The organism is Oceanobacillus chungangensis, assembly GCF_003369565.1.
GTDB lineage: Bacteria > Bacillota > Bacilli > Bacillales > Amphibacillaceae > Oceanobacillus > Oceanobacillus chungangensis.
In genome coordinates this window covers 461372-519042 of the sequence record NZ_PIOD01000005.1, presented here as the reverse complement: position 1 = coordinate 519042, position 57671 = coordinate 461372, and the positions used below count along the sequence as shown (strand labels likewise).

General features: G+C 34.5%; 58 protein-coding genes and 1 pseudogene (2 of these 59 running past the window's edge). 19 read left to right on the top strand and 40 right to left on the bottom strand.

What is annotated here, in order from left to right; all coding sequences use genetic code 11:
• Together CWR45_RS06070 and CWR45_RS20455 are read right to left on the bottom strand one after the other, a co-directional pair.
• Nucleotides 1–410, bottom strand: the 5' portion of a protein-coding gene (locus tag CWR45_RS06070; RefSeq protein ID WP_281271836.1) for a cell wall-binding repeat-containing protein. Its footprint begins 154 nt before the window's first position; the window shows 410 of its 564 coding nt (coding positions 1–410); the start codon lies at nt 408–410; its stop codon lies beyond the left edge, outside the window.
• Nucleotides 385–552: a hypothetical protein gene (locus tag CWR45_RS20455; protein WP_425453599.1), complete on the bottom strand. Its 168-nt coding sequence runs from the start codon at nt 550–552 to the stop codon at nt 385–387. The genes CWR45_RS06070 and CWR45_RS20455 overlap by 26 nt, the downstream gene beginning before the upstream one ends.
• Before the next feature lie 684 nt (nt 553–1236).
• Here CWR45_RS20455 and CWR45_RS06065 point away from each other — a divergent pair.
• The 5 genes from CWR45_RS06065 to CWR45_RS06045 all read left to right on the top strand — a co-directional run bounded on the left by CWR45_RS06065 (nt 1237) and on the right by CWR45_RS06045 (nt 4491).
• Nucleotides 1237–1500, top strand: a complete 264-nt coding sequence (locus CWR45_RS06065; protein ID WP_115748959.1) for a hypothetical protein — start codon at nt 1237–1239, stop codon at nt 1498–1500.
• Nucleotides 1501–1688: 188 nt separating this feature from the next.
• Nucleotides 1689–2456: an ATP-binding cassette domain-containing protein gene (locus CWR45_RS06060; protein ID WP_115748958.1), complete on the top strand. Its 768-nt coding sequence runs from the start codon at nt 1689–1691 to the stop codon at nt 2454–2456.
• Between the two features lie 358 nt (nt 2457–2814).
• Nucleotides 2815–3825 (top strand): hypothetical protein, encoded by a 1011-nt coding sequence (locus CWR45_RS06055; protein WP_147294825.1) that lies wholly within the window; start codon nt 2815–2817, stop codon nt 3823–3825.
• Nucleotides 3822–4217 (top strand): hypothetical protein, encoded by a 396-nt coding sequence (locus tag CWR45_RS06050; protein ID WP_115748956.1) that lies wholly within the window; start codon nt 3822–3824, stop codon nt 4215–4217. The genes CWR45_RS06055 and CWR45_RS06050 overlap by 4 nt, the downstream gene beginning before the upstream one ends.
• On the top strand, nt 4201–4491 hold the full coding sequence (locus CWR45_RS06045) for a hypothetical protein (protein WP_115748955.1): 291 nt from the start codon (nt 4201–4203) through the stop codon (nt 4489–4491). The genes CWR45_RS06050 and CWR45_RS06045 overlap by 17 nt, the downstream gene beginning before the upstream one ends.
• 434 nt (nt 4492–4925) lie before the next feature.
• Here the strand turns inward: CWR45_RS06045 and CWR45_RS20290 are convergent, their stop codons facing one another.
• The gene (locus CWR45_RS20290; protein ID WP_281271833.1) at nt 4926–5060 is read right to left on the bottom strand and encodes a hypothetical protein; all 135 of its coding nucleotides are present in this window, start codon (nt 5058–5060) and stop codon (nt 4926–4928) included.
• Between the two features lie 247 nt (nt 5061–5307).
• Complete coding sequence (locus tag CWR45_RS06040; protein WP_115748954.1) at nt 5308–6195, bottom strand: methyltransferase domain-containing protein; 888 nt, start codon at nt 6193–6195, stop codon at nt 5308–5310.
• A gap of 244 nt (nt 6196–6439) precedes the next feature.
• On the opposite strand from CWR45_RS06040, the gene pseB reads away from it, so the two are divergent.
• From pseB to CWR45_RS06015, 5 genes are read left to right on the top strand one after another with little or no spacing between them, the layout of a single operon-like run.
• Entirely contained in the window at nt 6440–7411 is a 972-nt protein-coding gene (pseB, locus tag CWR45_RS06035) for a UDP-N-acetylglucosamine 4,6-dehydratase (inverting) (RefSeq protein WP_115748953.1), read from the top strand.
• Between the two features lie 50 nt (nt 7412–7461).
• Complete coding sequence (locus tag CWR45_RS06030; protein ID WP_115748952.1) at nt 7462–8199, top strand: cytidylyltransferase domain-containing protein; 738 nt, start codon at nt 7462–7464, stop codon at nt 8197–8199.
• Nucleotides 8196–9092: a dTDP-4-dehydrorhamnose reductase family protein gene (locus CWR45_RS06025; protein WP_115748951.1), complete on the top strand. Its 897-nt coding sequence runs from the start codon at nt 8196–8198 to the stop codon at nt 9090–9092. The genes CWR45_RS06030 and CWR45_RS06025 overlap by 4 nt, the downstream gene beginning before the upstream one ends.
• The gene (locus CWR45_RS06020; protein WP_115748950.1) at nt 9070–10152 is read left to right on the top strand and encodes an N-acetylneuraminate synthase family protein; all 1083 of its coding nucleotides are present in this window, start codon (nt 9070–9072) and stop codon (nt 10150–10152) included. The genes CWR45_RS06025 and CWR45_RS06020 overlap by 23 nt, the downstream gene beginning before the upstream one ends.
• A gap of 2 nt (nt 10153–10154) precedes the next feature.
• Complete coding sequence (locus tag CWR45_RS06015) at nt 10155–10685, top strand: GNAT family N-acetyltransferase (RefSeq protein WP_115748949.1); 531 nt, start codon at nt 10155–10157, stop codon at nt 10683–10685.
• A gap of 764 nt (nt 10686–11449) precedes the next feature.
• On the opposite strand, the gene CWR45_RS06010 is transcribed toward CWR45_RS06015, so the two are convergent.
• From CWR45_RS06010 to CWR45_RS06000, 3 genes are read right to left on the bottom strand one after another with little or no spacing between them, the layout of a single operon-like run.
• On the bottom strand, nt 11450–12559 hold the full coding sequence (locus tag CWR45_RS06010) for a DUF2920 family protein (RefSeq protein WP_115748948.1): 1110 nt from the start codon (nt 12557–12559) through the stop codon (nt 11450–11452).
• Between the two features lie 21 nt (nt 12560–12580).
• Entirely contained in the window at nt 12581–14437 is a 1857-nt protein-coding gene (locus tag CWR45_RS06005; RefSeq protein ID WP_115748947.1) for a motility associated factor glycosyltransferase family protein, read from the bottom strand.
• On the bottom strand, nt 14427–15038 hold the full coding sequence (locus tag CWR45_RS06000; protein WP_115748946.1) for a hypothetical protein: 612 nt from the start codon (nt 15036–15038) through the stop codon (nt 14427–14429). The genes CWR45_RS06005 and CWR45_RS06000 overlap by 11 nt, the downstream gene beginning before the upstream one ends.
• 151 nt (nt 15039–15189) lie before the next feature.
• Here CWR45_RS06000 and CWR45_RS05995 point away from each other — a divergent pair, with 151 nt between their 5' ends.
• A complete protein-coding gene (locus CWR45_RS05995; protein ID WP_115748945.1) occupies nt 15190–16452 on the top strand; it encodes a motility associated factor glycosyltransferase family protein in 1263 nt (420 codons plus the stop codon).
• 191 nt (nt 16453–16643) lie between these two features.
• On the opposite strand, the gene CWR45_RS05990 is transcribed toward CWR45_RS05995, so the two are convergent.
• From CWR45_RS05990 to CWR45_RS05980, 3 genes are all read right to left on the bottom strand, one after another.
• Nucleotides 16644–17465 carry a flagellin N-terminal helical domain-containing protein gene (locus tag CWR45_RS05990; protein ID WP_115748944.1) on the bottom strand — a complete coding sequence of 274 codons (822 nt, stop codon included), beginning with the start codon at nt 17463–17465 and terminating at the stop codon, nt 16644–16646.
• A 109-nt stretch (nt 17466–17574) separates the two neighbouring features.
• Nucleotides 17575–18393, bottom strand: coding sequence for a flagellin N-terminal helical domain-containing protein (locus tag CWR45_RS05985; protein WP_115748943.1), 819 nt, complete (start codon nt 18391–18393; stop codon nt 17575–17577).
• 110 nt (nt 18394–18503) lie between these two features.
• Nucleotides 18504–19319 carry a flagellin N-terminal helical domain-containing protein gene (locus CWR45_RS05980; RefSeq protein WP_115748942.1) on the bottom strand — a complete coding sequence of 272 codons (816 nt, stop codon included), beginning with the start codon at nt 19317–19319 and terminating at the stop codon, nt 18504–18506.
• 454 nt (nt 19320–19773) lie between these two features.
• On the opposite strand from CWR45_RS05980, the gene CWR45_RS05975 reads away from it, so the two are divergent.
• A complete protein-coding gene (locus CWR45_RS05975; protein ID WP_245975350.1) occupies nt 19774–20421 on the top strand; it encodes a hypothetical protein in 648 nt (215 codons plus the stop codon).
• Between the two features lie 238 nt (nt 20422–20659).
• Here CWR45_RS05975 and CWR45_RS20080 read toward each other — a convergent pair whose 3' ends face one another.
• Complete coding sequence (locus CWR45_RS20080) at nt 20660–22726, bottom strand: methyl-accepting chemotaxis protein (RefSeq protein WP_115748939.1); 2067 nt, start codon at nt 22724–22726, stop codon at nt 20660–20662.
• Nucleotides 22727–22881: 155 nt separating this feature from the next.
• Entirely contained in the window at nt 22882–23343 is a 462-nt protein-coding gene (locus CWR45_RS05965; RefSeq protein ID WP_115748937.1) for a chemotaxis protein CheX, read from the bottom strand.
• A gap of 487 nt (nt 23344–23830) precedes the next feature.
• Between CWR45_RS05965 and CWR45_RS05960 the strand changes: the two genes are divergently transcribed.
• The 3 genes and pseudogenes from CWR45_RS05960 (at nt 23831) to CWR45_RS19990 (ending at nt 26079) form a co-directional block, all read left to right on the top strand.
• On the top strand, nt 23831–24400 hold the full coding sequence (locus CWR45_RS05960) for a sigma-70 family RNA polymerase sigma factor (protein WP_115748935.1): 570 nt from the start codon (nt 23831–23833) through the stop codon (nt 24398–24400).
• A 548-nt stretch (nt 24401–24948) separates the two neighbouring features.
• Nucleotides 24949–25221: pseudogene (locus CWR45_RS20450) on the top strand (competence protein ComK); the annotation flags it as partial.
• 147 nt (nt 25222–25368) lie between these two features.
• Complete coding sequence (locus CWR45_RS19990) at nt 25369–26079, top strand: excalibur calcium-binding domain-containing protein (protein WP_211315937.1); 711 nt, start codon at nt 25369–25371, stop codon at nt 26077–26079.
• 297 nt (nt 26080–26376) lie between these two features.
• Here the strand turns inward: CWR45_RS19990 and CWR45_RS20075 are convergent, their stop codons facing one another.
• Nucleotides 26377–26634, bottom strand: coding sequence for a hypothetical protein (locus CWR45_RS20075; protein ID WP_245975349.1), 258 nt, complete (start codon nt 26632–26634; stop codon nt 26377–26379).
• 218 nt (nt 26635–26852) lie between these two features.
• A complete protein-coding gene (locus CWR45_RS20070) occupies nt 26853–26996 on the bottom strand; it encodes a hypothetical protein (protein ID WP_245975348.1) in 144 nt (47 codons plus the stop codon).
• Nucleotides 26997–27181: 185 nt separating this feature from the next.
• Between CWR45_RS20070 and CWR45_RS05940 the strand changes: the two genes are divergently transcribed.
• On the top strand, nt 27182–27364 hold the full coding sequence (locus CWR45_RS05940; protein ID WP_115748931.1) for a hypothetical protein: 183 nt from the start codon (nt 27182–27184) through the stop codon (nt 27362–27364).
• A 208-nt stretch (nt 27365–27572) separates the two neighbouring features.
• On the opposite strand, the gene CWR45_RS05935 is transcribed toward CWR45_RS05940, so the two are convergent.
• The 19 genes from CWR45_RS05935 to CWR45_RS05845 all read right to left on the bottom strand — a co-directional run bounded on the left by CWR45_RS05935 (nt 27573) and on the right by CWR45_RS05845 (nt 46834).
• Nucleotides 27573–28136, bottom strand: a complete 564-nt coding sequence (locus tag CWR45_RS05935) for a YdcF family protein (protein ID WP_115748930.1) — start codon at nt 28134–28136, stop codon at nt 27573–27575.
• A 225-nt stretch (nt 28137–28361) separates the two neighbouring features.
• Nucleotides 28362–28940, bottom strand: coding sequence for an acyltransferase (locus CWR45_RS05930; RefSeq protein ID WP_115748928.1), 579 nt, complete (start codon nt 28938–28940; stop codon nt 28362–28364).
• Between the two features lie 11 nt (nt 28941–28951).
• Complete coding sequence (locus CWR45_RS05925; protein WP_115748927.1) at nt 28952–30502, bottom strand: lipopolysaccharide biosynthesis protein; 1551 nt, start codon at nt 30500–30502, stop codon at nt 28952–28954.
• 6 nt (nt 30503–30508) lie between these two features.
• Nucleotides 30509–31777 carry a hypothetical protein gene (locus tag CWR45_RS05920; protein ID WP_115748925.1) on the bottom strand — a complete coding sequence of 423 codons (1269 nt, stop codon included), beginning with the start codon at nt 31775–31777 and terminating at the stop codon, nt 30509–30511.
• A gap of 242 nt (nt 31778–32019) precedes the next feature.
• A complete protein-coding gene (locus tag CWR45_RS05915; protein WP_115748923.1) occupies nt 32020–33108 on the bottom strand; it encodes a glycosyltransferase in 1089 nt (362 codons plus the stop codon).
• Between the two features lie 700 nt (nt 33109–33808).
• Complete coding sequence (locus CWR45_RS05910) at nt 33809–34348, bottom strand: acyltransferase (RefSeq protein WP_115748921.1); 540 nt, start codon at nt 34346–34348, stop codon at nt 33809–33811.
• Nucleotides 34349–34409: 61 nt separating this feature from the next.
• Complete coding sequence (locus CWR45_RS05905) at nt 34410–35627, bottom strand: glycosyltransferase (protein WP_115748920.1); 1218 nt, start codon at nt 35625–35627, stop codon at nt 34410–34412.
• Nucleotides 35627–36601, bottom strand: a complete 975-nt coding sequence (locus CWR45_RS05900) for an SDR family oxidoreductase (RefSeq protein WP_115748918.1) — start codon at nt 36599–36601, stop codon at nt 35627–35629. The genes CWR45_RS05905 and CWR45_RS05900 overlap by 1 nt, the downstream gene beginning before the upstream one ends.
• 2 nt (nt 36602–36603) lie before the next feature.
• Nucleotides 36604–37986 (bottom strand): nucleotide sugar dehydrogenase, encoded by a 1383-nt coding sequence (locus tag CWR45_RS05895; protein WP_115748916.1) that lies wholly within the window; start codon nt 37984–37986, stop codon nt 36604–36606.
• Nucleotides 37961–39088, bottom strand: coding sequence for a glycosyltransferase family 4 protein (locus tag CWR45_RS05890; RefSeq protein ID WP_115748914.1), 1128 nt, complete (start codon nt 39086–39088; stop codon nt 37961–37963). The genes CWR45_RS05895 and CWR45_RS05890 overlap by 26 nt, the downstream gene beginning before the upstream one ends.
• Before the next feature lie 3 nt (nt 39089–39091).
• Nucleotides 39092–39709, bottom strand: a complete 618-nt coding sequence (locus tag CWR45_RS05885) for an acetyltransferase (protein WP_115748912.1) — start codon at nt 39707–39709, stop codon at nt 39092–39094.
• Nucleotides 39710–39713: 4 nt separating this feature from the next.
• Complete coding sequence (locus CWR45_RS05880) at nt 39714–40349, bottom strand: sugar transferase (protein WP_115748910.1); 636 nt, start codon at nt 40347–40349, stop codon at nt 39714–39716.
• Complete coding sequence (locus CWR45_RS05875; RefSeq protein ID WP_115748908.1) at nt 40349–41464, bottom strand: DegT/DnrJ/EryC1/StrS family aminotransferase; 1116 nt, start codon at nt 41462–41464, stop codon at nt 40349–40351. The genes CWR45_RS05880 and CWR45_RS05875 overlap by 1 nt, the downstream gene beginning before the upstream one ends.
• A gap of 83 nt (nt 41465–41547) precedes the next feature.
• On the bottom strand, nt 41548–43377 hold the full coding sequence (locus CWR45_RS05870; protein ID WP_115748906.1) for a polysaccharide biosynthesis protein: 1830 nt from the start codon (nt 43375–43377) through the stop codon (nt 41548–41550).
• 160 nt (nt 43378–43537) lie between these two features.
• Nucleotides 43538–44005: a LuxR C-terminal-related transcriptional regulator gene (locus tag CWR45_RS05865; RefSeq protein ID WP_115748904.1), complete on the bottom strand. Its 468-nt coding sequence runs from the start codon at nt 44003–44005 to the stop codon at nt 43538–43540.
• A complete protein-coding gene (locus tag CWR45_RS05860) occupies nt 44006–44209 on the bottom strand; it encodes a response regulator transcription factor (RefSeq protein ID WP_115748902.1) in 204 nt (67 codons plus the stop codon).
• 129 nt (nt 44210–44338) lie between these two features.
• Nucleotides 44339–45109, bottom strand: a complete 771-nt coding sequence (locus CWR45_RS05855) for a tyrosine-protein phosphatase (protein WP_115748900.1) — start codon at nt 45107–45109, stop codon at nt 44339–44341.
• Nucleotides 45110–45387: 278 nt separating this feature from the next.
• Complete coding sequence (locus CWR45_RS05850) at nt 45388–46095, bottom strand: CpsD/CapB family tyrosine-protein kinase (RefSeq protein WP_115748898.1); 708 nt, start codon at nt 46093–46095, stop codon at nt 45388–45390.
• Entirely contained in the window at nt 46070–46834 is a 765-nt protein-coding gene (locus CWR45_RS05845; RefSeq protein WP_115748896.1) for a YveK family protein, read from the bottom strand. Before CWR45_RS05845 ends, CWR45_RS05850 begins: the two co-directional genes overlap by 26 nt.
• Before the next feature lie 424 nt (nt 46835–47258).
• Between CWR45_RS05845 and CWR45_RS05840 the strand changes: the two genes are divergently transcribed.
• Complete coding sequence (locus CWR45_RS05840) at nt 47259–48332, top strand: C40 family peptidase (protein WP_115748895.1); 1074 nt, start codon at nt 47259–47261, stop codon at nt 48330–48332.
• Nucleotides 48333–48529: 197 nt separating this feature from the next.
• On the opposite strand, the gene CWR45_RS05835 is transcribed toward CWR45_RS05840, so the two are convergent.
• Nucleotides 48530–49477: a nuclease-related domain-containing protein gene (locus tag CWR45_RS05835; protein ID WP_115748893.1), complete on the bottom strand. Its 948-nt coding sequence runs from the start codon at nt 49475–49477 to the stop codon at nt 48530–48532.
• Nucleotides 49478–49749: 272 nt separating this feature from the next.
• Here CWR45_RS05835 and CWR45_RS05830 point away from each other — a divergent pair, with 272 nt between their 5' ends.
• The gene (locus CWR45_RS05830; protein WP_115748891.1) at nt 49750–50121 is read left to right on the top strand and encodes a hypothetical protein; all 372 of its coding nucleotides are present in this window, start codon (nt 49750–49752) and stop codon (nt 50119–50121) included.
• A gap of 407 nt (nt 50122–50528) precedes the next feature.
• On the opposite strand, the gene CWR45_RS05825 is transcribed toward CWR45_RS05830, so the two are convergent.
• Entirely contained in the window at nt 50529–51455 is a 927-nt protein-coding gene (locus CWR45_RS05825) for a DMT family transporter (RefSeq protein WP_115748889.1), read from the bottom strand.
• 253 nt (nt 51456–51708) lie between these two features.
• Here CWR45_RS05825 and CWR45_RS05820 point away from each other — a divergent pair, with 253 nt between their 5' ends.
• Entirely contained in the window at nt 51709–52101 is a 393-nt protein-coding gene (locus tag CWR45_RS05820; protein WP_115748887.1) for a hypothetical protein, read from the top strand.
• Between the two features lie 481 nt (nt 52102–52582).
• Here the strand turns inward: CWR45_RS05820 and CWR45_RS05815 are convergent, their stop codons facing one another.
• The 5 genes in view from CWR45_RS05815 to CWR45_RS05795 are tightly spaced (at most 18 nt apart) and all read right to left on the bottom strand, a layout consistent with a single transcriptional unit that may run on beyond the window.
• Nucleotides 52583–52996 carry an NUDIX hydrolase gene (locus tag CWR45_RS05815; protein WP_245975347.1) on the bottom strand — a complete coding sequence of 138 codons (414 nt, stop codon included), beginning with the start codon at nt 52994–52996 and terminating at the stop codon, nt 52583–52585.
• Nucleotides 52983–54842, bottom strand: a complete 1860-nt coding sequence (locus CWR45_RS05810; RefSeq protein ID WP_115748885.1) for a 2-aminoethylphosphonate aminotransferase — start codon at nt 54840–54842, stop codon at nt 52983–52985. Before CWR45_RS05810 ends, CWR45_RS05815 begins: the two co-directional genes overlap by 14 nt.
• A complete protein-coding gene (gene aepY / locus CWR45_RS05805) occupies nt 54835–55968 on the bottom strand; it encodes a phosphonopyruvate decarboxylase (RefSeq protein ID WP_115748884.1) in 1134 nt (377 codons plus the stop codon). Before aepY ends, CWR45_RS05810 begins: the two co-directional genes overlap by 8 nt.
• Complete coding sequence (gene aepX / locus CWR45_RS05800; protein ID WP_115748882.1) at nt 55968–57449, bottom strand: phosphoenolpyruvate mutase; 1482 nt, start codon at nt 57447–57449, stop codon at nt 55968–55970. Before aepX ends, aepY begins: the two co-directional genes overlap by 1 nt.
• An 18-nt stretch (nt 57450–57467) precedes the next feature.
• Nucleotides 57468–57671, bottom strand: the 3' end of a protein-coding gene (locus tag CWR45_RS05795; RefSeq protein WP_245975346.1) for a Mur ligase family protein. Its footprint extends 1209 nt past the window's final position; the window shows 204 of its 1413 coding nt (coding positions 1210–1413); its start codon lies beyond the right edge, outside the window; its stop codon occupies nt 57468–57470.

The window sequence follows — 57671 nt, the reverse complement described above, 5'->3', positions numbered from 1 at the left end:
AATGCATCTGGGAAATCCATTCCATTTGCTACTACTACTTTTTTAGTTCCCTTAGGTGCTACTTCAGCAGCAATTAATGCAGCTGTATCGAATCGTGAATGTCCCGAAATTCGTCGTACTTTAAGTCCGGATTTTTCCAGTGCATTTGAAACATTCTTACTTACCGCTACTTCTCCACCGAGTATTACAATATTCTTCGCGCCAAGTCGTTTAATCTCTTTCAATGTATTATCCCAGAGCTTATTACCAGGCGTCATAAGGATTGGTGCTTTTAATTTATGTGCGAGCGGCACTCCTGCCAATGCGTCTGCAAAGTTATCCCCACGTGTTATGATAACTGTTTCTGCAGATGTCCAACCACGTTGACTAATTTCAATGGCAGTGTCATATCTGGAATATCCTGATACGATCTAATTGTGCTTTAACAACCACTTTCGTTGCTTGACTCACATTTCCTGCTTTATCTCCCGCAGTTACTGTTATTTCATTTTTACCGTTTTTAAGTGTGATCGATTTTGAATAATGTCCCTTTGCTACATTTGCTGTCCTTATTAAATTTTATAAAAAATTACAACAATATCATACTATATATCTACTATTAAAGGAACATGCATATCTATAGAATTATTTTTTGTTTAATCCGCAACATTGTTAGGTCAGAGGTTTGATTAGAAGATAGGATGCATTTACTAGATTGGCTTGATAAGGGAATAAGAATAGACTAAATCAATAAATCGAAATAAGCGTTAAAAATGGTATTTTTATTTATAATTTTTAAGTAGATTCAAGCTAAGCGTACCCTAAGTCTACCATTTTAAGTAATCAAAGAGACATAATTTCATCCCTAAATTAACAATTTTCAGAAAGATAACACTAAATTACTATAAATTTATAAATATTCATTCTATTGGCTCATTGATTCAATTTCGTTAATAAACTATGATAAGTCTGAAAATAGTATTTAATCCCTTTTAATAAACTTCACGATATTCTTCATAAACTTCATCATGGAATTTAACCTACATTAACCACTATCAAGTTTAGTACAAGACTGACTAGTATTTTCCTTGCTGTAATTTTACCATATCAATCTTTTTCAGTAAGAGTATCTGGTCAATTTATCGTTTGTTCTCATCCTTATGGATGTAACAATAAATTACTTAGTTGAGCTCCCAGTTAACTCGGAAAGACATAGAAAATCGGAACCCTCAATTAAGAAGAAAGGAGGTGAAACAAATGACTGCTGCTGTAAATAAGTCATCCATAGTTTTATATACTGCATTATTGTCTTTTATTAATAGAGTTATAAACGTACATCAAGAAATAACGTCTTCTAATAATGTGCAAAAAAACGCAGGCTGGTGGGTTGTTGTATACCTAGTTGTTGCTATTGTAGGTATCGCCTTACTAATGTGGGTATGTCAAAAATATGGTAATGGTGCCGAATATGGTGGAGATTTTAAATTAGGGCCTTTATCACTTTCTGTTTATTGTAAGTAAAAATGTGTGGGCTTAGGATTGTCTAGCAATCCTAAGCCCTAAATAATAGCATTTGTACCTTTCAAATATTTACCTTACATAAACACTGTGTTGCAGATTTCCCCTGCATCTACTATTAAGCTAAGCGAGGATCTTCAGATGCTGAAAAATTAAAGCAGCATTATAAACTTGCTTCGAGGAGCGTAAATATGATTTCTTTATATATTAAACATAAAAAATATAATTCTTTTGAACTTGCTGATATTCCAATAAACATAAAGCCTGGAACGATTAATCTTCTATTAGGTCATAATGGTGCTGGTAAAACAACAATTATTAAATCGTTGTTTGGACTTACAGAATTTGAAGGAGATCTTAATTTAAATAATCGTAAAATATCTTTTGAATCTCTAGATGATGTTGATTTTTTCAAAAATCAAATTGCCTATTTACCAGATAATATTTCTCTATTAGATTATTTAACGCCAACAGAATATTTCCAGCTGATAAAATATACTAACAACAGCGAAACAAATGATACTTATTTAAATCATTTGATCCAAATTTTTAATCTTGATAAGTATTTAAATGTGCCTATCAGGAACCTCTCACACGGGAATAAAAAGAAAACCCAAATTGTTTCTCAATTATCCAGAAAAACTAATTTTATGGTTTTTGATGAACCTACAAATGGGCTAGACCCTGATATGATAATTACTTTAAAAAGAGTATTAGAGAAGTTAAAAGCCCAAGGAGTGGGAGTGTTAATTTCCACACATGACTTAAATTTCGGTAAAGGCTTATTTGATAATATTATTATATTAAGAGACGGATCGATTAAATTAAATAGTACGAAAGAAGAAGTGAAAAGTAAATTCGGCAATATTTTGTTAGAGGATTTATACACCCAAGTAAATAAAGATTATTATAAATATATTGAGGGGTTGCTAGATGAACTTAATATATCAAGCAGTTAAAAGAGTAGAATTTTCCAGATTTACAGCAAGAATAAGACATCTTTTAATTAATAATCTATCCCACTCTATCTTACTGTCATTAGGCCTATTGGCCATCTATGTGATAAGCGGAGCGCTAACAATCCAGATGATAATAAATATGGAGTTAGATCTAAGTGAAATTTATATAAATTTGGTTAAGGTTAGCATAATATTTAGTACTTTTTTTGTAATAATGTCAAGAAATAGTTTTAAAGCTGATGAATTTGTGTTTTTCTATTTAAATACAAAAATAAAAGCCCACCAAATTATTTTTAGCAGAATCGTTTTACCCTTCACTTTTTACTTTTCTGTTCTGGTTTTAATAGCAATACCGATAATGGTAGGTATTCTTGTAAAAGGTTACACTGTTAATCTTTTTTACGTATTATTATTACTTATGTCATTTACTATTAGTTACTTTTTATCATTTACTTTATGGATGGCCATTAACATTTTTACAATAAAATTTACGGGTGTGAAAGAAAAGTTTTGGTTAAATACAATAATTAAAATAACGATAGTTGCTGGAATAATTTATTTGATTGATTTTCTTGGAACATTTTTAGTGGGAAGAACTCTACTGCATGTACTTGCAGTTTTATTACTTGGTATTGCGATTACGTATGTTTTTGTACGATTTTCAATAGAATTCCTCACTAAAACATTTATGCAAAAGGATGCTGGTAACCTTTCACAAAAATATACAAGTAAGAAATTAAATTATAAGAATAAGTTTCTGCTTCAAAGTAAATTAGAATCAATCTATTTTTTTCGTGATCAAGTGTTTAAAGAGCAAAGCTTTTTCTTCATCATTTTATTAGTTATTGTTATTTGTCTCTATTATTATTTAGATTTAATTAATTTTACTATGATTTATTCAGTAGTAATAAACTTTGGTCTAAAAGAAATCATTTTATTATTGCCCTTAAGTATTGGTATTCATTTTAGAAAATATAAGGAAGCAATCTATACGATGAATGTTGGGAAATACCACTATTTTCTTTCAAGAATATTGTTCATTTATATCTTAAACTGTCTCACATACTTTTTATTTATAACGATTAGTTACTTTTTAACTGGAATGGAGATATTTGGGATACTGGAAACTTTTATCGTTATAGGGTTTGTTACAATGGTATCAACATTGGTAGGTTTCGTAATTGAAATTACTGAATTAAATAAGATATATATACTCATTTTCCTTCTACTAATCATAAATACTTTTGACATATTAATAAAACAACTATTTAATAACCAGATACTTGTACAGTTTACTTATATATCACTCTCAGTATTAATGTTTTTAATCATTGAAACAATTTATTTAAGGAGACCAATATTGAAATGAGCCTATTAACGTTTATGGTTATTTTAATTTCAGCTACATTACTTGTTCTTATTGTTCATGAAATAGGTCATATTATTCCTATAATAGTATTTAATGTCTTAGAAAAGCGACCGTTCTATTATTTCAGTATAGAAATCAATGCAAAGTACTTTTATGTTAATCATGAAAAATTTGATAAACATTATAAGAATTTAATAGTTGCGATTTGTGGTTCTTTATTTCCGATCTTGGTATCCGTGATAGTGGTTACTATTATTGATAATCAATTTACTAATTTAGTTACATTATTATCTTTTGGGAATCTATTAATGCTACATCCTAAACTACCTGATGGAAGGAACATAATAAATATATTAAAAGAAATGAGGGAGCGTAATGGCAAAAGTATTTAAAGCTATTTCAAGTGGCCTAAGTGTAACATTCTTATACGTACTGGCAGTATTTATTGCACCTATTATTCTATTGTTATTAGGTTTTTCAAATTTAATAGCAGCCCCAACACTATTTGGGCTCAAATTATACAACATCGAGGTCAAAGATACGGTATTTACTACAGAAGCAACCTTCTTTGGGTGTTTATTAGCCTTTATGGTGGGATTAATCATTCATTTTACGATAAGGTTTTTGTTGGGATTAAGGAAGACAGTTTCTGAAGGAAGCAATTAAAGCAAGGGAAAGTGTATAAATTATTATGCAAATGACGATTAAAAAGGAAGGCCTTTTCCAGGTAAAAATAGTCATACAAGAGGTCTTCCCTATACCGATTTACAGTAGAAAATCGTGAATGTACTAGAAAACAAGATATTACTGAAGTTTTTCGTAATTATCTAGAGTAAATCAGGTTATTTGTTATTTGATTTCTATACTATATATTCACTCCTTCAGTGAAAATCCAGCTCACTAAGGAATTGAAAATAACGCGGCTAATTGATTCACATTTCCCCCACTCACTGCTCGGAGATATTTTCTTCCTATACAAAAACCCTTTTGAGAATTCATCGCATATGTAATAATACCTCTCATAATTAAACTGCACCTCCAATTGATAGTTTGTTAACAATTCGAGGTGCAGATTGGTTCTATTTGAGTTTATTAAAATGTTATGGCAATAACTTTCTTAATGCATTCCCCACATCTCTACTTACAGCTACTTCTCCACCAAAGATGGAAAGACTATCTGCTTTTTGTTTCTTAATATAGTTTGATAGTGCAGCTGGAACTTGGTTATGCACCAATAATATGGTACTCTCTTCCTTCGCTGCGAGTACTGCTTCAGTCGAGGAGGAGATTTGCAGCCAACTGCCTTCAGATACTAGATCACCCTTGACAACCTTGTCTTGAGCTAACCACTACTACTGCTTTCGTGGTTCGGGACTTCAACCCTAGAGAATATGCGCATGCCTGACACACTTAAGAAAATAACCGGGATGTTTATCCTCCCTGTTATATTTTACATTCCCTTTTTTCAACATATCAAATAATTCAAACCAAAAACTTTGTAGCTACAATGGCATTCTGCGGTAAAAGACAAGGAATTCCTTGAATCACTGGATAAGCAAGTAAACTTTCAGATGAAAAATAAGCACTTTCTGTCTTAATAATGTCAGTTTTAGTTACTGGACAACATAACGGCTCTAACACTTCCTCATCACTTTCTTTTCTAATAATCATTAACCCAGTTGGATTTAACGGATTTGAACTAACTTCAAACAATCGATGTTCAATAATTTCATAACCAAGGTCCTTTACTGTGGCATATAATTCTGTAACGTAACCGTGTTCACGCATTCTACTTTTCCCTTCTTCATTTGCAAATTCAAATGAAGGTTCCAATAGAATTAAATATTTGTTGGTAATCCGGTATAACTCCTCCAGTGCTTCTTTTTCCCTACCTCCATTCGGTTCTACGGAATGAGAAGAATAAACAATATCAATTGAGTTATCTTTTAATGGAATATCAAACATATCCCCTGTAAATAATTCTACATTTTCATATCCTAATTCACCTAGAAAATTATTAGCAAATTTTACCCTGGACCAAGATAGATCAAATCCGAAACATTTATCAGGAATTACTTCTAACCTTTGAAGTAACGGGCCCAGTGTAGTCGCTTCACCAACTCCTACTTCTAATAAAGACCTATATTCTAATTGATTTAATATTTTGGCAAGTTGATTGCAATACTCATCCTTCTGAATAGGATTAGTTTTATAACTCTCAATATAAGTACCTGATTGGAAATCATAACTGATTAATATATCTTCTATTGCATTACGCTCATTACCATCTAATTCCTTTAAATATTTGATTATATTTTGGTTATTTGCATATAACTCGTTTATTCTTTGTAATATTTTTAGCTTCTCCATTTTCATCCTCCAATTATTTAGTGAAATGAGATTACAGTTTTATATTCCTTAGGATTAAAAATATAATTAGCAGCTTTTAACCATTATATTATTTAAAATCATTAAATCCATAACTCCTATCAAACGTTTTCGACTTCAAATCCAACCATTTCCAACCGATAATAAAACAGTAACCTCGACAAAATCTGCTATACTAATAATACATATAAATATAATAGAATCCAAGATAAAGAAGGTAATCAGAATGAATGAATTCCAAGGTAAAACGATACTTATTACTGGTGGCACTGGATCTTTCGGTAAAAAATTTATTAAAAAGATCCTTTCCTATGATGTAAAGAAAGTAATTGTCTTCAGTCGTGATGAACTGAAGCAGTATGAAATGAAGCAAGAGTTTACGGATAAGCGAATGCGTTTTTTCATTGGCGATGTGCGGGATAAGGATCGTTTATATAGAGCGTTTGATGATGTTGATTATGTTGTACATGCTGCCGCTATGAAGCATGTTGAGGCAAGTGAATACAACCCATTAGAAGCTATCAAAACAAATATTAATGGTGCGCATAATGTTATTGAGGCTGCAATTGACTGTGGTGTTCAGAAAGTAATAGCATTAAGTACAGATAAAGCTTGTAGCCCAATAAATTTATATGGTGCCACTAAACTGGCGTCCGATAAATTATTTATAGCTGCAAATTCATATACAGGAGATAAAAATACATCTTTTGCGGTTGTGCGCTATGGCAATGTGGTTGGTAGTCGCGGAAGTGTTGTACCATTTTTCCAGAAGATAAAGGAAACTGGCACAATTCCAATTACAGATGAGCGCATGACACGATTTTGGATCACATTAGACCAAGGTGTGCAATTTGTTATTGATAATTTCCGTCGAATGCATGGTGGGGAATTATTTGTACCTAAAATTCCTAGTATGAAAGTGACAGATCTTGCAGAAGCAATTGCTCCAGAATGTCAAATGGAATTCATCGGGATTAGACCTGGCGAGAAATTACATGAAGCGATGATTACAGTGGATGATGCAAGAAGGACTTTAGATATGGGTGATTACTATATTATCCAGCCAGAGTTTCCATGGTGGAAATCTGAGTTTGGGCATGGTGGAAGAGAGTTAGAGGACGGATTTAGTTATGAAAGTAATACTAATGATGATTGGTTATCTGTTGAACAACTAAGAAATCTTACTGACACCATGTAATAAGCTTTCCCTAATTGATAAATCACTATAAAATTTTGAGGTGGGATTTAATGAAGGTCATAGGTATAATACAGGCCAGAATGACTTCAACTAGATTACCTGGCAAGGTAATGAAAACAGTAAATGGTACTACATTACTTGAATATCAACTTGAGAGAGTGAAGAGGTCTAAACGACTAGATCAAATTATTGTTGCAACCACTAATAATGGTACAGAACAACCGATTGTTGATTTATGTAGAGATTTAAACATCACTATTTATCAAGGTTCGGAAGAAGACGTATTAGAAAGATATTACCAGACAGCCAAAAAGCATCATGCTGACATTATCGTTCGGATGACATCTGACTGCCCCCTTATTGATCCTAAAGTTATTGATAAGATCATTAAATTCTATTTAGATAATAATTATGATTATGTTTCTAATACACAGATCAGATCATTTCCAAGGGGAATGGACACCGAAGTCTTTTCAATGGATAATTTAGAAGCTGCTTACTTAAAAGCAAGTGAGGATTATGAAAAGGAACATGTTACACCCTACTTTTATTTGAATCCTAATCTTTACAGCATAGGGCAGTTCGTTTCTAAGCCAGATACTAGTAAGTACAGATTGACTGTAGATACCGAAGAAGATTTCGAACTTATTTCTACTCTTATCAAAGAACTTTATCCTGTTAATCCTTTATTTACATTGAATGACATTATTGAAGAAATGCAAAATCAGCCACATTTAATAGATATTAACAAACATATTGTTCAAAAAGAATTAAGGGATAATTTATGAAAATTTTACTAGTTGGAGCAAATGGAATGCTTGGAAAAGCATTATTTACTCACTTTACTAAAGAAAAACTAAATATCATAACTGTAGCTAGAAATAAGAGTGATTATGAACTCGATCTACTATTTGAAGGTGAACAGATAATAAAAATTATTGAACAGGAAAAACCAGATGTAGTTGTTAATTGTGCTGCAATAGTTAATCTAAAATATTGTGAAAAAAATCCAGGTGAGGCATATATTATAAATGCTCGTATTCCTGCATTTATCGCTTTAGCCTGCAAGAATGTGAACAGCTATTATATCCAAATATCAACAGATCATTATTATACGAACGATAATATCAAACAACATAATGAGTTGGATCAAGTTAGATTATTAAACGAGTACGCACGTACCAAATACGCTGGCGAAATATTCGCTCTAAATTATGAAAATAGCCTTGTTATACGCACAAATATTTTAGGGTTCAGAAATAAACTCAATCAACCAACCTTTATAGAGTGGATAGTAAAGTCATTAGAGACTAATCAAACGATTACTGGTTTCGATAATTATTATACATCAAGTATTGATATATACAGTTTTGCTGAAATTCTTAGAGAATTAATTGATTATAGAGTCACAGGAATACTTAATATAGCTTCTTACGATGTAATTTCCAAATATGAATTTATTCATTCCTTTGCTCGACACTTAGGATACAATGATTTAGTCATCAAGGGTGAAATGATAAATGAAAAAGAAATTACTAGGGCAGAGTCTTTAGGATTAAATATTGGCAAGCTAACTTACTATCTTAAAAATCATACAATCCCCACATCTGAAGAGGTAATACTAAAATTAGTTAAAAAGTATAAAGAAGGTGCATTTTATGAACTACAAAAGTCAAATTAAAATAGGATCTACAAAGGTTTCGATTAATGACCCCGCATATTTTATTGCTGATATTGCTTCAAACCATGATGGGGATCTATCGAGGGCCAAAGAATTAATTTGGTTATCAAAAGAATCGGGAGCTAATGCAGTAAAATTCCAGCACTTTAAAGCAGATAAAATTGTTAGTGATAAGGGTTTTAAGCAATTAGATAATCAAAGTAGTCATCAATCAAGTTGGGGAAAAAGCGTGTATGAAGTTTTTAAAGTCTCTGAATTTAATAGAGATTGGAATAAAGAACTGATTAACGAGGCACAGAAAGCAAAAATTGATTTTTTCACAACGCCATATGATTATGAAGCTGTAGATCAGATTAATCATTTCTTACCAGCTTACAAAATTGGATCCGGCGATATAACTTGGACTGATTTCATAGAATTTGTATCCCAAAAAGGTAAACCTACCTTACTAGCCACTGGTGCATCAGACTTTCCCGATGTTCAAAGAGCTGTAAAGACTATATTAAGGCATAATAAACAAATAGTTTTAATGCAATGTAATACTAATTACACTGGTAGCCTTGAAAATTTTAAATTTATAAACCTAAATGTCCTAAAAACATATGCTACTATGTATCCAAATATGATTCTCGGACTATCAGATCATACCCCAGGACACGCTACTGTATTAGGAGCGCTAGCACTTGGTGCAAGAGTAATTGAAAAACATTTTACAGATGACAATGATCGAAATGGGCCAGATCACCCCTTTTCAATGAATCCGCATAGTTGGCGAGAGATGGTTGAGAGATCTAGAGAATTAGAATTTTCACTTGGAAATGGAATCAAGACTGTTGAGAAAAATGAGCAGGAAACTGCTATTATTCAACGTCGAGCAATTTATTTAAAACGAGATATGTCTGCTGGAGATATTATCAATGAGCTTGATATTGAATTCCTAAGACCAGCTCCACCAAATGCTTACTTCCCATACGAAAAAGAACAAATTATCGGAAAGCCAGTAAATAAAAACAAAGACATTGGAGAGGTAATATTCAAAGATGATATTGGAGGCAAATAAGTATGTTGATTGGAGAATTTGTTGGTCTAAGAGCAATTGATAAAAGCGATTTATCAACTTTATTAGAATGGCGGAATAAACCCGATTTTCGATTATTTTTTAGAGAGTACAGGGAATTAAATTATGATAATCAACTTCAATGGTATGAGAAATATGTTCTAAACGATCCGAACACAAGAATGTTTGCTATAACAGCATTAGATACTGGTGAATTAATAGGTGCATGTGGTCTATGTTATATTGACTGGATAAATAGAAATGCAGATTTCTCAATATATATCGGTAAAGATGGTAAATACATTGATGAAATATTTGCAGTTGATGCAGCCAAAGTAATGGAGAAGTATGGATATGAGGAGTTAAATTTACATAAACTATGGGCAGAAATTTATTCGATAGATGATAAAAAGAAAGCATTCTTTCAAAATTTAAATTTCAAGCTAGAAGGAACTTTGAAAGAAACTCACTGGACTGAGGGCCAGTGGGTTGATTCTTTGTATTTTGGGAAAATTAATACATCGGTATTACAATAGTCTGTTCGATTAGTTTGACACTATTTTAATGTCCTATAGAAGTTATATTAAAGGAGTCTATATAATATGAAGCAGCAAAAGTTAGAGTATGAAGTAATTTCATCTACATAAACCGCCTGTGCATACTCCTCAGTAAATTATTCAGAAGAAGACAAGCAAAGTTATAATGAAAGAGTAAATAGGATTTATCCACCAAAAGCTAGCTTTTTAATTGATTGTCTAAAAGATAAAGAAAACCTCACAATTATCCTTTTTTGACATTGGTACAGGTTCAGGATATTTCTTAACATCTATAAAGGATCTTGACTTTGATAACGTTAGGAGATCTGAATTCTCTGAAACACGAATTTTAATTGAGTTTACTCAATTAAATGATCTACCAGACATTTTAAGAAACTGTTCAGCTAAAGTTTTTTGCATGATTGGGGTTTTAGAACACTTATTTAGATTTACAAACCTAAAATAAGGAATAATACTCCACAAGTAACTGAGTAGTATTTCAATGATAAATTTCTCCCTATCTTAGATTAATTGCAATTAGTATTTGACGAAGCAAACTTTCCATCTGAAATTCATATTTTACTCGAGAAATAAATGGTTTTCGATTTTTTATAAGCATGCTCTTATACAATAGGTATTTGAGCATGCCTATAATAATATTTATCTTATAAGGTGAAACTGAAAATTATCTCCCAGTAATCATTTAAGAAACAGGAGTTGATTACTTTATAAGGCAATTTCTTATAAAAGTTCACTAGAAGAATTCAATTTATAGCTATATTCAACACTGGAAGTCCCTGGCGAAAATCCACTATATATTTAATATTTCTATGCACTATTGTTGTAGGTACAATATTGATTGAATTTATCTTAGGCATAAAATTCAATTCCACATTTCTCATAGTGTAATCAAAAAGATTTAAAAAGTCCGCATTCAAACCGTGTCCGGCCGAAAAGTACTTTATATTATCCACTTTTTCTTCATCGATGAGGTGAAAAGTAACATTATCAATACTACTACAAAATCTTTCCTTTTCCCTATAGTCAACTAAATTATCTGCTACACCCTGATAAGACCAAATCACAGCTTTATTTTGAAACCCATCATACAATTTATGTAAATCCAGAATACACTTATCATAATCAAATTTCCTAGCAAAATAGTCAAAACGTGTTTGCAAAACCATTTTTCCATAAGTCTGATTTAAATAACGTGATGAAGTTAAGTAGACAGGATTTAGCCAGGCAGAATTATCAACTATGAATGTAAAATCATTAGGTGCCAATCTATTACATAAGTAAGCCAAATAAGCACCGTGTGAATGACCATAAGCGATTACTTTATTTTCATCATAGACAAGCTGATTATCATCTAAAATCAATTTAACGGCAAATAACGCAGTTAATAAATCCATTGCTTGCATAAAGCCCATATCATTAAACTGATGTTTATTTTCATTTAATATCTCTGTTGCTTGTAGCATACTGGAATACTTTGATAATATGCCAATGACCGTATTAAAATTTTTCGACCCATTCTTTAAAGTTTTAAAATCACCTTCCGAAAGCAAATTACGGTAATTATTAATATCAAAAGATAAATTTATTTTATTTGATGTCTGCATAAACTCACTGCCAAAATAATCGCACTGTATCACAATTAAATTATATTTATCCGCAAATTCTAATCGCATTTTCTTATAAACATTTGACTGTGAATGTGCACCATATCCAGGTATCAACAATAATAAACCCGTTTCTTTATTCACACCATATTCAGGTTCTGAAAAGTAGATATCTAAATTACGATTGGTATTCTCACCAGTGTAAATATTATAATGTGCGGGGATATTGATATGATTTTCCTTTGCCAAAATAATAAATTCCCTTCATTCTTATTTACTGATTACCTCTTCAAGACTAGAACTAATCAACTTCTCTAATTCTAAGCTTTCCTGCTCACATTCCCTCATAAAGTTACTAAACAGACGTACAATTTCCTCACCCTTCACGAACATATCTGGCTCTCGATTTAGCCGCCTAATTTCATTTCCCAAGAACTCTACGTAAACACGAATATAAAATGAGAGGAAATTTTGATAGTAAGAGTTATCTAATAACTTATTATACAAGCCATCAAATTGAGTTAATGATATACTGACATTCGATTTACTTCGTGATTTTGTATGATTTGAAATAGAATGGATAACTTTCTTTAGTTGTCTCATTAAATCTTGATATTGATTGTTGCTTTTCTTTAGGCTCTCTCTTTGTGTTTCGATTACGCTATAATCATAATCGTTTTGTGCCTTCCACCAATTAATTTTTTCAATTGGTTTGGTCAATATCTCCTCAATTACATTTTCAATCGGTTTAAAAGGTACCCCTTCAATTAGTGCCCCACCCTTCGTTGTATTAATATAATTTCCATTATACAACTTGGCAAAGCTCTCAAGCCCAACACGCATACTATTAAATCCTATGTTGGTCTTAATATCATTACCATATACATCTTTTGTCGTGATTGCTTTTTCCATTTCTTGCTCAGAAACTTCAGATTTAATAAAGTCATAATTGATACCTTCTGAGTATCTTCTATCATGCAAATAACCTAAGTTCTGCCCAGCAAAAACAATTGGACTAGCCCCGAGCTTATTTAACACTTGAAAAGTCATCACAGCAATTGAAGGCGAATCTATGATGAGGTCTTGCTCTACATCCAACTGTTCTTTCAGGAAATAAGTCGAAGTCCTATCCTGTGACGTTATAAAGTGAACTTTTGGTCCATCATAATTCTTTATTGTCTCATACCCAACACTCGAGCCAAACAACATTGGAATCGTATCAATTTTCTTATCAATCATCTTTTTATATACTTGATGATTATTCGAGCCAGGGTCATATGTACACACCGCATCTGGAAATACATCATACTCAATTAAACTATTAATTGCCGACCCAACCGCAAATAGATAGGCCAGATTATTGTCCTTAATATACCGAAGATGCTCTATATCCTCTGCAAGTGAAGGACCCGCTGAGACAATAACCGCGGGTTTTCCAGCAAATTGTTTACGATCGATATCTCGCAGCATATTTGGAGTGTTTAGTACTTCCTTAAAATTAAGCAAGCTATTCATTACCCATAATTTTTGAAAGCTTGTTTTTGTACTTAAAGATATACGTCTACTTTGTACAGCATCCTTCACTCTTTGATTAAAACTGATAATTTTACCCTTTATTAAGTTCTCATAACTAGGTAAATAGATGATATGAATTTTTTTATTACTAGTATAAAACTCTTCTAAGTAGTCATTATAAATCGCTATATGTGTATCAATGTACAGATTTTGAGCTTTCTTTGTAACGAGGTATTCCAGTTTTCTCACCTCAGTCATCGCTAAAAAGATCTCAGAAATCGGCTCATATAAAGAGTAACTATTGTCAGGAAACAATTCATGAAACAATTCAATATGATAGCCCATGCCAATTCCATAGAAAAAAACATGAGTGTCCTCTGTTATTTTTCCCTTGTGAGATGAAATAATCCGCTCCGCTTCTTTCATAGGATCGTACATACTATGAACCATAAAATGTTTATTATCTTCTGATTCATAGCGAATTGTTTTGACCCTTGTTTTCGAATCTAATACAGTAATTCGTTCAGATTCTATCTCTTTTTCATATTCACGAAAGTATTCTCGAATTTCAGGAAATCTTTCTCTTAAGAACAATGTATTATCAATTAACATTTTTTAAATACTCCTCATTTTTAAGCGATAAGACTAATGCGTCTCGTAAAGTTTCATAGGCAGGAGTTACTTCATAAGACAGAATATCTGAGATGAGAACTGTATCCATGACTTCAGAGGCTTCGAGTAGCTGTGTAAAACTCGTTTCGCATTGCTTCAAGCCTTTTACCATTTCATCCCATTTAGCAGGCTTCTGTGGAGCTCTTTCTGCAATAATCATAAACTTCAAAATCCACTGCATTCCCTCTGTCAATTGGGCCAGCCCTTCCCATGATTTTCTGGAAAAGAAACCCTCATAACCTTCATCAACTAGCTCCGTTAATGCTGGAATGGAACGCTGTAAATAGGAATTAATAGACTTCATCGCCTCCCAAATTGTTTCTTTCACACTTCTAGTAATAATTTCTACTAGAGCTATTTCATTCAGATGCTTCTTTATGTACTCTTCATGATTCTCGTATACTTCGATGTCATCTATGAGTAAATGACTAAATACAACCGCTTGATCTTCAACTATTTGATTTACCCTTTCAATAATAATATTGATTGCAGATTCATTGTTATCTATTTGGAAATATTCATTTTTATATTTTAATTGCATTTTCCTGCCTCCAACTTGCGATTTGAAATGATTAACCTACTAATAGTATCGGTTTATTTGAGTGATATTTCAATAGAAGATTTGTGCTATACTTTAATTGTAACTATTGATTTTGATGATTGCTATTCTAGTAATCTAAGGAGATAAAACGATGAATATATCTATTATCGAAACAAGAACCGTACCTACTGTTAAAGTAGACGATGATAAAAATAGTATTATTTTTCATAGCAAATATGATCCACTTCGCGAGGCAAATGCATGGTGTAAATATGCATTAGAAAGTCTGAACGATGATGAAAAAGTTGTCATTGTTGGACTTGGCGCAGGCTATCATATTAAAAAGCTTGCAGAAACAATCCCTGAGAAAAAAATAACAGTCATTGAATTTAATAGTGATTATTATCATTGGTTCATGGAAAGCCCCTTATTCGCGGAGATAAAAGTATATAGCAATGTTGTACTCAAGCTCTTTAGTAACCTTCCCTTGAATCAGCAGAAAGAAGTATTCACTACCATTTCTCTAGAGAATCTATGCATACATAAAAGCGGATTAGATATGATGCCATCACATTATGAAAAAGTTAAGGAAATAGTAGAGGATATCCAGTTCAGAAAGAATTCTATCAAGAACCAGATAGGGAATATCAGAGGAAATTTCGCGAAAAATATTGCATTACGTGATGAAGGCATTGGAAGTCTGGGAAATACCTATCAAGGAAAACCGATGATTCTTATTTCTGCAGGACCTTCACTGGATAAGCAAATGAACTTATTAAAGCAAATATATAATGAAGATAAAGTCATATTGGGTGCAGTGGCTACTGCGATTAAGCCTTTGCTCAAGAATGGGATTATTCCCCATTTCTTTATACTTATTGATCCAAATATAACAACATATACTCAATTAACCGATATTAATTTACCAGAAACGCCAATGTTTTATTTGAGTTCGGCCTTTCATGATACGGTTCTACTCCATAAAGGTCCAAGACGGATTCTCTGGCAGAATGGTCTTACAGAAGCAGAAGAAATGGCGCATAAATTAAATGAGCCATTAGTCCAAACAGGAGGTTCTGTTGCCACTGCACTCCTTGACCTCATGATTATATTAGGAGCTAGCAATGTTGCATTGGTTGGGCAGGATCTAGCCTATACAGATGGACTAAGTCATGCAAGCCATGCCCATGCCCAAAAGAGTATTACTGAAACAGCCGTAATCCATTGGACAATGAATTATTATCAAAACGGAGAAGTTGCCACTGCAAAAAATTTAACAATTTATCGAAAATGGTTTGAAAATTATGCAGAGGCACACCCAAGTTTGGAGTTATATAATTGTACAGAGGGCGGAGCATATATAAACAATTGGAAGCATATTAGTTTAAACAGTTATTATGAAACTATTAGGTAGTTTTTAGAAGACTAAAGCTGTCTCCTAATGTCTTGGTGTCAGCTTAGTCGCACTATTGCAGTGAAAATACTTTCTCTTGAACAAACGGAGGCTGTATTATTATATTTGATGGAACTACTTTGCATAGCATAGTGGTTCCTTACCTGCAAAATAAAAGGTTACGAATCGAATAGTGATTCGTAACCTTATTATTATTGTAATAATTGTAAAACACCCTGTGGTTGCTGGTTAGCTTGAGCTAACATAGATTGAGCTGCTTGAGAAAGAATATTATTCTTAGTGAATGCCATCATTTCTTTCGCCATATCAACGTCACGGATACGTGATTCTGCAGCAGTTAAGTTTTCTGCTGATGTTCCTAAATTATTGATAGTGTGCTCTAAGCGGTTTTGAACTGCTCCGAGATTTGAACGATTTTCAGAAACTTTATTTATTGCATTTTGTACTTTTGTTAAGTTAGCTGTAGCCGTGCCATTTGAACCATCTAGTGCTGCTAATGAACCACCCGATACTATTCCAGCCATCTTATTATTGGATAATGTTAAAGTAATTGTTTCACCAGAATTAGCACCAACTTGCAGTGTAATATCTGCAACTGTTCCATCTAACAAATTCTTCGTGTTAAATTGTGTTTGATCTCCAATACTGTCAATTTGTGCTGTTAGTGCAGTAATTTCAGCTTGGATTTTATTGTTATCATCAGTTGTAAGTGTTTCGTTGGCAGCTTGTGTATATAATTCTCCCATACGTTGCAAAATAGCATGCGTTTCGTTCAATGCGCCTTCAGCTGTCTGAATTAGAGAAATACCATCCTGTGCGTTTGTAGATGCTTGTTCTAATCCCCGAATTTGTCCACGCATTTTTTCAGAGATTGCTAGTCCTGCAGCATCATCTGATGCTTTGTTGATTCGAAGACCTGATGATAATTTTTCTAACGAACCTTGTACTGAATTTTGGTTTGCTCCTAATTGACGATGTGCGTTAAGAGCAGAAATATTGTGATTGATAATCATTTTCCTAACCTCCATGTTTTTATTTTACTAGCAAGACCTATCCTTGTGAAATGCTAGAGTAGAAGAAGACACTAGAAACAGAAAGGTCTCCTTCAAGTATTCAAAAAAATTATTGAAGCAATTGTAAAACGCCTTGAGGCATTTGGTTTGCTTGAGCTAACATTGATTGCGCTGCTTGTGAAAGGATATTGTTCTTAGTGAATTCCATCATTTCTTTCGCCATATCAACGTCACGGATACGTGATTCTGCAGCAGTTAAGTTTTCTGCTGAAGTTCCTAAGTTGTTAATAGTATGCTCTAAGCGGTTTTGAACTGCTCCCAGATTTGAACGGTTTTCAGAAACAGTGTTGATTGCATTTTGTACTTTTGTTAAGTTATCTGCAGCTGTGCCATTTGTACCATCTAGTGTAGTTAATGTACCTGAAAATAATGTAGCAGCTTTATTATCACTCAAAGCTAATGTAATAGTTTCACCAGAGTTAGCTCCAACTTGAAGTTCAAGAGAAGCATTGGTTCCATCTAACAATTTCTTTGTGTTAAATTGCGTTTGATTCGCAATACTATCAATTTGCGATGTTAAAGCAGTAATTTCAGCTTGAATTTTGTCGTTATCATCAGTTGTAAGTGTTTCGTTGGCAGCTTGTGTAAATAATTCTCCCATACGTTGTAGAATAGCATGTGTTTCGTTCAATGCACCTTCTGCTGTTTGAATTAGAGAAATACCATCCTGTGCGTTTGTAGTTGCTTGTTCTAATCCACGAATTTGTCCACGCATTTTTTCAGAGATTGCTAGTCCAGCAGCATCGTCTGATGCTTTGTTGATTCGAAGTCCTGATGATAACTTTTCTAATGAACCTTGTACTGAATTTTGGTTTGCTCCTAATTGACGGTGTGCGTTAAGAGCAGAAATATTGTGATTGATAATCATTTTTCCTAACCTCCATGTTTGTATTTTACTAGCAAGACCTATCCTTGTGAAATGCTAGAGTAGAAGAAGACACTAAAAGCAGAAAGGTCTCCTTTAAGTTTTCTAAAAATTTATTGAAGCAATTGTAAAACGCCTTGAGGCATTTGGTTTGCTTGAGCTAACATTGATTGCGCTGCTTGTGAAAGGATATTGTTCTTAGTGAATTCCATCATTTCTTTCGCCATATCAACGTCACGGATACGTGATTCTGCAGCAGTTAAGTTTTCTGCTGAAGTTCCTAAATTATTAATTGTATGCTCTAAGCGGTTTTGAACTGCTCCGAGATTTGAACGGTTTGTAGAAACAGTATTTATCGCATTTTGCACTGCTGTTAGGTTAGTTGCAGCTGTGGCATTTGTACCATTTAAAGCCGTTAAGCCACTCACTCCTAAAGTACCAGCCGTGTTATCACTCAAAGTTAATGCAATAGTTTCACCTGAGTTAGCTCCAACTTGAAAAGTGATAGTACTTGTACCATTTAACAATTTCTTTGTATTAAACTGTGTTTGGTCAGCAATACTGTTAATTTGATCAGTTAAAGCAGTAATTTCAGCTTGAATTTTGTCATTATCATCCGTTGTAAGTGTTTCGTTGGCAGCTTGTGTAAATAATTCTCCCATACGTTGTAAAATAGCATGTGTTTCGTTTAATGCCCCTTCAGCCGTTTGAATCAGAGAAATACCATCCTGTGCGTTTGTAGATGCTTGTTCTAATCCACGAATTTGTCCACGCATTTTTTCAGAGATTGCTAGTCCTGCAGCATCATCTGATGCTTTGTTAATACGAAGGCCTGATGATAATTTTTCTAACGAACCTTGTACTGAGTTTTGATTTGCTCCTAATTGGCGGTGTGCGTTAAGAGCAGAAATATTATGATTAATAATCATGTTTTCTTTACCTCCATGTAAAAATATTTTTTGCAGGTCACATCCTTGTGTCCCACATCTATAACAACTCTGATTTAGAGCTATTAACAAATTAACTTGCAGTTCTCCTGAAAGAACTTGAAATCTATCTTTGGATTCACTCATGTTTGATGAATCCCTCAGACTTCGTTGTATCTTCTCACATCTGGATTGATGATACATTATTTATATCGGCAGATTTCGATAATGTTTAACGTTTTTAAAAAAGTTTTATAACTTTTATATTGAACAATAAAAGAAAGCTAATAAAGTACAGAACGCAATAAATCAAGATAAAAATTCTGAGTTAGCCCAATCAACAGCTAACTCCATAATCAGCCGAAGTTAGTCAGATAGTCACAAAACAACTTAGTAAATCATCCCCAAATATGATAGAATTCCTTGATGGATTAATAGATTTCATATGAGGATAATAGTGAAAAAGTTATTATTTATTTTAATAAGTATCGTATTTGTATTAGCTGCTTGTAGTGGAAATGAAGAAACGAAGGACTCATCCAGCAAAGATAAAGCTGGTGATCATATTGAAACCACAGATAGTAATGACAGTTCGAAAGATGAAGAATCCCTTAACGTAGATAAAGGTCTTCTAAATGTTGAGGTCACAATTCCCGCTTCTTTCTTTGAAGGAGAAGATTTGGATCAGGTGATTGCAGATGCTAAAGAATCCGGGATTAAAGAAGTTACAGAAAATAGTGATGGATCTATAACATATAAGATGTCTAAATCACAACATAAAGACATGATAAAGGAACTTGGAGATGAATTGAATAGCACGATGGAAGAACTCGTTAATAGTGAGGATTTTGTTTCTATCCAAGATGTAACTGCTAATAAATCATTTTCCGAGTTTACAATGAGCGTGGATCAAGAGGCTTTTGAAAATAGCTTTGATGGAATGGCAGCATTAACACTGGCATTCAGTGGCATGATTTATCAGTTATTTGATGGTGCTAACCCTGATGATTATGAAGTTACTATTTTAGTAAAAAATGCAGACAATGGCGAGATATTTGATACACTCATATACCCTCAAGATTTAATGGAAACTGAAGTAGAATAATAGGACTAAAGCCATCTATCTATACTGGATGGCTTTTTATATACTGTTATATTTTTATTTTCCATGTTAAATATAGGAGCTTAATGCAAAAGTTAATCTCCTCTTCTATCTTTTTATGATGATTGGACACAAACTATGAGAGTTAATTCACTAACACCTATAAACAAAGGAACAGCCCCCATCCACCCCCATTCAATTCAATGGCAGTCAATGCACCTGTCCCTTTTCCACTTAATAATTACAATTTAAAAACTCTAACCAATCCATGCAACTCTTCTGCTAATTTAGCAAGTTGCTCCGAACTTCCGGCTACCTCTTCCATAATGCTGCTTGTTTGTTGAGACGAGGCAGATGTTTGTTCAACTCCTGCAGCAGACTCTTCTGATATGGATGCAATCTCTTCTATTGATCCATTCATCTCCTGTGCACTGGCAGCAATATCCGCTAAGTTTTCTGATATAGCAGTAATGCTTTCTACCGTTTCTATTACTGCTTCACTTATATTCCCAAAAGTTTCGCCTGTAGTTTCTATTTGTGCCGTTCCTAGTTGAACTTCTTTATATCCATCTTGCAATGAACCTGTTACTAAGGTTGTTTCCTTTTGAATATTTGAAACAATGTCTGTTATATTGGTTACTGAGACAGAGACTTGATCCGCAAGTTTTCTGACCTCATCAGCCACAACAGCAAATCCTTTTCCATGTTCGCCAGCCCTTGCAGCTTCGATTGCAGCATTTAGCGAAAGAAGGTTTGTTTGGTCAGCAACATCTTTAATAACCGTTACTAAATTAGAAATCTCTTGAGACTGTTTGTCTAAACCTTGCACCTTTTGTACAGAATCTTGTACAATTTGATCAATTCTACCCATTTGTTGAATGGATTTATTCATCAACTCTGAACCATCTTTAGTCATGCTTAAGACAATCTTAGTATTATCTCCTATGCGTTCCCCACTTTCATTTGCCTCTTGAACTTTCATTGTAAAGGAACTCATTACAGATGCTAAATCACTTGCGCTATTTGCCTGAGTCTCAGATCCAGATGCTAATTCCTGCATGGTTGTTGCAATTTGTTCCGTGCCAACTTTTATTTCATTTGCAGATTGAGTTAGTTCCTCACTTTGACTGCTAACTGTTTCAGAAACTGTATTTATTTGGCTTACAATATCTCGAAGTCTATTATTCATTTGATTTGTAGATGTTACCAATTGACCAATTTCATCTTCTGATTTTGCTTGTAAATTTAACTGACTTAAATCACCCAATTCAAGTTGCTTCATGATATTTGTTACAAGAGGAATTTCCCTTAACATCCGCTTTAACAGGAAGATTACTATTACAATAAGAATTAAGCAAGAGATTCCAAAGTATATCATCATCATTTTCGTAAAGGTACTTAAACTGCCTAATGCTTCCTTCTCTGGTAAAGATGTACCCACTGACCAACCAGTTGTAGTAACTGGTGAATACCCGATATATTCCAGTCCATCATTTACTTGAGTTAGTTCAAGTCCCTTTTCACTCTTAACCATTTTTTTACCAATATTTCCGATTTCTCCAGAAAGCGATTGAATTTTTTGTTCAATTATTAGTTCATCTTTTGGATGATACAGGAATGTTCCTTCGTTGGAGATTAAAAATGAATACCCACTCTCCCCCATCTTATATGATTGCATTAATTCCGGTAATCCATCCAAAAATATGTCAATCGCAACGATACCAACCGTATTTCCATCCATTTTAATTGGTTTCATTACACTCAAAATAATCTTTCCGAATACCTCATCCATATATGGCTCAGTAAAATATACATCATCTTCTACTAAGGCTGGTTCATACCACGGTCTGGATTTTATATCAAAACTGGAATCCGATAAAACATTATTACTTCCAATTAAAAAATTTGATTTATTGCTGGCAACCCAAGTCATTGCGATAGAATCATCTGACTTAACAATTTCATCAAGTGATTTCAAAACCCCATCATAATAGGAATTTGTCGTTGCTTCCTCCCTTGATCCTGCTGTATTCAAGTACTTTACTATTTCTTGGTTTGTTGCTATCTGTCTCACGATTGTTCCTTTTTCTGCGAACATACTATTAACTTGATCTGCAATTGCAACACTTTTTGTTGATAGGGTTTCTTCTACATTTTCAACTAATAATGATTTAGTATAAGAATGGATTAGACCCCCTGTAGCAGAAAATACAATTACAATAGCTATAAACAGAACAAGAGATACTTTTGTTGAAATACTTTTTCTTATCCAATTAAACAAATTTGTCTTCCTTTTTTTATCCCCCATGTAAATCTTCCTCCCTATCCATTTGACTGGCTTTCTACTTATGCCATTAGGTTGATTGTGCTTTTACTTATAAGATCTTTTCCACTGCCTTTTTAAGTTTCATTAAAAAAACTTCAATATAATAATCTACATCCATCCGATAGTTCTTCCGATTATCAATAAAGCAGCAAGTATATATCCATTCCACCAACTTTATCGAATTCTGCAGTTATCTGAATGGCTTTCTCATAGCCTGATAATGTAGTGTTCCCCTGAAAAATTGTTGGAGCCGTTATATCTGTTTTAATGCCATTCTCTACTATAGTAGTAGATATTCTACCCGCAAGCATATTGCCCAATTCACCACTAAATGATGAAAGCATTTCTCCTTCTAAAGGCATGCCAAACATTGCTTCCCCAATATAACTAAAAACACTTGCATCACCAGATAAAATTAAACTACCCTTTATATCTCCTGTGACTGCAATCAATACTCCAAATTGAAGTTCTAATTGCTTTCCTAATAATTGAGGTTTACTCATTTGATAATTAATCGGCATTATCGACTTTAACGATACATTTGTTCCGTTCAATAAATTCGTAATGATTCTGTTTCTTTCATTAATTTCTATCGTCATTTTATAAGCTCCTTCCTTTATCTTTAATTCAATCAATCTTTATACGTATATATCTAGTAATTCAATAAAAGGTTTAATATCGCCATTGACATTTAACAGCACTTCCACAAAGAGTAATTAAGTCAAAAGAACTAGCACATATCACCTAACATATATCGGTTCATTATTTTGACATTCAAGTAAATAATAAAAAGAAGTAATTTTATAATTATTGAAGCCGCATGCATTAAAAGGGACGGAGGGACAGGTTCTATGACCCATTGGCAGACGATGCACCTGTCTGTATCCTCTTTATACTTAGTAAAAATGCATCAAAAGATTGCTCTTTACATAACAGGACAAATGTCCTAGATTAAATATAGAATGATTTGCGTTTTAGCTTACTTTATGTCGATTCTAAATTTATTTTCAACTTCTCACACCCCCTTTCTACAATCCGCTTCGAATATAAAAATGAAGAGATTTTCTAATGAGGAGTGACATGCTAATGGTAAAAGACAAGTTTACATTTGAAGAGATATTTGAGCAGAATGAGCGCAGAATTCATTACCACCTTCACAAATTAAACATCCGAGATCCCCATCAGGAATTTTATCAGGAAGGAATCGTCGCAATGTGGAATGCTTACGAGAACTATCAGCCAGATAAAGGTCCACTTTCCACATACTTCAACTTCACAATTCGCCACCGCTTGATCGATCTTATTCGAAAAGAAAATAGAAGGCTAGAAATGGAAGAGTTAGCGCCAAAAGAGGAAGACGCCGCATTTGAATCCGATGTGTATCATAAGGCAAGTCTCCCTGCTTCATCTGAGGGTAACCCCGCCGAGCATATCACGAATGATTTTTACCTTTGGCAGAAAGTAAAAGAATTACTGACCGAAAAACAATGGAAATGGGTACGTTTTTATATTATTGAAGGCATGACATTAAGAGAGATTGCTGAACAAGAGGGAGTTTCTATTGAAGCAGTTAAGAGCTGGGCCAAGGAGGCTAGGAAGAGGCTCCGGAGTTTAGACGACTTTGGGAAGCTATTGGTGAAAGAAGAATATCCTTAGAAATTGAGAAAATAAGTTGCTTTTGTTTAAGATATGGACAGAGGGATGAGTTCTCTGTCCATATCTTCCTATTAGTAAAGGAGAGAGGTAGTTGTCCCTGTATCCTTAGGTATTTCCCAAGAAATACAGACAATCAATAACACTAATAAAAACGAGGCTTTGATTCCCCATCAAAGCCCCAATTCCATACTTAAACAAATTTCACTTCTGTTAAGCTGATTACTTTTTCTTTCTCCTGAGACTCATTCGCCAAAAACGTAACTCTCAAAGTTTCAAGACCATTTTCATACAAAAATTCCAATTAATGAGGTAAGATCATTTTATCCCAATATAGGCTGGCAAGAAATACAAACCTTTAGGTAATAAGCTAAGGCTAACTTGGTGATAAATTCCGGCTGTCCTTTGATGGAGCTGACTTGATCATTGCATAGGAAAGCGGTATCATATCCTATCGCTCAAAGGAAGATTTTTATTTTATAAGAACAAGTTAATGCTTGTCTAGAGGCGGTTCGTACAAATGAGAAAGTGCTTAGTCTGGATATAGACGAAAAATCCCGCTCCCAATAAATCCAGACCGATACCTCTATACCTTCCCCACACATTCTACTACTGACTATGACTGCTGCTGGATATTCTATCATCATGTACTTTACATAAAAGCCTATCAAAGCGATACAAATCCTGATATTCAATCGATGATTACTTTTAAAGATCTTAACCAAGTGCCAATGAGAGTCTCTAGCTATATATTAAATAAACAAATGCAGCGGACATTAGCGCTTATAGATAGGAATTCTGTTCTTGTAAATAACTTATCATAATTGAATAAATCAAAAAATCGCCCTACATTAATTAATGCTGAGATTGGTATTCTATAAAAATATAATTACCATTGATACTTCTTTAGGAGCATCAACGGTTAAATATGAAATGTACCACCATGTTTTAAAATAAGGGGGAAATGACAAATGATTTTTATCGAATTGCTAGGCTTTATTGCTATTATTTTTTCACTTTTCTATCTCACTTTTCACTTTATTAAAAAAGAAAAAGACAAAGAAAGAAGGATTTCAAAGAAAATCTTTTATCTTACTTTAATAGGTGGCCTCGTCGTGCTCATACTTGGAACCATATTATACGATACAAGTTTTGAAGCTCAACTCGCTGAGAGTGTAGAACAAAATGAAAGTCTGGCGGCTGATAATGATACGTTAAAATCAGAAAACCAGGAACTCATCCAAGAAGTTTCAAATCTTGAGTCTGATATAGAAGAAATGACTACAAAGGTTACTGAATATGAAGGTAAAATAGAATCACTCGAGGAAGAAAAAACTGCATTTAATACAGAAAAGGAATCGTTGAATGTAGATATTGCTGCTTTGACAGAAACCAATACCAATCTCAAAGACGAAGTGTCTAGTCTAGAAGCAAATTTGGAATCTACGGAAGCAAAATTAGCAAGCGCAGAAGCGAATACTGTGCGTCCAAGTGATAGTAGTTCTACTAGTGGTGTCACAGACTCTGGATCAAGTTCAAGTAGCGAGGCTGCATCAAGCATGAATGTATATTATGAAAATTGTACAGCGGCAAGGGCTGCAGGGGCAGCTCCTGTTCGGAGTGGTGATCCGGGATATGCTAGTCATTTGGATAGGGATGGAGATGGGATTGGGTGTGAGTAGGGTTTTAGTAAATAAAATATTTGACTCTCATTTTTAATTTAGAGTAGATTAACTACTCTTATCTTTAGAATATGGCAGGAACTTAAGAATTTAAATTTCTAATGTGTCAAAACGTTTTATTAAAAAGATAAAATTACTTTTCAAACTCCAAGAAGAGTTTTGACTGTAGGTCTTTTTGTCATTGAAATTATCATCCAAACTTCTTAGTTCAATTTATCGATGATGAAGCACTGTTCAGGCATAACTACTGCATTGTAATGCTCTGCCATTTTCCTATATGTAGGGTTTAATACCAATTCACGTGAGGTATATGTTTTGTTGTTTTGTTACAGTTGCTTTAAGATTGTCAGGCACAATAATCTGTGTAGTTCCTCCAAAATACTCAAATGCATGGTTATGAGCAGTAATCCATGCTTGTAAATCCATTGATAAAGTCGCCTCTGTGTAGAATAATTGACTAGAGGGAAGTGTTGAAACAAAAATATACTCCTTTAACTTCTCGCCAGTATCTCTATCAATGATGAAGGCTGTCGAACCTTCCCAATCGACTTCCAAAATTGTTCCTGGTTTCCTACCTATTCGCAGTGTTGCTTTGTACTTATTTGCATACGCACTGTAATGACGTAAAAAGCTACGATAGGAGTATGGAATCTTTTTATTGGTAGTACGACATTCTGCCTCGTACTCATTATGGCGAAGCGAAAGTGCTACGTTTGGTTTTGCCAATTCTTTATGAATATAATCGAATTTCAGTGGCTGTCTTCAAGAAGCCTCTATAGACTTTTCTGGAAAAAGAACCCCTCAATCCACTTGTTCGTCATTTCATCCTCTAACGGACATACTAATTCTTCTTCTCCGCAAGGCGAATAATCTCTGTCACTTGCTTGAAGCAATTCCTCTGAGACTGATTCCTTCATAGTTTAACTCCAGATTCTACCGATAATGAATCATAAAAAAATACCTCCTGTATTATAAATGTCACAGAATTAAGTGTGCTCATTAATTATCCAAAGATATGAAAGTGAAGTCGTAAACATCCTGTCGTTTACCGGTACATTCTTTGTCACCGTGGTTAAAAACATGTCACAGGTGGTACATTTTAGTGGCGGTAATCATTAAAAAGAAATTAACCAGCCATTGGAATGTACCAATCCAATGGCTGGTTATTATTTTGCCCTTCACAACCAAGTGGCTCTATCCCGCACTCACTAGCTCTCCAGTCCGGCAAACGGTGGCTCAAAACTCCGCACAACTGGCTCAATTTGATATCGACAAATACACTTAATCGTGTTCCTGGAATGACTACTGATTGGTGCTATCCCCCTTTGTGTTTATTCCTGTGAAAGAGAATTTAATATTTCTCGATACCTAACCACAATAAAATCTCCTATATGTAAATTTGCACCAATTGGCTCATTCATTGTACAGGAAGTGAATTAGCTATGTCTTAAAGGGTTCAATTTCATGCAGAGATTATCAAGATAGCACACTCTTTAGTCTTCAGTAAACTTATACATATGCAACCAATAGCCAATCAGTTTCGTCCATTCTCGAAAAACAAGATTTCTCTCACTTTCTTCTGTTAACCATGTTCTTTCCATCGAGGGCGAGGCTACATAAGTAAGCTCAATACCTGTTCCTTTATATAATCTATCAAAAATTAATTTCGATCTTCTCATGTGGAAATCTGACGATACGACAATTGCCGATTTTAGATTATTTTTTTCCATTTCTTTTTTTGTATAAAGAGCATTCGTATATGTACTTGTTGCTTCTTCTTCAGAAATTATTTTATTGTAAGGTATTCCAAGGTCAGTTGCTTCCTGTATTGTCGTGCCTAATACACTCGAATTAGAAAGCATTAAAAACTCTGCATAGCCTTCTCTAAAAAGTTCTGCTGCTTTTTCTAACCTTCCCATTTCTCCACTTAATACAATAATAGCATCCACTTTCTTTGGTTTTTCATTAACAATTAAAAATTCTCTACCTAAAATTAATAGAAAATAAAAACATATTAACAGGGTTACAATACAAGTTAATTTCTTTATTAATTTCATTCAGTTACACTTCTCTCTGTATAGTCACATAATCTTTATCGACCTCTTATTTATTGTACTATATACAGTGATTACTAAGTATAAACATATATATTTCTTCATACTTATATGATAGTTTATTAATATCAGTTTAAACAACAGTAATACAAGTTAACTCGTTCTCTCTCAATAAATTCTGCAAGAAAGTGTATAATTTTTTATCACTAGAACCAAGACATAACAATGTTAACTTAATTTTTTTATTACTCTGGCTGGATTTCCAACAATAACACAATACCCTTCCGGAAAACTCTTAGTTACTATAGAGCCAGCTCCAACAGTTGTATTAGGTCCTAGGACAACTCCAGGCAGAATTACACTATTCATACCAATCCAACAATTTTCTCCTATTATTATATCTTTACCTTCCACATGTTTACTTGGATCTTTAATGTCATGATTTGTAGTTATAAATCCAACATTATTTGCAACATAACAACCTCGACCAATAGTGATCTTAGCATCTTGGGCTTGAAAGTACTTTCCAGTTCCTTGAAATATTTGTAAATCATTAGGATCAAAATTTAAATTTTTGTAATTATTTATACGATTACCAATCGATATTGGTAATCGTATATCTTTATTTATCCCTAAGAAAACTCGTCCTTTAAAGTCATTTACTACCCATTGCCACCCTCTTGAATAAATTCCAAAATACTTTCCTTCAAAATATCTTCCCTGTATATACTTGCTTTCATATAAAAATAATGCACATATGTTACCGACAATAAAATACCAAAGCATTTTAATAGCTTTAAATAACATTTTCTATCCCCTTATGTTCTACTTTTTAATTTTGTTAACATTTGATTTACTAAATGTTTTATTCTTTTTATAAAATCGACAAATTCTGGAGTGTTATGGAAAACCAATACTATTATTATGTTAGGAATTATTATACATAGCATAGCTAGTACTATAAACATAAGTAATGTACCATCGAAAATAAATTCTGCTATAAAATACATTAATGTTATATTCAATATCGTTATACTTATATATATGATATATCTGATCCAATACTCTTTACTACCTGTTTTTAAAAAGTGTTTATAAAGTACATATGGTTCTATCCAAAGTCCTGTTGTAATATAACTAATTGTAGTTCCTAGTATTACTCCTACTAAACCAAATTGTTTTAATAAATAAATAGATGCAACTAAATTTATTATTGCTTCAAATATAGGCTTGGATTTTGCGTACTGATACAAACCTAATGCATTTCTATAAATCAACATATGTTGGTGAATCCCATATAGATAGAAATTCAATACTATTGCCGCTACTATTAATTGTGAAAATAAGTACTCCTCACCTATCCATATTGTAATAAAAGGATTTAGCAATATAAAAAAGCAAGTAGCAAAAAGAGAGTAAATCCAAAATATAATAAAATACAATGAGTTATATATTCTAAATACCGTCTTTCTGTCACTTAAGGCAATACTATTCCCCACACTAGGCGTTAGAGCAGTAATTAAATATTGTATCAACGTTCTAGCAGAGTTTATTACTAATAAATAGTTTGAATACATCCCAACCGAACCGATTCCGATAAATTTTGATATTAAAATGTTATCTGTTCCATGTACAATAGTCGCACCTATTTTATACAAAAACATAGATTTTATTTTTATTGTCAAATCTTTCTTTGTATCTAGGTCTAAACTTAATACATTCTTATCTCGAAGATATGGATACATTTTATTGGCTTTTCTTGATAGAAACAAATTGATTAAAAGTGTAGTTACTACTTGTATAATTAAGGTTGGCAAAAATGTATTAAATATTAACAACCATATAATTAATAGTACGTCTCGGACTAAAAGAAAACCATTTCTATATACTGTTATTATATAACCTTTTTGATCTGCCATTATCAATGCTTGCTTATGAGCACTAATATATGACACTAAGGAATTGAGTAGATATAGTATATATATTAGTGATAATGGTTCTGAAATATCCAAACTACCTACTATAAAGAAATCCAAAAAAGGCAAAAGTGAAAGACCTAATACTGCTACAGCAATAGCAATAATACGATATAATCTTTTATAGAAATGCATTAAGCTTTTAATCTTTTGTATATTTCCCTCGGCGATTGGTTTATATAGACTAAAATTTATTGCACTGCCAATTCCCAATTCTACAATCGATAGTAACATTAAAATGTTAGTAAATAAACCTGAAATACCTAAATATGTTTTACCTAAAACATAAATAAAAATAGTACGATATACAAAAGTAGTTAAATAGATTAAAAATTGCCCCATAATACCGGAAACAGTGTTTCTTAATGTGTTTATAGTACGACTATTACTCATTTAATATTACTCCAATATCCATTTTTTATTTCGTATAGTCCCTTTATCCATCTTAATAAGCTTAAATGATATATAAGCAATTAATAAGGTCAAAATTATATTAAATAAATAATTTACCCCTGAAAGCATATTAGATAAAACTGTAACTCTAGCCATCATTATAGTCCCCATATAAAAAATGAATTTAAACACGATATTTGATGTATCTCTTGCTCTTTTTTCAAATGATATTGCAATCCATACAGCTAAACAAGGGATTATTGGTGCTAGAAGAAAACCAAAATACGCATAACCTTGACCAACACTTGGAATGATTTGACCAATATATCTTCCTTCCATAGCAGCATATGCTACATTAAAGATGGTATTTGTTGTTTCCTTAAACATTGGCTCAAAAAAACTGGATAAATACGGTATTTTCATAAAAATGTCTGCAGGTATCATAGCAATACCTAGCGAACTATAATCTTTAGCTGCTCCAATAGCAACTGCAACATTTTGCGGTCCACTAAAGTATGCTGTTAATGTTTTACTCAATTCTTCAAAGCTAAATTCCATTCCGCTTTTTGCAAAAAGACCAGAAATGGTAATATATACTATTGTTATCATTAAAAGAGGAATAAATTTTGTAAAACGTCTACCATATAAAACAATCATTATAATCACCAATGTTAGAGCAACCTCAATTGAATGTGCTCGTGTTTCAGTTGATATAAGCATTACAGCACTTAACAAAAGGAGTGACAGGAATAGTTTGTAAAAATATGGCACTTTCATTTGTACTATTTTTAACATTATTATTGGGGGTAAAAGTGCTTGAACTAACCAAAACACTGTGTTTAATAGTGTTACCAAAATTCCTAGCGTACCAGAGCCACCACCACTTAGTGATGCATAATTTTCTTGAATTTGCCAATCTTCTGATGTTCCAATTAAAAACAGGAAATTTGAACGCAGTAAAGTTGGATCAGAAAGTATTAATAAGATTATAAAGGATATTAAACCAAAAACAATAAATTTAAAAAGAATTGGCAGTTTTATTTTATGTCGAACCTTCGATTTATTGTTAATTTGTATTATTGGATTATTACTATTCTTTAAATTAGAAATTTTATATATAAGAAAGGTAAATACAACAATTGCCTCGTAACACATTAAAAGTATCGCATTATCTAGATATGCATATAGATAATACCCTGATCCGAATGTAGAATAATTCCCCAAAAACATAACTAGAGGGGAAATAACCATTCTAATAAAATATACAGAAATCACTAATAGACTACTTATACGGTAGAATAGTACATGACCCTGATTTAATATAGCTATACAAATTAACGCAAAGGTAAGAGGCAACATCCAAATTAGATTATAAATACTAGGTCTTGTATTATCAAATATTAATATTAAAGAAATGCATAGACTAGAACTAATTATTGATAATAATAAAATAAGTATTGTGTAGTTTATTCTCTTTTTTTTAGGGTATAAGTCTTGATTATTTGTTAACATGTTAGTTACCTTTCTAAACCAGTAGATATCTTTTTAATAAATTCATAGTATCTATTAGCAATTTTTGTTGAACTGTGACTTTTTCGAATTAACAAAGCATTTTCGGATAAATTTCTTGCAAATTCTTGATTTACCGCTATCCTATCCATTGCCCTGGCAATAGCTTCTACATCACCCACAGGAACTAGTAAACCATTAACTTCATTCTCTATCATCGCACGTGGTCCAAAATCACAATCAGTAGATATACTTGGGATTCCACAAGATAAAGCTTCCATTAATGCATTCCCCCAGCTTTCACTTTTACTAGTTAAAATGAACATCCCAGAATCGGCAATATGTTCTACAACATTATCAACAATCCCTTCGAATGTGACACTCTCACTTAAACCCAAATCCTGTACAAGTTTTTTTAACTTATTAGATTCGATTCCATCTCCGTATATTTTTAACTTGTAATTTGAATGCTTTTCTTGAAATAATTTAAAGGCTTTTATCATTGTTACATGATCCTTTACTGGATGTAACCGACCAACAGCAGTAATTATATTCATTCTTCTAGTTTCAAAAGGTACAGTTTTTTTAGGAATATCCTCGGCAAATAAACCATTAGGTATTACAGTACTTTTTCTTTGTAATGCTCTAGAATAATACTCCTTTCCCTCTGATGTTAAGAAAATATAACCATTTGCTAATGGAAGAAATAATTTTTCAATCAATTTAATTAACATATTTTTATTTGCATAATATGGATTTGATCGTTCTGAACCAATTACTCTCGATTTTCTCGGACGAGCTAAGAGGGCATAAAAAACATTTTTCATAGAAAAGCAAAGAACTACGTCAGGTTGTGTTTGTCTTAAATTTTTTTTTAATAAGAACAACCTCTTTACCATGCTAATAATTCTTTTGTTTTCACCTGGAAATACAGATAAAAACTGGATATTTTTATTTAATGAGTAACTCGGCGGTGCTTTATCAAGACAAATAACTGTAATGTTATCTCCCCGTTGGTAAAAGTCATTAGCTAATGCAGCAGCAACTCTTTCGGCTCCACCACGATTCAATGAAGATATTAAAATGCTTATATTCACCCTTTACCACCCCAAAATATACTTTATTGTATAACAAAAACATGTACATTATTAATATAGGAAGCGCTATTAGCCCTATAGTTTAATACAACTAATTTAAATAACACATAAGGTTATCCTTACACTATAGCAAATTAAAAGAATTGCATGTTATAACCACTTTTAAATTCATAAACTGATAATAAAACCTTAAGTCTTGATTTTCAATCTTATACTATAGTTAAAACAATTGTCTATTAAGGTTATGAATATAATATATTGCTAAAAGTCTTTAGTTAGCATTTTTCAATGCTCACCTAGTGCACAAGTTAAAGATAGTGACTTTCTTTAAATCGCCAGTCACTATCCTTCTAGAGTGTCTTATTAATTGTACAATGGAATAAGAAATATAATTCCAAAGTTCCATTTATAGAATACGGAGATTCCGATAATTTAAATTATTCAAGTCTGTATTTTACGGAAATCCATTAAGATAAAATAGCACGTTTAATTCTATAGAGAATTTGATTCGAATTCTTTGTTCTGATTACCGAAAATAATTTTTCTCCCTATACTCTGTTACAATATTCTTTCACTGAATTTCAACAGATAAATATCTATTACTATTGATAGTTTTCGATAATTGATTACTTAAAGAATACTAGCCATCTAAAAAGTAAATACGATATACCCAAGAAAAAATATTATTTTGAGAGCAAATTTAATTAATGTTTGACTCGTCAATTCTATCTAGAATGTTTAATATTGCTTGCTTTCGATTTTCAGGATTGCTTTCCATAGGTATAAGTGTCATTTTAGAATTAACCTTATCTACAAACTCATCAATTGAGCAAATAATCTTTGCAGGATTCCCTGCAACTACTACCCCCTGCGGGACATCCTTTGTAACAATAGATCCTGAACCAACAATACTATTCGGTCCTATACTTACACCCGGCATAATGATACTATTTACACCTATCATACAGTTGTCATGAACTTTTATCCTAGACATAATTTCAAACTTTTTATTCTCTATTATTCGATCTTTATTTAAATATTTTAGGACTACTGCTACCGAAGCATCATGAGTAATAAATTTAACGCCTGATGTAATTGTACAATTACTTCCTATTTCGATCAGATAAGGTTCAGAACCAAAGTTACTAATTTTAGTTAGTATTCTAGTATTGGAACCGATATTTATATTTCCTTTTATAAAAAAATAATTCCTTATTTTTCTGATTATCATTTTAATCATCGATAATCCCCCGTATTTATTTCAGTTAAAAATTCTAAATCATTTTAAAGATAACTGATATCTAGTTAGTAATTATTTCATTTTGCTGTTTTGACCATTGTAAATAATCAAAATCACTTACTCTTTGAATAGATTTAGATGCATACTTCAATCGAGTATCTTCATCTTTCAATAAAATCAATAAGGCTTTAGCGAGATTTTTATCACATTCTTCAATAATATTAGGTTCATAATTCTCATCTTCATTCATTTTTTGTACTAAAACTCCAAATTCGCCCATCTCAATTGTTTCTGTTGATGAGTATATATTAGTATTAGGAGCAAGGATCTCTCGGGGACCTGTTTTACAATCTGAAGCTACTACAGGCAAGTGGCAAGCCATAGCCTCAACCATAGAATTAGGGAATCCTTCAAATGTTGAGGAAAGTACATATATTGAGCTTTTAGAAAAGTATTTAAATGGATTAGATTGATAACCACCATATATAATATTATCTGATATATTAAGTTCCTTTGCCAGCTTTTCTACTTTTTTTCTATTCCCACGGTAGTCTTGTCCTAAAATAACTAGTTTTAAATCTTTCTCTCTACCTAATACTAAAGCGAAGGCTTTTAGTAAATGCCAGTAACCTTTTTCTGAACGGTAAGTCCCAGCGGTAACAATAACTCTATTCTGAGAAATATCTTTTAGAAACTCTTTTGGTACTTCTTCCTTTGAAAGCTTTTGTATATTTTCTACATCATAACCATTGTAAGAGGTATTAACCTTAATAGAAGGAATATCATATTCCTTAATAATAGTTTTAGACATTAACTCAGAAACACTAACAATTGCATCAGACTTATTAAAAATCTTTTTTAAAAGTGGTTTAATTATAAACCTATCTTTTTTTCCTTTACCTGTCCTAATTCTTTTAAAACCTCTTATAGAAACTATCTTTTTATCTCTTCCTAATGAAAATACATTAACAAAATTCGCAGTATCGCCAAAGCTATATGTTGTTTCGATATTATTATTTTTTTTATATTTACTATATAAATATATTCGTTTAAATGTATTATAAACTTTTTTTATTATGTTGCTGCTTGGATCAGGTTTAGCATTTAATGATATTATCTCACAGCCTACTTCATATGTTATTATTGAATCATCAAACACAACAATTCTAATATCATATGCATCACTCATTAAAAATGAAAGTCTAGATACAACCCTCTCTGCTCCTCCATGTCTCATTTGAGGAATCATTAGTACAAGCTTTTTTTTTTCATTAGCCATTACAAATTCTCCTTATACCAATCAATTGCTGCTACAATTCCCCGTTCAAAACTCCAATCTGGATCATATCCAAGCAAATCCTTTGCTTTACTTATATCAGCATTACTATGCTTAATATCACCTTTCCGGTCTGGTCCAAAAATTGGCTCAATGTCTTTTCCTAATGCGTTTGCCAATTCATTATATATATCAATTAAAAACTCTCTACCGCCATAAGCTATATTATAGGCCTGCCCTGCAGCTTGATGGGATGAGTTACAAGCTTTTAGATTAGCCTCAATTACATTTTCTATATAAGTAAAATCTCTACTCTGTTTTCCATCACCATTTATCGTTGGTGATTCATTATTAAGCAATTGCTTAATAAATTTTGGAATAACTGCAGCATAGGCACCCTCAGGGTTTTGTCTTCTACCAAATACATTGAAATAACGTAACCCATAAGTATCGAGACCATATAATTTTGTATATAATTTTCCATATTCCTCGTCTACCCTTTTTGTAAGAGCATAAGGTGATAACAGATTACCTTCCCTACCTTCTTGTTTAGGGAGATTTGGTTCATCACCATATACAGATGAACTTGATGCATAAACGAATTTCTTCACACCATTTTTCCTCGCCGCTTCCATCATGTTTAATGTTCCTTTAATATTTACCTCTTCATAAAATAAAGGCATTTCAATACTTCTTGGAACGCTCCCCCACGCTGCTTGATTTAATACGTAATCGACACCTTCACAAGCCTTTATACAAGTGTCTAAATCACGAATATCCCCTTCTATGAATTCATAGTTAGGGTTATCTATAAACTCTTCAACATTTTCCTTTTTTCCAGTGGAAAGATTATCCAGGCCTCTAACTTTATATCCTAGCTTTAGTATAGCTTCTACTAAATTGGAACCAATAAAACCTGCTGATCCAGTAACTAAGAATTTACTTCCAACTGGAAATTTAATATCTTCATATCCCATTATTATAACCCCCAATATACAAAACCAGTATCTTCTGCTTCTTTTCTATTAAACATTCCTTTAAGATCTATCAATACACTATCTTTTCTTTCAGTTACTTTTTCAAAGTCAATTGTTGCAGCTACTTCGTTCATAGCATCAAAATTATTATTTTCTGCTGATTTAAACATCTTTTTAACATCCTCTAGTTGAATTCCTTTGAACTCGTCGTGCGGAACAGCAAAGATAGCTGCATCAATTTCCTTTATATCTTCCAGTTCACTTAGCTTAATTCCATATTCACGCCATAAATCCTCTTTGTCTGCTGTAGGATCAACAACCTTTACTTTCACACCGTACTCTTCTAATTCATTTATTACATCTACTACTTTAGTATTTCGAACATCTGGAGTGTTCTCTTTAAATGTAACGCCGAAGAGAGCTACTTTTGCACCATTTATTTGTGTATTTGTTTTGATCATTTGCTTTACAGTACTCTCAGCTACATATTTTCCCATATCATCATTTATTTTTCTCCCTGAAAGAATAATTTGAGAATGGTAACCCATTTGCTCTGCTTTGTATGTTAGGTAGTATGGATCAACCCCTATACAATGCCCTCCTACTAGTCCAGGAGAGAATTTAAGGAAATTCCATTTCGTTCCAGCTGCTTCGAGCACAGCATTTGTATCAATTCCCATCTTATTAAAAATAATGGATAGCTCATTCATAAAAGCAATATTAATATCACGCTGAGAGTTTTCAATTACCTTTGCTGCTTCAGCAACTCTAATATTTTCTGCTTTATAAACACCTGCTTCTACAACTAATTCGTATACTTTTGAAATAATATCTAAAGAATCATCATCTTGCCCGGATACTACCTTTATTATTGTCTCAAGTCGATGAACTTTATCACCGGGATTGATTCTTTCTGGGGAATAACCAACTTTAAAATCAACTCCGCACTTTAGTCCAGATTCTTTTTCTAAAATCGGAACACAAATATCTTCAGTTACACCAGGATATACAGTAGATTCAAAAACAACTATCGAACCTTTTGTTAAGTTTCTACCAAGAGTGCGACTTGCGGATTCTACTGGTGTTAAATCAGGTGTATGATCATCTCTCACCGGTGTAGGAACTGCCACAATATGAAATTTAGCTTCCTTAAGCATTGATTCATCTGAAGTGAATTGAACAGTTGTATTCTTGATTACTTCATTCCCAACTTCTTTTGTAGGATCTATTCCATTCTGATATAGTTCGATTTTTTGTTTATTCACATCAAATCCAATTACATCAACTTTCTTAGCGAATGCAACAGCAATTGGCATACCAACATAACCTAGTCCTACTAATGAAATTTTCTCTTTTTTATCAACCAACATCTCGTATAAATTCATTATTATTCTCCTTGTCCATAACCTTTTTTATTTCTTGTAAGTAAGCATTAATTACAAGATTTCTATCAAATTTAATCTCCATCTTTCTACGTCCAGCTAATCCCATTGCTATCTTCTGATTGTAAGGCAGATTTATAAATTTAATTATTGCTTTAACTAGACCCTCAACACTTCTCGCTTCAAAACCAAAACCAGTCAAACCCTCATCAAAAGTTTCGATACAGCCAGGAACTTTTGAAGCCAATACCGGTCTTCCTGATGATGCAGATTCTAGTAAAACATTAGCTAAACCTTCATGATAAGATGGTAATATTATTGCATGAGATTTTTTAATAAATGCATGAACTTCTTCCTGTTTTCCGTGGTAGTTAATAATATCTAGACTATCCAACTCTTCTAATTTATCATTATAGATTTCTTCAATACCACCAACTAAATCAAATTGTACATTTGGATATTCTTTTTTAATAATTACAGCTGCTTCAAGCAGTTCTTCTATTCCCTTTGCTTTCATAATTCGCCCAATGAAAAGGAATCTCAACTGCTCATCTCGTATAGGATATTCTTCATATTTATGCTGGTCTAAATTTACCCCTGATCCGGGGATTAACCGAGAATTACTCTTAACAATTTTATTGTCGGTAAAAAATGTTCTATTAGATTCATTTTGAAAAAACACACATGATGACTTTTCTAATCCTAACCTATAAAGTGTCAGTGTAACCTTTTGAATGAAACCCTTATTTTCAACAGAAGTACCTAGACCAGTTATATTTGTTATATACGGGGTTTTTGTTATTGCACAAGCTATACCCCCATACACATTAGGCTTGATTGTGTATGTTAAAACAAGATCTGGCTTGATGTGTCTCAGCATTTTTACATACTGGAGGGTTAGCCTAAAATCTGTAAAAGGATTTGTTCCTCGTCTATCTAAATGAGTATCTATGAATTTACATCCCAATTCCTCTAACTTTGGTACATATTCATCATTTGGTAAAGAGATATAAACTTCATGGTTTTGTTCTATTAATTCTTTTAGCAATTCTCTTCTAAAGTTATATAAACCCATACCAAAATTAGCTAATACAAGAATCTTCATACTTTAAATTCTCCTTACTGGAACACCAATATAAGTACCAGCTTCAGTTATATCACTAATAACAACAGCCCCTGCACCAATTTTACAATCGCTGGAGATGTTTAGGTTATTACTTACTATGCTTCCAATCCCCAACCACGATCTGTTTCCTACTTTTACTGCTCCTGCGAGATGTGCACCTGGTGAAATATGAACATAATCCTCAATATAGTTATCATGATCGATGGAAGAGCCGGTATTGATGATGCAACCTTTACCTACTTTAGTACAGCTGTTAATAACGACCCCTGCCATTACAACTGTTCCATTTTCTATTTTCACTTTTTCACCAACTACAGCATTTGGGTGAATTAAAACTGGAATATCGGCATTAAGAGTCACCAGCCTCTCATAAACCTTTTGCCTCGTTGCATTATTACCAATACCGACAAATATCTCATACTCTTCTAAGTACTCATAGACTTTATCTGAAGTTCCAATCACATCTATACCTATCGATGTTTCGATACTCTCGTCATCATCTAAAAAAACAATGCATTGCCACCTATTCATTTTCATCGCAATATCAGCAACAACTTTTCCGTGACCGCTAGCACCTATAATTAAAAGTTTGCTCTTCATTTTCTCATTCTTCCTTTTCGCTTCCCTTAAATGCTTCCATCGTAGCAGCTGTTTCCGAATTAATACCTTCCCGCTCAAATACCTTTTTAATGGTTAATAAAATAATCTTCCAATCTCTGATAAAACTTACATTGTCCACGTACTCAATATCAAGATTAAATTTATCTTCCCAACTAATTGCATTTCTCCCGCTAATCTGTGCTAAACCAGATAGTCCTGGTCTTACTTCATGTCGCCGTTTTTGATGTTTATTATAAAGAGAAAGGTACTGTACTAATAGGGGCCTGGGACCAACAATGGACATATCACCTTTTAAAATATTTAAAAGCTCAGGTAGTTCATCAAGTGATGTCGAACGAAGGAATTTACCAAACTTTGTCAATCTAGCACTATCAGGAAGTAGTTCGCCATTCTCATCTCTCTCATCCGTCATTGTCCGAAACTTATACATCATAAAAATCTTCTCATTATACCCAGCTCTTTGCTGCTTGAAGAGTACCGGACTACCTAATTTAGATTTTACAAGTATCGAAACAACTAAAAATACTGGACTCAAAACAATAATAGCAATTAAGGATAGTATAAAATCCATAGGTCTTTTTAGAAAATTTCTATAGATACCACCTTTTGCACTCTTCATTAGTTATCCCACAACCTTCTAATAATCTTACAAATTCTCATTAATCCCTCATCAGTCATTTTCGTATCTGAAGGCAAACAAACTCCATTCTCAAACAACTTTTCCGCTACATCTTCACCGATAAAATCATACTTTTCAAAGAACGGTTGCAAATGCATCGGCTTCCAGACGGGTCTTGACTCAATATTTTCTTTTTCAAGAGCTTCCATAACATCAATAGGTCTGACCTCTCCAGTCAGTATCATACAACTTAACCAGTAATTAGGCTGATCCCACTCATTACTCGGCATGAATTCAATACCTTCAAGCTGATTAAGTTCTTGCTTATAAAATTCAAATATATAGTTTTTCTTAGCAACCCTTTGATCTAATACCTTAAGCTGACCTCTACCAATCCCAGCAACCACATTACTCATTCGATAGTTAAAACCTAATTCACTATGCTGATAATGTCTCGCTTGATCTCGGGATTGAGTTGCCCAAAAACGAGTCTTTGCTACTCTCTCCTCATTGTCCGAAACAAGCATTCCACCACCTGAAGTGGTGATAATCTTATTCCCGTTAAAAGAGAATATACCATAGTCACCAAATGTTCCGGTATGCTTGTTCTTATAATATGTACCTAGAGATTCTGCAGCATCTTCTATAATAGTTACATTGTGTCCCCTGCAAATCTCCAGAATCTTATCCATATCTGCTGACAGTCCATATAAGTGAACGACAATTATCGCTTTTACCTTTGGATACTTTTCAAAAGCTTTTTTAAGAGCTTCTGGACTTATGTTCCATGTTTCATAATCACTATCAATAAAAACTGGAGTTGCATTTTGATAGATTATTGGATTAGCAGTTGCTGAGAAAGTAAGTGTTGGACAAAAAACAATATCTCCTTCCCCAACTCCAGCTGCTTTAAGTGCCAAATGGATAGCAGCAGTTCCAGAAGATAGAGCCGCAGCAGATTTCGAACCTACCTTTTCAGCTAATTCTCTTTCAAATCCATTAACGTTTTCCCCCAAAGGAGCAATCCAGTTTGTATCAAAAGCTTCTTTTACATATTGCTGTTCAAAGCCTTCATCACTCATATGTGGTGAAGAGAGGAATATTCTATCTGTCATTTTCTGAGACTTCCTTCCATACAAAATTGCTTCAAATAATATTAATACTTTTTTGCATTCTTTGATTGATTTTAATAATATTCTTATGATTCATGTACCGCTAAAAGTGTTCTCTCCATATAAACAATTGCCATTAGTGCATCCTTCAATTCAATAGCGTCATACCTTTCAAAACTATCAATCAAGTTAATTATCATCTCTGAATCAACCTCAACCGTTCGTCCAACATAAATCTTTTCATAAACCTCACCAGGAAGAACTTCATTCTTATTCAACAGTTCTTCAAACATCTTCTCACCAGCCCGAATTCCACTATATTCAATTGGAATTTCGTCTTCAGTATATCCTGATAGTTTAATAAGATTCTTAGCAAGGTCAGAAATTTTCACAGGTTCACCCATATCAAGCACAAAGATTTCTCCACCTTTTGCAAGAGTTCCTGCCTGGATTACAAGTCTAGAAGCTTCCGGAATTGTCATAAAGTAACGCGTCATGTCAGGGTGGGTAACCGTAACTGGCCCACCCTTCTCAATTTGCTTTTTGAATAACGGAATAACACTACCTCGGCTACCGAGTACGTTACCGAATCGAACTGCAACAAATTTTGTCTTACTACGCTGCGACAAATCTTGGACAACCATTTCCGCAACGCGTTTTGTAGCTCCCATAACATTCGTAGGGTTTACCGCCTTATCGGTTGATACCATTACAAAGGTCTTCACACCAAAAGCATCTGCGGCTTCTGCCACATTTCTCGTACCAATAATATTGTTCTTAACTGCTTCATGTGGATTATATTCCATTAATGGTACATGCTTATGTGCTGCTGCATGATATATAATCGCTGGATTATGCTTGTCTACTATCCAAAACATGCGATTACGGTCTTGAACATCGCCGATTATTGGGACAATTTCCGTTTCCGTATCACCATATTTTTGTTTCAATTCCATATCAATCGAATAAATGCTGTATTCCCCGTGTCCAACGAGTAAGATTTTCTTTGGTTTAAAGCGCATCAGTTGGCGACAAATTTCCGAACCAATTGATCCACCTGCACCGGTTACCATCACTGTACTTCCTGTTACATATTCAGATATCGCTTCAATATCCAATTTTACAGGTTCACGTCCAAGTAAATCCTCAACCTCGACATTCTTCAGATTGCTTACCGATACTTTCCCTGTCATTAGATCCTCAATCTTAGGAATCATTTGCACTTTCACATTCGTCTTATTACATTCTGTGACAATCTTCTCTAATGCCCCATTGCGTAATGAAGGGATTGCAATAACAATATGGTCTATTTTCATTTTTTCGACGATTTGTGGAATATCCTTCACTTCACCCAAAACGGGAAGATTATATAATTGCATCTTTAGTTTCGTAAAATCATCGTCAACAAATGCTACTGGTAATAATTCATTATTATGATGATCATTTTGCAGTTGTCTAGCAATCATTGCTCCAGCTGAACCTGCACCGACAATTAAGGTGCGTTCTTGATCTGTAGGATTTTTAATATAACGATCACGGAAGATACGCCACATAAAACGTGACCCACCAATTAATAAAATATGAAGTAGCCATGTGACAAGCAGTGCACGACTATACAGAGAGAAACCATTTGCGAGGTATTGTATGATTCCAGCAGAGATAATCGATAATGTTACAGCTTTAACAATAGTAATCAATTCTCCGACACTTGCATAGGACCATACTTTGTTGTACAGCTTGTAAGCAAAGGCGAATATATGATGAAAGATTAATAGTGCGACTGCGCTTATGACTAGTGCATCTGTACGAAAAATATCTACTTGTGGATAGACAATCCATGATGCAATGAAAATTGCTGTACTAACAATCAGAGAATCTAGTAAAATTAATAATGTTAACCTTCTTCGGTAACTCAAATTGTGTGCTCCTTTCTGGGTGTTTAGTATTTATAAAAAATTATGTAACACTAAGATAATTTCATGTAGTAGATAGAAATATTCTGCAAACACTTTTAAACCATGATGATTATATTACTAAAGACCTAGTCATATTATAAGTGACTTTAAACAAATAAAGTCACTTCTTATCTCTTATTGTAATTAAATCTTTAAAATAAGAAACAGCATTCACTCGATTGCGAATATTTACCTTATTATAAATCTCACTAATATAATTTTTCACGGTACCTTCACTTAAAAATAGATGGTTAGCAATCTGATTATTTGTGTTACCTTCCATTAATAAATAAATGACATCTAATTCTCGATTCGTATATTGATACCCTGATCGCTCCAACCGAAGTGCAAGTATTTGCTTTTTATCCAATGTTAATTCCCGTATTCGATTAGCAAGAATACGAGAAACCTCCCCCGAAAGCACCATTTCACCAAGATAAGCATCACGAATACAGTTGATAAGTTTATCTGCATAGAGACTTTTTAGCAGCAATCCATCAGCACCAGTAATAATTCCACTTATGACAAAATCATCGTCCGCATTGGTTGTTAGCAATACCACTTTTATCTTAGGATAGTTCGTTTTCAATTATCTTGTTGTCTCAATTCCATTCATTTCTGGCATGTGAATATCCATGATAACGACGTCTGGTTGTACTTGTTCTATTTGTTGGATTGCTTCTTTCCCATTTTCCGCAATTCCAATCACATCGATATCATCTATTTGCTCGATAAGCGCATTTACACCTTCACGAAACAACCGTTGATCGTCAACTAACAGAACACGAATCATACTACCTGCCCCCAACTGTACGTTTTGTTCCTTGTAGTGGATTCTAATACCAAAAAGAATTCACTACAAGGTATGCAATCAAGCGAAGATATCTTCCGGCTTGAAATTGATGTCTAGTAGGGTTAAAGGCTAAAATAATCCTAAAAACTTCTTCTTTTTCTTTCTGATGGACGAAGGTTCGAACCGATTGACATTTTGATTGTCGATTAGAAGCTGACCGTTCTCCATAAACATGTAGAAATAATCCGTTCCAAATTCACTTTTCACTTCTTGTAATGCCTCTTGCATACAAAATCCCCGTGAGGTTGTATTGTGTGCATCCGAAGCAATAAAATGAGTCAAGTTTGCCTCGATTAATTGCTGGGAGAAAGTCTTAATATTCTTCCCAAATTTCCCAACAATACTTGCTGCAGTAACTTGAGTTAATGCACCATTCCGCACAAATTCATACAGCTTATTTGGATGCTCGATTAACTCTTGGTTTCTTTCTGGATGAACAATGATCGGCGTATAGCCCGCCACTTGAATATCAAATAGCATCTGGCTCGAATAACGCGGCACATGTGCAGATGGAAATTCAACAAAGAGATATTTCGTATCGTCTAGCGATAATAGCTCTCCATTATTAATATCCTCCACCATATCCCCGTTAATTCTCGTTTCTTGACCCGGTAATACGTTTAGCGGGATATCTTCTCTTATCAACAGCTCATTTAATATATTCACATCTTGAATAATACTACTTCGTTTATTATCATACTTGCCGTTTCTATGATGAGGGGTTGCGATAATAGTAGTTATACCCTGTGCTACGGCCTCTCTCGCCATCTCAAGGCTATCTTCTTCCGTCTGTGCTCCATCATCGATGCCAGGCAGAATATGCGAATGGATATCAATCATACTACATACATCCTCTCTAATAATTTGTACTCGTAGTCCGCTACGAGTAATGTCTGATAATAGAACATATTATAACAGAATACTAGCATTTTTTCATTCATCCACATGCATAATAGTGTATTATTATCCATTGTTTAATTTTAGACGTTTTACGACAAAAAAAATACCGGTAAAAAGTAGTATTTAATAGAGAATCGATTGTTTCGCTCATTCGTTTGAACTAGCACTACAAAGATAAAACCCCCTACATCCTATCTTTGCAAGGGGGTTATTACTTTTTAGTTCGTACCATAGTAGTAATAATAATTAGACGCAGATTTCTCACGTCCATTTAATACAGTACCAAGTAATTTGGCTTTGGCAGGCTCAAGCGCTTCTTTTGCTTTTTTCGCAGCTTCGAGATCAGTATGCTTACTGCGAACGACCAAAATAGAGCCATCCACAATATTCGCTAAAATTTGCGCATCTGTCACAGCTAATACTGGTGGTGTATCAAAGATTACAATATCATAAGTCTGTTGTGCTTCTTTTAAAAAGCTTTCCATCTTCCTTGATGCTAATAATTCTGAAGGGTTCGGCGGAATTGGTCCACATGAAATAACATCAAGATTCTCTATGTTTGTGCGATTTACCGTTTCATCAATCGTATGCTCACCAACAAGAATATTGCTCAACCCCCGTAAATTATCCAAGCGGAACGTATAATGTACGGTCGGTTTTCTTAAGTCAGCATCAATCAGCAATACTTTCTTTCCTGCTTGCGCATATACAACCGCAAGATTCGCAACCGTTGTCGATTTTCCTTCTGCCGGTCCTGAAGAAGAGATAAGCAATGATCTGATTTCATTATCTACAGATGAGAATTGGATATTCGTACGAACTGTACGATATTGCTCAGAGATAGGCGATTTCGGATTCACCTGTGCGATTAAATGTCTGAATTTATTTGTTGTATTGCCTTTAGATTGTTTTCCTTTGCGCGCCATCTAACCCACTCCTCCTCATTTGTTTCGATTGGAACGTAAATTGATTTTCTCGTACATCTTCATCACTTACTCTTGAAATTACTCCAAGTACAGGTAAGCCAAGTTTCTTCTCTACATCATCTTCTGTTGTAATCGAATTATCTAAGTATTCAAGCAAGAATGCTAGACCAACACCAACCATGATTCCAAGAACAGTTGCGATTGCAATGTTTAATATTGGATTCGGTGCAACAGGTTTTGGATTCGGACTTAATTGTGCCTCTGTAAGTATATTCACATTATTAACATTCATAAGTTCTGGTATTTCATCATGAAAAACCCCTACCGTTGTATTAGCAATTTTTACTGCTTGTGCAGGGTCTTCATCTGTTACCGTAATCGTAACGACTTGAGAGTTCTCTGCGCTGGAAACTGCAATTTTTGAGCTTAGTGCTCCAACTGAATATGGAAGACTTAATTCTTCGATAACTTTATCTAAAATTGCGGGTGTTTTAATAATGACATTATAAGTATTGATTAATTGCAGGTCTGTTTGAATATTCCCTGTATTTAATTGTGTATTTGGATCTTGTCGCTCCTGATTAACGATAAACTGCGAGCTCGCCTCATATGTTGGCGTTAATACAAAATAGCTGATGACTGCAGCTATAATCGCGGCTCCAAGCGTGATTGCTGAAATTAGTAGGAGACGCTTCTTAATCACCTCGAATATCTCTTTCAAGGATATTGTTTCTTCCATGGTGTAACCTCCGGATTCATTGTTATTCTTCTGAAAGCAACAAACAAATAAACTCGTTCACTACTATTTCAGATTACAATAACGAATTATATCATAATACTTTATAAATGTGACGATGAATTTTGTAAGTCTTTGTAAATTTGTAAAAAAATTTGGTGATTGAAAACGCTGGATTAATAGGATAATAATTAAATTATCATAGGTATATAGTACCGATTTTATTGATTTACAGCAGTTACTATCTATTTGATTTTTCAATAATTTCAACGGGGTATAGTATCCATTTCCTCCTATTTTTGGATACATTACAAATATATTACAAATTACTTATCAATCTATCAAAATTTACCAGAAAAGGATATAATATATTGTAATTTGTAAGAATTGTAGAAAATATGATAATCGATATAGGGGGATTTTTACATTGGCCAACAAGAAAGTTATGATGTCGGTAACTGCAAGTGCCGCAATTGCAGCCGCAATTTTCGGTGCGGAACAAGCAGAAGCAGCCTCGTACAAGGTACAGAGTGGGGATTCATTATGGTCCATCGCACAGAAACATCAAACATCTGTTTCTAACTTAAAAACATTAAATAAATTGACGTCTGATGTAATTTATCCGAATCAAGTTTTGGAAACTAGCACGAATTCTGGTGCACAGCCTGGCAATTCAAACAAAACACCAAAATCCGGTACAACGACACCTACTACTAATCAAACTACATATACAGTAAAAGCTGGTGACACACTAAGCGGTATCGCCTCAAAACATAAAATTTCACTTTCCAACCTGATGAAATGGAACGGATTAAACACTACATTGATCTATCCTGGAAATGTGTTAAAGGTGAGTAACACAGGGAATAGCAGCGCACCATCTACACCTTCTAAACCAAAGGAACCAGCAAAGGCTCCTGCAGATAACGGTGGCGGATCAGTCTACACAGTTAAATCTGGAGACACGTTATCACGCATCGGTTCACAGTACGGCGTAAGCGTTGCTAACCTGAAACAATGGAACAACTTGAAATCCGATTTAATCTACATCGGACAGAAACTAAACATCAAAGGTGGAAATGCACCTGCAACACCACCAGCGAAAGAAACACCAAAAGCACCGCAAACTGACGTTAGCTACAATGTAGACAAGCTAATCAGTACAGCGAAAAGCTTTAACGGTGTAAAATACGTATGGGGCGGATCATCACCAAGCGGATTTGATTGCAGCGGATTCATCTATTACGTATACAAACAAGCAGGCATGGACATCAGCCGCACATCATCAGCAGGATTCTTTGATCGTTCATACTATGTAAACTCACCACAACCAGGAGACCTAGTATTCTTCTCAGGAACATACAAAGCAGGCATCTCCCACATGGGAATCTACTTAGGTAACGGCGAATTCATCCACGCAGGATCTGACGGCGTTGAAATTACTAGTGTAAGTAATTCATACTGGAAGAAACATTTTGATAGTTATAAACGTTTTTATTAAAATAGACTTATAGTTGATAGAGGAAGAACCCCACTCAGGGGTTCTTCCTTTTTTGTGGTGGGAGGATTGATGGATGGATGGATTCGTGGAGCCATCATGTGTGGGGGCGGAGCTCTCTTTGCTTTTCTTGAGCTCTTAGGCGCGAGGTCGGAGCTTTCAATTTAATCCATGAGCACTTTGAGTACCGGAGAGAGCCTCTAAATCCGCCTAGTCCATTTTTTCTTTTTGACGTTATAGATTAAGTTAGCTTGTTTCAATAGATTTTTAACGACATGGCGTGAACCCACTTGAAGGAGGTGCATCATTTCCTTATTAGTTGTCCATGGATTTGTAAGAAGGAAGTGGTCATTTATCGTTTTAATATGTGCATTTTTTGATATATGCTTGCATTTATGACAGTGCCAGTTCCGCCGTTCACGATTCATCCTAAACCGACTGCAATTGAGACATCGCACGCCTGGGAGCAGATCACTGATTTTTAGTCCGTGAACTGCCATTATATTCCGGTCATAATCGATACTCTCTCTTAAGAGTGCATGTCCAATTTTCTGATGTGGTATAGAGATTGATTTACTTACTGCTAGCTGCTTTTCGTTGTCGATTATCTTCTTCGGGATATTTTCGCCATGGGCAACGATGTTTGCAATCAAATGCTTATCGCCTTCTACCTTAATGATTGTAGCTGGTTCACTTATCGCGATAAAATAATAAATCGGAATATCCTGAAAACCATGGGAATGGAGCCAGTTTTGAAGTTTATACATTTGAAGTTCGACCTGGGTAATGGGGTAGCTGAATCCAGTTTCTCTTTCGCCGTCACTGCGGATAAATTGATTGAAGTTCGTGTCGAATGTAACGGTGCCATGATAATTTATGACCTCTATTAAGTAAATCGCCCTTTTTGTAATCACAATATTATCGATTTGAACGGTTTGCCCGTTAACATTTAAGCATACATCCTGGAGAATGGTTCCAATGCTCGCCAGAAAGTTTAGATGATAATCAACTCTCAACTCACCAGCATAGCCTCTATGATACTTCGCTAATTCTCGATCAATCTCTGCCCGTTTCGGTGAGTTTATGGCAACTCTTGCCGCTAACACTTCATACTTTTGCAATACAAGTGGTTTCATTCGATTTTTCATGCCATTAAATTACTCCTCTTTTAGTATATTTCATAAATATAAGTATAGCTTTCTCTATCACTTGGTCAAAAAGCTAAAATTTGATTTCTATGTGAATAACTTGATTGAATTTTATTTATCTCTGTCGGTAATGTACGTTAAATAAGAAACCTATGCATAATCCAAAGTATTCGACAGCTAAAATAAGATTTCAACCTTTTTTTCAGACGTTTTTTGCTTATTTGCATTTAATTTATATATGCTATAATGGACTCAAAAAGGAGGTGAACAAGTTGGAAAAGGAAGATCAGATTATAGGGATGCTGGAGAGGATTATGGAAAAGCAGGATGAACACTCGCGAATATTGGGAGAGCATTCTCAAAAGTTGGATGAACACTCGCAAATTCTTCATGAACATTCTAAGAAACTGGATGAGCATAAATCCCAATTAAATGAACACAAGCAGATTCTTTCAGCACTTCTTACTGGACAAGATTATTTAAAGGCAGAAATTGATGGAATGAAATTGGCTAATGCAAAAGAGTACGGCGATATAAAAGAGGAAATTAGTATTATATCGACAAACCAGGAACTTGTGCGTAATGACACTTGGGCAAACAGAGTAGACATACATCGAATTCAAAAAACAATGGGGATGTTCTAAAATCCACCTCACTATCTTATCCTGTTCCACATAATTGATTAACCTCGAAGAATATCACTACTGGTCATTTTCTTATACTTCTATTAAAAATTAAGAAAGCATTCAACTCCTCATGAGAGTGAATACTTTCTTTTTTATTTGGAGATTGATTAGGAGGATCGGCGTGAGCGCTCCAAATTTGGTGTAAATGCTCTGGATTCCAGCACGTGCGCTCCAGATTTTATTTTAAGAGCTCCAATCCTTCCACGTGCGCTCCAGTTTGCATTTAAGAGCTCCAATCCTTCCCACCAAAGCTCCAGATTACATTTAAGAGCTCCGACCCTCCGCACATGCGCTCAAACACTACTAATAAGAGCTCCACTCACCTGCCCTTGAGCTCCTGCAGATCAAGTCCTAGCATCTCACTTCTACTTCTTCCTCTCTCCCCCACGATAATTCAACGCAACAATCCCAACAGCCACCAATGCAATCGCACCAACAATATAAACATTGATTGCTTCCCCCGGGATCAACATCGCTGATAATAAAGCTCCAGATACAGGGGTGATAAATTTATAAATCGCTATTTCTCCTGCTTTGTTATATTTCAATATAGAATACCAGAGTGCGAATGCGACAGCTGATAGAAGTGCGGAGTAGATGAATAGCCCCCATCCTAGAGGTGTTAAGCTCATTGCATTTTCGCTAAGTTGTGGCAGGCCAATGAGTAGCATTACTGCCGCACCGATCGACAGCTGCCAGCCTGTTAATGTAAATGGGTGAATTCCAACAGCGAGCTCCTTTGCCATAATCGTTGCGATGGCCGCTGCGACAGCAGAGAGAATCATGAAACCTTCCCCATCTAATTGGAAGCTTAGCTCGAGTCCCTGCCCCCAATTCGCTACGATTATTCCGGCGAAACCGGCAATTAGACCGATTGATTTTTTCCAATCCAACCGATCATTTTTATAGAAGAAATGCGCTAAGATTACAACAAAAAATGTTCCTGCAGAGGATAGGATTGCACCTTGCATTCCTGTAACATTCGCGAGTCCATTATAAAAGAAGTAGTATTGCACGGTCGTTTGGAAGATCCCTAGTAAAATTAACACAGGAATTTGCTTGCGGGTTACGAGCAGTCTTTTCGGATTTGTTATAACAAGCCCTGCCAATATTATAATTCCAGCCAAGAGGAAACGCATCCCTGCTAATACCATTTTGGCAATCGTATCGTCAGGCGCCATTTGCAACTCCTCATAACTTATTTTAAGGACAGGAAATGCGCTGCCCCATAATACCGAACAAAAAATGGCAATCAGAATGACTGCCCATTTCTTCTCATAAATACTTTTCAAAACATGTCAGCTCCTAAACTATTTCATCAGGCGCAATTTGGAAACACGCCAAAGGAGATTATACTATATTTATAGTTTAGGTCCAAATTAAGGGCAATCTTGACCCTCTTTTCAATCCGATTAAGAAGCTGTGACAATTAATTTCCTAGTAATAATCCATCCCGCCTAACATAATATTTATTAGATAACTATTTTGTAGTAAGAAATATTTTATACTTTCTTACCTACTAATCAAGCTATTTGGAGGGATATTATGAGCGGTGCTTCACTAATTACGTCAGAAATGATTGCTAGATACTATGACCTGAGTAAATTAAAGAAAGAAATCGATTCGGAGATGAGTCAATTAAAGAAACAATTTCACGCCTATTTTGACGAACAAGTTGGAGCCAACACAAAAGGAGAAGTAACGAATGGTGAATTCAAGTTGCAGCGGCAAATACGGAAGGTTGAGAAGTTTGTGGACGACCTGACCGTTACGAGATTAGAAGAGTTGAATATGGATGAATTAATTTATGTTGAGAAGAAGCCAGACGACGAGAAAATCAACGCGGCCATTAGTCTAGGATTATTAAATGAAGAAGATATTAGTGATTGCCGGGTGAGCAGCTTTTCCGGGGCGATATCGGTGAAGGAGATTATTTAGAGATGTGCTGCAACCCCAGACTTTATGAAAAATAGGTATGTGGGGGGAGCCTTTATTCTGGTTCTTGATCGCTTAAAGCATGAGGTGGAGCTCTTATATAAATTCCTGAGCGCTTAGATCATGGGTTGGAGCTCTCATTCTATTTTACGAGCGCTCAAAACAGGATTTGGAGCTCTCATCATATTTCACGAGCGCTCAAATAATGCTTTGGAGCTCTCATCATATTTCACGAGCACACAATGCTTTCGAGCTCTTATCCTACTTCACGAGCGCTCAAAACAGGATTTGGAGCTCTCATCCTTTTTCACGAGCGCACACAACATGCTTTCGAGCTCTCATTCTATTTCACGAGCGCACACAACATGCTTTGGAGCTCTCATCCTTTTTCACGAGCGCTCAAAACATTAGAACTCTCACATCATCACAAACCAAAAAGGCTAATCACCTTGATATGCAAGTGATAAGCCTCTTCCCTATACCTCTATCCCTCACGCATCTTAATAATACTCACCGGGACAAGGTTTCTGTCCCCCCGTCCCTCAATAAGCCTTCTCTTAAAATGGTCAATCGTGATTAATCTGACCGCTTTTTCAAAAGTAAAGTAACCTACTTCCTTCGTTTCGCTGGAGGTGGCCAGTTCCCCATTAATGGTTCTCCCTTTATATATAAATACGATTACTGATCTTTCTATATCCTGTTCCACTGCAAGAAAGGTTTCCAGTTTTATTTCAATTCCTGACTCTTCTTTTACTTCTCTGATTGCAGCTTGCTCGATTGCTTCCTTTTCTTCAATATAACCGCCTGGAAATTCCCAGCCTCTTCTAGTCTTCACAAGTAATATATGACCTTCATCATTCACTACCATTACCGCAACAGCTACTTTATATTTTTTCACTTTCGTTAGGCTCCTTCAGTTCGTTTAAAAATTCTTCTAGAAGGTCAATGAATTTTTCCATATCAATCGAGCTGATATTGCCAATATTTGCTACACGGAAGGTTTTTTGTTTATCGACCTTTCCAGGGTAAATAGTAATCCCTCTTTCATAAAAGAAATCATGCATTTCATAAAAATTATAGTTAGGATGTGACGGTTCAATAATCGAAGTAATGATTTTTGAATGATTTTTTCTATCAACCAAATGCTTCATTCCTAAACGGGTGATTCCCTCAATTAACGTCTCCCATGATTTCGAATATCTTTCATATCTGCCTTCAATTGTTTCCCATTTCGTTTCAATAATTGCTTGTTTTAAGGCATAAAGTGTTTGAACAGGTGGAGTAAATTGCATTTGTTTCGTTGCTTTAAAGTGGGCGTATTGGTTATATAAGTTCAAATATACATTTCGTCGTCTTGCATTCTTTAACGATTCCACTTGCTCTTTATTCGCGACAACAAAAGATACACCAGCCATCCCTTGAAGGTTTTTATTGGAACTCGCTGCAAGATAGCTAATATTCATTTCCTTCATGTCGATTGGAATTGCAGCGAAGGCGCTCATTGCGTCAACGATTAGGCTTAAGTGATGCTTCTCGCATAACTGCCCAAGTGATTCGATATCATTTAGCAGACCTGTCGATGTTTCACAATGTACGACGGCAATGTGGGAGATTTTTAATTTGCTATTTTGAATAAATGTTTCCAGTAATCTTAAGTTTATCGCTTGATCAGCTGGACTGATGAAGTTGTAGAATTTTAATCCATATGCGCTAGCAATTTTACACATCCGCTCGCCATATGCCCCGTTATTGATAATCAAGAGCGCATCGTCACGAATAACAGAACTTAAGATTGATTCAACTGCAGCCGTTCCAGATCCGCTAAAAAGGACTGTCGTATAGTCTTCAAGGTTGGCAACAAAAGCTGTTAACGCATCGGCGACAAATTCCATTACATCACTAAACGCTTCTTCTCGCGGACAAATATCTTCTACAATTTGGGCATACTTTACCGTATCTGTCGTTGTTGCGGGACCTGGGTTTAGTAAAATTTTTCGGTTTACTTTCTGTACAACATTTTCCTTCTCTTTTATAAGTGGGTAGATAAAGTTGATCGCTCGCTGCCAATGTTCCTCCATATCTACTTCACACCAAACAATATTACTTTCCTGTTGAACGAAGATAGCGATCTCTTTTGCAATGGAAACCAATGCCTCTTCATAATGCATCTTATGAAAATCCTTCACAGTCTTTTCCAGATAACTGCACAGCTTATGAAATGTAGCATTAGCGAGCTTTGTAATGCCAACGAGTTCACTGGAAACATGATTCAGGACTTGTTTATCTTTAGACATATTGATGAGATATTGGTTATCATCTGCCTCAATATAAACCTCGTCACCTGAATTTGTGAATTTACTCGCTAAAATTACATTTTCACAAGGATGGCTGATTACAATATTCAATGCCTCTTTTTCATAAATTAAGTCAGACTCCAGGAGTAAAAAATCTTCCTTTATGACATCCTTTAATTTGTATAATGTGTACATACTTCCTGTTGTTTCATAATCGGCATTATAAACACATTCAATTTCTGGATATTTCACTGCCAATTCTTCGTAAGCTTCTTTCTCATATCCAGTCCCAATAATAATGGACTCGATCCCTGCATCTAACAATTTTAAGATTGAATGCTCAATAAGTGGTTTTCCATCTAAAAGTAAAAACCCCTTCGGATGATCTCCTGTTCGCTCCCGTATTCGCTCGCCCATGCCTGCTGCTAAAATGACTGCTGTCTTAACCATTTAAGAACACCTGCAATCGTTCTTTAACTTCAAACGGTTTAACCTTTGGGCGTCCGAGGTTCTTCTTCGATCCTTCTGCAATTTTTACATACAAAAATGTTAATCTCGGATTTTCTTTCCACTCTTGTATCCCTTCCTCTAATTCTTTTAGATTATGAACATAGATCGATTGCTCATATCCACATGCAAACGCTGTATCAACGAAGTTCACATTAGGAGATACCGTGAATTGCCCACCGGTTGAATCATGCGTATGGTTATCTAACAGGATGTGAAGAAGGTTTTCAGGCGCATAATAACCATTTGTTGCTAAATTCCCCATCCGCATCAGCAATGCTCCGTCACCATCGAGTGCAATAATCGATTTGTCCTTTCTAGTCAGTGACAAGCCTAACCCTATCGAACTGATACATCCCATGGAACCTACCATATAGAAATTATTAGCGGCATCCTCCACTTCATATAACTCCCTGCCAGTCTTTCCAGTAGTCGCTAAATATACCGTGTCATCATCTCTTAAGGATGAAATTAGCGCTAATACTTCAAATCTATTTGGAACTTCATCCTCCTTCACTTTTTCTCGCTTTTCCTTTTGAATCGGTATTTTTTGTTTCGGTTTTTCAATCAATGCAATACTATCGAATGTTCCCTTTCTCACTACGAAGAAGTAAGCTTTATTTTGCTCGATATAATTGTTGGCAATCTGAAGCTGTTGCTTTGCCTCTTCAAGGTCAGTGGATAAATAATCCCATTCGATTTGCATTGACGTTAGTAATTTAGGAGTGATCTGCCCCATTAGTTCATGTTGCGGTTCATCTGGAAAACCAGGCTCGCCGCGGAGGCTGACAAACCCTAAGATTGGAATCTTAAATGGATGAATGAGCGATGTTAAAGGTGAGATGGCATTTGTCAGTCCCGAATTTTGCATTAACACAACGGCCTTTCTCCCACCGAGAAAAGCCCCTGCAGCAATTGCAATCGCATCTCCTTCATTATTCGCCATGACATATTCACATTCATTAATGGAGAAGTTAATGAGACTTTTTAAATAAGAACAAGGAACTCCACTATAAAAGTCAAATCCCAATTCCTTTAACACTGCACCGAATTGTGACGTTTCCATTATTAATTATCACCTGCTTCTTGAACCTTCTCATACGTCTCCCTATCTAACCACGAACTTTTAATGTAGTGTACAGCTACTGGGTGTAATGCTAACGTACGATTTAGTAAATCCGCCAACGTTAGCTCGCTTTTCCGATCGCTGTTCATTAAATCTTCTAAAGCCTTATTAATAATGGCTGCACCTTTTTCCGAGACCTTCCATAAGCCGATAAACTCTCCATGGACATTTGCCTGATTTCCAATAGTTGTCATAGATTGTAAGTTTACTGTTTTGTTAAACAATAACTTGGAATGGGCTTCAGATGTGATAACTGGATTTCCATTTGCTCCTCGACCATCTGCATCGACGACAATCGTAATATCATTTTTATCTTGCAACAGTTCTTTTAAAATATAAGGTTTATAGAAAATATCATTGTAACTAATAATCGTATCTCCACCTAGTTTATCTCGATGCTGATATAGCGAAACTAACTCTCCAGTTATGCTTTCCTGTACAGGGATTGTTACGATATTATTTACTCCATTTGCTTTCAGCTGCTCCAGTTGCTCCGCCTGTATGGCTAATGCCTCCGGTTTCCTTACTAATATCGTTCCATTTTTATTACTGCTTTGAGGGAGGTATAATGTCTCCGCATGCCCTAACTCTTCTTCGTTTTGGAGGTGAAAGACTTCCTCTAATGGGGATACCGTCTGTTCAACATGCAATAGACTTTGATCTTGATAAATCTTACCTGATGTTTCTTTCATCGCCTTGATGGAGGCACGTAAGTTATGATTCGCCCAAATGACAAGACTAACCCCTAACTCTTGAAAAAGAGATGTGGGCGTTTTGTAATATTTCGTTGGTACGATAACAACTGGATGCCTATTTCCCCATTCCTTCATAAATGCTTCGATTTCATTACTATCGGATTGTTTGCTATGGATAAGAATCGCATCGGCTCCTGCTTGGCGATAGGCTTCTGCACGTTTGAGTGCCTCCTTTACTCCCCACCCTGCAATTAATGCTTCGACTCTGGAGACTACGACAAAGTCATCATCCTTTTGAACATCCTTCATTGCTTTAATCTTTCCAGAGAACTCCTCTATATCTGCTAATTGCTGCACCTCACCCCTAATAAAGGAATTCGTTTTCGGAAATAATTTATCTTCAATACAAACACCGGCAATATCACGTTGTTCCAGTTTTTGCACAAGTCTTCTCGCATTATTAAAATTCCCATATCCTGTATCCCCATCGAGAAGAATAGGAATCGTCGTCGCATCGCTCATAAACTCTAACACTTCTAAAATCTGTGTCCATGAAGCCTCATTGTTATCACGGACACCGAGGGCTGCAGATATTGATAACCCACTTGCCCAAATCCCTTTAAAACCTGTCTCTTCTACTATCTTAGCTGATAATGCATTATGTGCTTCCATAATTGTTTCTAGCTGGTTACTCCTAATTAGATTCTTTAGTTGTGTGGACTTCTTCATACCCATACTCTCCCCGTCCTATTCCTTATCGATTGGAATGAGTTGTTTCCTTAGTCTTTGAAAGCTATCTCGCTTCATCACACGATAAGTAATCTTCATCAGTATATTCGTATCGTTCGATAAGTGGTTTCTAATTACATCAAACACTTCATCGCCAGTTTCACAGTAATAGACTTTACTTTCTGCCATCCCAAGGTTAATCGCACTCATTCCGATTTCTCT

Coding starts and splice junctions, on each gene's coding strand:
- CWR45_RS06065 (WP_115748959.1), top strand. CDS start 1,237: ATGACTGCTGCTGTAAATAAGTCATCCATAGTTTTATATACTGCATTA.
- CWR45_RS06060 (WP_115748958.1), top strand. CDS start 1,689: ATGATTTCTTTATATATTAAACATAAAAAATATAATTCTTTTGAACTT.
- CWR45_RS06055 (WP_147294825.1), top strand. CDS start 2,815: ATGGTAGGTATTCTTGTAAAAGGTTACACTGTTAATCTTTTTTACGTA.
- CWR45_RS06050 (WP_115748956.1), top strand. CDS start 3,822: ATGAGCCTATTAACGTTTATGGTTATTTTAATTTCAGCTACATTACTT.
- CWR45_RS06045 (WP_115748955.1), top strand. CDS start 4,201: ATGGCAAAAGTATTTAAAGCTATTTCAAGTGGCCTAAGTGTAACATTC.
- CWR45_RS06040 (WP_115748954.1), bottom strand. CDS start 6,195: ATGGAGAAGCTAAAAATATTACAAAGAATAAACGAGTTATATGCAAAT.
- pseB (WP_115748953.1), top strand. CDS start 6,440: ATGAATGAATTCCAAGGTAAAACGATACTTATTACTGGTGGCACTGGA.
- CWR45_RS06030 (WP_115748952.1), top strand. CDS start 7,462: ATGAAGGTCATAGGTATAATACAGGCCAGAATGACTTCAACTAGATTA.
- CWR45_RS06025 (WP_115748951.1), top strand. CDS start 8,196: ATGAAAATTTTACTAGTTGGAGCAAATGGAATGCTTGGAAAAGCATTA.
- CWR45_RS06020 (WP_115748950.1), top strand. CDS start 9,070: ATGAACTACAAAAGTCAAATTAAAATAGGATCTACAAAGGTTTCGATT.
- CWR45_RS06015 (WP_115748949.1), top strand. CDS start 10,155: ATGTTGATTGGAGAATTTGTTGGTCTAAGAGCAATTGATAAAAGCGAT.
- CWR45_RS06005 (WP_115748947.1), bottom strand. CDS start 14,437: ATGTTAATTGATAATACATTGTTCTTAAGAGAAAGATTTCCTGAAATT.
- CWR45_RS06000 (WP_115748946.1), bottom strand. CDS start 15,038: ATGCAATTAAAATATAAAAATGAATATTTCCAAATAGATAACAATGAA.
- CWR45_RS05995 (WP_115748945.1), top strand. CDS start 15,190: ATGAATATATCTATTATCGAAACAAGAACCGTACCTACTGTTAAAGTA.
- CWR45_RS05990 (WP_115748944.1), bottom strand. CDS start 17,465: ATGATTATCAATCACAATATTTCTGCTCTTAACGCACATCGTCAATTA.
- CWR45_RS05985 (WP_115748943.1), bottom strand. CDS start 18,393: ATGATTATCAATCACAATATTTCTGCTCTTAACGCACACCGTCAATTA.
- CWR45_RS05980 (WP_115748942.1), bottom strand. CDS start 19,319: ATGATTATTAATCATAATATTTCTGCTCTTAACGCACACCGCCAATTA.
- CWR45_RS20080 (WP_115748939.1), bottom strand. CDS start 22,726: ATGGGGGATAAAAAAAGGAAGACAAATTTGTTTAATTGGATAAGAAAA.
- CWR45_RS05965 (WP_115748937.1), bottom strand. CDS start 23,343: ATGACGATAGAAATTAATGAAAGAAACAGAATCATTACGAATTTATTG.
- CWR45_RS05960 (WP_115748935.1), top strand. CDS start 23,831: ATGGTAAAAGACAAGTTTACATTTGAAGAGATATTTGAGCAGAATGAG.
- CWR45_RS19990 (WP_211315937.1), top strand. CDS start 25,369: ATGATTTTTATCGAATTGCTAGGCTTTATTGCTATTATTTTTTCACTT.
- CWR45_RS20070 (WP_245975348.1), bottom strand. CDS start 26,996: ATGAAGGAATCAGTCTCAGAGGAATTGCTTCAAGCAAGTGACAGAGAT.
- CWR45_RS05935 (WP_115748930.1), bottom strand. CDS start 28,136: ATGAAATTAATAAAGAAATTAACTTGTATTGTAACCCTGTTAATATGT.
- CWR45_RS05930 (WP_115748928.1), bottom strand. CDS start 28,940: ATGTTATTTAAAGCTATTAAAATGCTTTGGTATTTTATTGTCGGTAAC.
- CWR45_RS05925 (WP_115748927.1), bottom strand. CDS start 30,502: ATGAGTAATAGTCGTACTATAAACACATTAAGAAACACTGTTTCCGGT.
- CWR45_RS05910 (WP_115748921.1), bottom strand. CDS start 34,348: ATGATTAAAATGATAATCAGAAAAATAAGGAATTATTTTTTTATAAAA.
- CWR45_RS05905 (WP_115748920.1), bottom strand. CDS start 35,627: ATGGCTAATGAAAAAAAAAAGCTTGTACTAATGATTCCTCAAATGAGA.
- CWR45_RS05900 (WP_115748918.1), bottom strand. CDS start 36,601: ATGGGATATGAAGATATTAAATTTCCAGTTGGAAGTAAATTCTTAGTT.
- CWR45_RS05895 (WP_115748916.1), bottom strand. CDS start 37,986: ATGAATTTATACGAGATGTTGGTTGATAAAAAAGAGAAAATTTCATTA.
- CWR45_RS05890 (WP_115748914.1), bottom strand. CDS start 39,088: ATGAAGATTCTTGTATTAGCTAATTTTGGTATGGGTTTATATAACTTT.
- CWR45_RS05885 (WP_115748912.1), bottom strand. CDS start 39,709: ATGAAGAGCAAACTTTTAATTATAGGTGCTAGCGGTCACGGAAAAGTT.
- CWR45_RS05880 (WP_115748910.1), bottom strand. CDS start 40,349: ATGAAGAGTGCAAAAGGTGGTATCTATAGAAATTTTCTAAAAAGACCT.
- CWR45_RS05875 (WP_115748908.1), bottom strand. CDS start 41,464: ATGACAGATAGAATATTCCTCTCTTCACCACATATGAGTGATGAAGGC.
- CWR45_RS05860 (WP_115748902.1), bottom strand. CDS start 44,209: ATGATTCGTGTTCTGTTAGTTGACGATCAACGGTTGTTTCGTGAAGGT.
- CWR45_RS05855 (WP_115748900.1), bottom strand. CDS start 45,109: ATGATTGATATCCATTCGCATATTCTGCCTGGCATCGATGATGGAGCA.
- CWR45_RS05850 (WP_115748898.1), bottom strand. CDS start 46,095: ATGGCGCGCAAAGGAAAACAATCTAAAGGCAATACAACAAATAAATTC.
- CWR45_RS05845 (WP_115748896.1), bottom strand. CDS start 46,834: ATGGAAGAAACAATATCCTTGAAAGAGATATTCGAGGTGATTAAGAAG.
- CWR45_RS05835 (WP_115748893.1), bottom strand. CDS start 49,477: ATGAAAAATCGAATGAAACCACTTGTATTGCAAAAGTATGAAGTGTTA.
- CWR45_RS05820 (WP_115748887.1), top strand. CDS start 51,709: ATGAGCGGTGCTTCACTAATTACGTCAGAAATGATTGCTAGATACTAT.
- CWR45_RS05810 (WP_115748885.1), bottom strand. CDS start 54,842: ATGGTTAAGACAGCAGTCATTTTAGCAGCAGGCATGGGCGAGCGAATA.
- aepX (WP_115748882.1), bottom strand. CDS start 57,449: ATGAAGAAGTCCACACAACTAAAGAATCTAATTAGGAGTAACCAGCTA.